The 57,671-nt window shown below is 71.5% G+C and carries 48 protein-coding genes (1 of these 48 only partly in view); 29 read left to right on the top strand and 19 right to left on the bottom strand.

Translation table 11 applies throughout. From position 1 onward, the window contains the following. Positions 1-356: 356 nt before the first annotated feature. Genes ACWD01_RS11850 through ACWD01_RS11840 form a run of 3 tightly spaced genes read right to left on the bottom strand, consistent with a single transcriptional unit; the run spans position 357 to position 3,965 of the window. Positions 357-971, bottom strand: a complete 615-nt coding sequence (locus tag ACWD01_RS11850) for a TetR/AcrR family transcriptional regulator (RefSeq protein ID WP_451160655.1) — start codon at positions 969-971, stop codon at positions 357-359. 29 nt (positions 972-1,000) lie between these two features. Further along, positions 1,001-3,088, bottom strand: coding sequence for a YhgE/Pip family protein (locus ACWD01_RS11845; RefSeq protein ID WP_451160653.1), 2,088 nt, complete (start codon positions 3,086-3,088; stop codon positions 1,001-1,003). Next, positions 3,060-3,965 (bottom strand): ATP-binding cassette domain-containing protein, encoded by a 906-nt coding sequence (locus tag ACWD01_RS11840; RefSeq protein WP_451160717.1) that lies wholly within the window; start codon positions 3,963-3,965, stop codon positions 3,060-3,062. Before ACWD01_RS11840 ends, ACWD01_RS11845 begins: the two co-directional genes overlap by 29 nt. 185 nt (positions 3,966-4,150) lie before the next feature. Between ACWD01_RS11840 and ACWD01_RS11835 the strand changes: the two genes are divergently transcribed. From ACWD01_RS11835 to ACWD01_RS11825, 3 genes are all read left to right on the top strand, one after another. Further along, positions 4,151-4,750, top strand: coding sequence for an SAV_6107 family HEPN domain-containing protein (locus ACWD01_RS11835; RefSeq protein ID WP_451160651.1), 600 nt, complete (start codon positions 4,151-4,153; stop codon positions 4,748-4,750). Positions 4,751-4,864: 114 nt separating this feature from the next. After that, on the top strand, positions 4,865-5,581 hold the full coding sequence (locus tag ACWD01_RS11830; RefSeq protein WP_451160715.1) for a class I SAM-dependent methyltransferase: 717 nt from the start codon (positions 4,865-4,867) through the stop codon (positions 5,579-5,581). A gap of 246 nt (positions 5,582-5,827) precedes the next feature. After that, entirely contained in the window at positions 5,828-6,229 is a 402-nt protein-coding gene (locus ACWD01_RS11825; protein WP_451160649.1) for a DUF3040 domain-containing protein, read from the top strand. A 286-nt stretch (positions 6,230-6,515) separates the two neighbouring features. Here the strand turns inward: ACWD01_RS11825 and ACWD01_RS11820 are convergent, their stop codons facing one another. From ACWD01_RS11820 to ACWD01_RS11805, 4 genes are all read right to left on the bottom strand, one after another. Further along, entirely contained in the window at positions 6,516-9,047 is a 2,532-nt protein-coding gene (locus tag ACWD01_RS11820; protein ID WP_451160647.1) for a transglutaminase family protein, read from the bottom strand. Further along, positions 9,044-10,405 (bottom strand): DUF58 domain-containing protein, encoded by a 1,362-nt coding sequence (locus ACWD01_RS11815; RefSeq protein WP_451160645.1) that lies wholly within the window; start codon positions 10,403-10,405, stop codon positions 9,044-9,046. The genes ACWD01_RS11820 and ACWD01_RS11815 overlap by 4 nt, the downstream gene beginning before the upstream one ends. Next, positions 10,405-11,451: an AAA family ATPase gene (locus ACWD01_RS11810; RefSeq protein WP_451160643.1), complete on the bottom strand. Its 1,047-nt coding sequence runs from the start codon at positions 11,449-11,451 to the stop codon at positions 10,405-10,407. The genes ACWD01_RS11815 and ACWD01_RS11810 overlap by 1 nt, the downstream gene beginning before the upstream one ends. 197 nt (positions 11,452-11,648) lie before the next feature. Continuing rightward, positions 11,649-12,194, bottom strand: coding sequence for a beta-class carbonic anhydrase (locus ACWD01_RS11805; RefSeq protein ID WP_451160641.1), 546 nt, complete (start codon positions 12,192-12,194; stop codon positions 11,649-11,651). A 273-nt stretch (positions 12,195-12,467) separates the two neighbouring features. Here ACWD01_RS11805 and rsmH point away from each other — a divergent pair, with 273 nt between their 5' ends. The 16 genes from rsmH (at position 12,468) to ACWD01_RS11725 (ending at position 30,615) form a co-directional block, all read left to right on the top strand. Then, positions 12,468-13,424 (top strand): 16S rRNA (cytosine(1402)-N(4))-methyltransferase RsmH, encoded by a 957-nt coding sequence (gene rsmH / locus ACWD01_RS11800; RefSeq protein ID WP_451160639.1) that lies wholly within the window; start codon positions 12,468-12,470, stop codon positions 13,422-13,424. Between the two features lie 55 nt (positions 13,425-13,479). After that, complete coding sequence (locus ACWD01_RS11795; protein ID WP_451160637.1) at positions 13,480-14,082, top strand: FtsB family cell division protein; 603 nt, start codon at positions 13,480-13,482, stop codon at positions 14,080-14,082. A 4-nt stretch (positions 14,083-14,086) separates the two neighbouring features. Beyond that, positions 14,087-16,057 (top strand): peptidoglycan D,D-transpeptidase FtsI family protein, encoded by a 1,971-nt coding sequence (locus ACWD01_RS11790; protein WP_451160635.1) that lies wholly within the window; start codon positions 14,087-14,089, stop codon positions 16,055-16,057. A gap of 15 nt (positions 16,058-16,072) precedes the next feature. Next, positions 16,073-17,755: a UDP-N-acetylmuramoyl-L-alanyl-D-glutamate--2,6-diaminopimelate ligase gene (locus ACWD01_RS11785; protein WP_451160633.1), complete on the top strand. Its 1,683-nt coding sequence runs from the start codon at positions 16,073-16,075 to the stop codon at positions 17,753-17,755. 4 nt (positions 17,756-17,759) lie between these two features. Next, positions 17,760-19,187, top strand: coding sequence for a UDP-N-acetylmuramoyl-tripeptide--D-alanyl-D-alanine ligase (locus ACWD01_RS11780; protein WP_451160631.1), 1,428 nt, complete (start codon positions 17,760-17,762; stop codon positions 19,185-19,187). Beyond that, positions 19,184-20,254, top strand: coding sequence for a phospho-N-acetylmuramoyl-pentapeptide-transferase (gene mraY, locus ACWD01_RS11775; protein ID WP_451160629.1), 1,071 nt, complete (start codon positions 19,184-19,186; stop codon positions 20,252-20,254). Before ACWD01_RS11780 ends, mraY begins: the two co-directional genes overlap by 4 nt. Further along, positions 20,236-21,663 (top strand): UDP-N-acetylmuramoyl-L-alanine--D-glutamate ligase, encoded by a 1,428-nt coding sequence (gene murD, locus ACWD01_RS11770; RefSeq protein WP_451160627.1) that lies wholly within the window; start codon positions 20,236-20,238, stop codon positions 21,661-21,663. Before mraY ends, murD begins: the two co-directional genes overlap by 19 nt. 404 nt (positions 21,664-22,067) lie before the next feature. After that, positions 22,068-23,447: a putative lipid II flippase FtsW gene (gene ftsW / locus ACWD01_RS11765; protein ID WP_451160713.1), complete on the top strand. Its 1,380-nt coding sequence runs from the start codon at positions 22,068-22,070 to the stop codon at positions 23,445-23,447. A gap of 6 nt (positions 23,448-23,453) precedes the next feature. Further along, positions 23,454-24,548 (top strand): undecaprenyldiphospho-muramoylpentapeptide beta-N-acetylglucosaminyltransferase, encoded by a 1,095-nt coding sequence (gene murG / locus ACWD01_RS11760; RefSeq protein WP_451160625.1) that lies wholly within the window; start codon positions 23,454-23,456, stop codon positions 24,546-24,548. 13 nt (positions 24,549-24,561) lie between these two features. Next, positions 24,562-25,395, top strand: coding sequence for a cell division protein FtsQ/DivIB (locus tag ACWD01_RS11755; protein WP_451160623.1), 834 nt, complete (start codon positions 24,562-24,564; stop codon positions 25,393-25,395). 284 nt (positions 25,396-25,679) lie between these two features. Next, a complete protein-coding gene (gene ftsZ, locus ACWD01_RS11750) occupies positions 25,680-26,894 on the top strand; it encodes a cell division protein FtsZ (RefSeq protein ID WP_451160621.1) in 1,215 nt (404 codons plus the stop codon). Continuing rightward, complete coding sequence (gene pgeF, locus ACWD01_RS11745) at positions 26,891-27,640, top strand: peptidoglycan editing factor PgeF (RefSeq protein WP_451160619.1); 750 nt, start codon at positions 26,891-26,893, stop codon at positions 27,638-27,640. Before ftsZ ends, pgeF begins: the two co-directional genes overlap by 4 nt. Then, complete coding sequence (locus ACWD01_RS11740; RefSeq protein ID WP_451160617.1) at positions 27,637-28,356, top strand: YggS family pyridoxal phosphate-dependent enzyme; 720 nt, start codon at positions 27,637-27,639, stop codon at positions 28,354-28,356. Before pgeF ends, ACWD01_RS11740 begins: the two co-directional genes overlap by 4 nt. A 124-nt stretch (positions 28,357-28,480) precedes the next feature. Continuing rightward, positions 28,481-29,086, top strand: a complete 606-nt coding sequence (locus tag ACWD01_RS11735; protein WP_451160615.1) for a cell division protein SepF — start codon at positions 28,481-28,483, stop codon at positions 29,084-29,086. 70 nt (positions 29,087-29,156) lie between these two features. Next, positions 29,157-29,453, top strand: coding sequence for a YggT family protein (locus tag ACWD01_RS11730; RefSeq protein ID WP_177148724.1), 297 nt, complete (start codon positions 29,157-29,159; stop codon positions 29,451-29,453). Between the two features lie 49 nt (positions 29,454-29,502). Further along, entirely contained in the window at positions 29,503-30,615 is a 1,113-nt protein-coding gene (locus ACWD01_RS11725) for a DivIVA domain-containing protein (RefSeq protein ID WP_451160613.1), read from the top strand. A gap of 464 nt (positions 30,616-31,079) precedes the next feature. Here the strand turns inward: ACWD01_RS11725 and ileS are convergent, their stop codons facing one another. Then, complete coding sequence (gene ileS, locus ACWD01_RS11720; protein WP_451160611.1) at positions 31,080-34,256, bottom strand: isoleucine--tRNA ligase; 3,177 nt, start codon at positions 34,254-34,256, stop codon at positions 31,080-31,082. Between the two features lie 557 nt (positions 34,257-34,813). Here ileS and ACWD01_RS11715 point away from each other — a divergent pair. Genes ACWD01_RS11715 through ACWD01_RS11700 form a run of 4 tightly spaced genes read left to right on the top strand, consistent with a single transcriptional unit; the run spans position 34,814 to position 37,921 of the window. Continuing rightward, positions 34,814-35,851: a TraR/DksA family transcriptional regulator gene (locus ACWD01_RS11715; protein WP_451160609.1), complete on the top strand. Its 1,038-nt coding sequence runs from the start codon at positions 34,814-34,816 to the stop codon at positions 35,849-35,851. Between the two features lie 59 nt (positions 35,852-35,910). Further along, positions 35,911-36,471 (top strand): signal peptidase II, encoded by a 561-nt coding sequence (lspA, locus tag ACWD01_RS11710; protein ID WP_451160607.1) that lies wholly within the window; start codon positions 35,911-35,913, stop codon positions 36,469-36,471. Positions 36,472-36,488: 17 nt separating this feature from the next. Further along, positions 36,489-37,430, top strand: a complete 942-nt coding sequence (locus ACWD01_RS11705) for an RluA family pseudouridine synthase (RefSeq protein ID WP_451160605.1) — start codon at positions 36,489-36,491, stop codon at positions 37,428-37,430. Beyond that, on the top strand, positions 37,427-37,921 hold the full coding sequence (locus ACWD01_RS11700; RefSeq protein ID WP_451160603.1) for a GNAT family N-acetyltransferase: 495 nt from the start codon (positions 37,427-37,429) through the stop codon (positions 37,919-37,921). The genes ACWD01_RS11705 and ACWD01_RS11700 overlap by 4 nt, the downstream gene beginning before the upstream one ends. Positions 37,922-38,141: 220 nt before the next feature. Here the strand turns inward: ACWD01_RS11700 and ACWD01_RS11695 are convergent, their stop codons facing one another. Next, the gene (locus ACWD01_RS11695; RefSeq protein ID WP_451160601.1) at positions 38,142-39,296 is read right to left on the bottom strand and encodes a mechanosensitive ion channel family protein; all 1,155 of its coding nucleotides are present in this window, start codon (positions 39,294-39,296) and stop codon (positions 38,142-38,144) included. 45 nt (positions 39,297-39,341) lie between these two features. Between ACWD01_RS11695 and ACWD01_RS11690 the strand changes: the two genes are divergently transcribed. After that, the gene (locus tag ACWD01_RS11690; RefSeq protein ID WP_451160599.1) at positions 39,342-39,911 is read left to right on the top strand and encodes a dienelactone hydrolase family protein; all 570 of its coding nucleotides are present in this window, start codon (positions 39,342-39,344) and stop codon (positions 39,909-39,911) included. Between the two features lie 135 nt (positions 39,912-40,046). Here ACWD01_RS11690 and ACWD01_RS11685 read toward each other — a convergent pair whose 3' ends face one another. The 5 genes from ACWD01_RS11685 to ACWD01_RS11665 form a co-directional block, all read right to left on the bottom strand. After that, a complete protein-coding gene (locus tag ACWD01_RS11685) occupies positions 40,047-41,048 on the bottom strand; it encodes a zinc metalloprotease (protein ID WP_451160597.1) in 1,002 nt (333 codons plus the stop codon). Between the two features lie 285 nt (positions 41,049-41,333). Beyond that, on the bottom strand, positions 41,334-42,980 hold the full coding sequence (locus ACWD01_RS11680; RefSeq protein ID WP_451160595.1) for an alkaline phosphatase D family protein: 1,647 nt from the start codon (positions 42,978-42,980) through the stop codon (positions 41,334-41,336). 224 nt (positions 42,981-43,204) lie between these two features. Next, complete coding sequence (locus ACWD01_RS11675) at positions 43,205-44,020, bottom strand: DsbA family protein (protein ID WP_451160593.1); 816 nt, start codon at positions 44,018-44,020, stop codon at positions 43,205-43,207. Positions 44,021-44,079: 59 nt separating this feature from the next. Next, positions 44,080-44,790: a hypothetical protein gene (locus ACWD01_RS11670; protein WP_451160591.1), complete on the bottom strand. Its 711-nt coding sequence runs from the start codon at positions 44,788-44,790 to the stop codon at positions 44,080-44,082. A 48-nt stretch (positions 44,791-44,838) separates the two neighbouring features. Beyond that, positions 44,839-46,164, bottom strand: a complete 1,326-nt coding sequence (locus tag ACWD01_RS11665; protein WP_451160589.1) for a DUF2252 domain-containing protein — start codon at positions 46,162-46,164, stop codon at positions 44,839-44,841. A 224-nt stretch (positions 46,165-46,388) separates the two neighbouring features. Between ACWD01_RS11665 and dnaE the strand changes: the two genes are divergently transcribed. Continuing rightward, positions 46,389-49,928 (top strand): DNA polymerase III subunit alpha, encoded by a 3,540-nt coding sequence (gene dnaE, locus ACWD01_RS11660; protein ID WP_451160587.1) that lies wholly within the window; start codon positions 46,389-46,391, stop codon positions 49,926-49,928. Between the two features lie 144 nt (positions 49,929-50,072). Here the strand turns inward: dnaE and ACWD01_RS11655 are convergent, their stop codons facing one another. After that, entirely contained in the window at positions 50,073-50,246 is a 174-nt protein-coding gene (locus ACWD01_RS11655) for a hypothetical protein (protein WP_356892017.1), read from the bottom strand. A 249-nt stretch (positions 50,247-50,495) separates the two neighbouring features. Between ACWD01_RS11655 and ACWD01_RS11650 the strand changes: the two genes are divergently transcribed. From ACWD01_RS11650 to ACWD01_RS11635, 4 genes are read left to right on the top strand one after another with little or no spacing between them, the layout of a single operon-like run. Further along, positions 50,496-51,776 (top strand): NYN domain-containing protein, encoded by a 1,281-nt coding sequence (locus ACWD01_RS11650; protein WP_451160585.1) that lies wholly within the window; start codon positions 50,496-50,498, stop codon positions 51,774-51,776. Between the two features lie 20 nt (positions 51,777-51,796). Next, the gene (locus ACWD01_RS11645) at positions 51,797-52,771 is read left to right on the top strand and encodes an ABC transporter ATP-binding protein (RefSeq protein WP_451160711.1); all 975 of its coding nucleotides are present in this window, start codon (positions 51,797-51,799) and stop codon (positions 52,769-52,771) included. Further along, positions 52,768-53,592 (top strand): ABC transporter permease, encoded by an 825-nt coding sequence (locus ACWD01_RS11640; protein ID WP_451160583.1) that lies wholly within the window; start codon positions 52,768-52,770, stop codon positions 53,590-53,592. The genes ACWD01_RS11645 and ACWD01_RS11640 overlap by 4 nt, the downstream gene beginning before the upstream one ends. Before the next feature lie 34 nt (positions 53,593-53,626). Beyond that, on the top strand, positions 53,627-54,295 hold the full coding sequence (locus ACWD01_RS11635) for an ABC transporter permease (RefSeq protein ID WP_451160581.1): 669 nt from the start codon (positions 53,627-53,629) through the stop codon (positions 54,293-54,295). A 542-nt stretch (positions 54,296-54,837) separates the two neighbouring features. Here the strand turns inward: ACWD01_RS11635 and ybaK are convergent. The 4 genes from ybaK to ACWD01_RS11615 all read right to left on the bottom strand — a co-directional run. Next, positions 54,838-55,347: a Cys-tRNA(Pro) deacylase gene (ybaK, locus tag ACWD01_RS11630; protein ID WP_451160579.1), complete on the bottom strand. Its 510-nt coding sequence runs from the start codon at positions 55,345-55,347 to the stop codon at positions 54,838-54,840. A gap of 17 nt (positions 55,348-55,364) precedes the next feature. Beyond that, positions 55,365-56,105 carry an LON peptidase substrate-binding domain-containing protein gene (locus tag ACWD01_RS11625; protein WP_451160577.1) on the bottom strand — a complete coding sequence of 247 codons (741 nt, stop codon included), beginning with the start codon at positions 56,103-56,105 and terminating at the stop codon, positions 55,365-55,367. An 86-nt stretch (positions 56,106-56,191) separates the two neighbouring features. Next, positions 56,192-57,262, bottom strand: a complete 1,071-nt coding sequence (locus tag ACWD01_RS11620; RefSeq protein ID WP_451160575.1) for a hypothetical protein — start codon at positions 57,260-57,262, stop codon at positions 56,192-56,194. A gap of 115 nt (positions 57,263-57,377) precedes the next feature. Then, positions 57,378-57,671 carry the 3' portion of an oxidoreductase gene (locus ACWD01_RS11615; protein WP_451160573.1) on the bottom strand. It continues 1,311 nt past the right edge of the window, so the window shows 294 of its 1,605 coding nt (coding positions 1,312-1,605); its start codon lies beyond the right edge, outside the window — the gene reads right to left on this strand; it ends in the stop codon at positions 57,378-57,380.

Below are 57,671 nucleotides of genomic sequence, written 5' to 3'. Positions count from 1 at the left end.
AGTCCGGCGGCGCGGTGGGTGAGGATCCGTACGGAGAGCTGAGTATCCGTACCTAGGCGCCGAGTTGAGTACCCGCGCGGATGGGGCCCGGCCCGCCGGGAGGGAAGAGTGGGGACCACGGAAGGGGCGCGGCGCCGGCACCGCCGACACGGGGCGGCGGAACGGCGCGGCTCCCCCGACGGAACGGGGGATGCGGTACGGAGGGCCCATGACCACGGGGGAACAACGGGGGACGGGCTCTTCGGACCCACGGGGGAACGGGGAAGCGGGGGACACGGGGAACGGGAGACGCCGGCCGGGCTGGACAACCAGCCCGGCCGGCGTTCCTGTCGTCCACCCGGTCGCAGTGCGCGCCATCAGTCCCGGCGGCCGCTCACCCGGCCGTGCAGCAGCAGCGACAGCGCCCCGTGCACATCGTCCAGCGACCGCTCCCGCTGGAACGCCTGCCAGTCCAGCGCGGCCACCAGCACCATCCCGACCAGCGCGGCGGCCGTGAGCGGAATGTCGATCTCCTCGCTCAGCTCACCCGCCTCCACGCCCTCCCGCAGCACCGTCTCCACGACGGCCACCGCCTCCTGGCGCACCACGAGGAGCGTGGACTGCCAGGCGCGGTTGGTGCGCCACAGCTCGGCGACGTACAGCTGGGTGAAGGCCGGATAGCGGTCGATGAAGACCAGACCGGCCCTGATCATCTCGTCCAGTGCCTCGACCTTGGAGCCGCCGCGGTCCGCCGTCCGGTCGGCGGCCTCCTGCAGGGAGGCCGTGAGCAGGCCGACGCCGAAACGCAGCAGCTCCTCGAACAGCTCGGTCTTGCTCTTGAAGTTGTAGTACACCGTGCCCTTGGCGACCCCGGCCCGCTCGGCGATCTCGTCGACCGTCGTCGCCGAGAAGCCCTGCTCGGCGATGAGGGTCACGGCTGCCTCGTAGAGCTTGGCGCGGGTCGCCCGGCGTCTGGTGCTGCTGCTGTCCATGGCGTCGATTCTCACAGGTCCGCCCGCCGTCACAGACTCAGCTCGGGGTGAAGCCGGTCGAGCGTCCACACCTGCTTGCGCCGTGCGGACAGGGCGGTCAGCGCGAGAGCTCCCGCGGTGAAGGCGAGCAGCACCGCACACGCCTGCCACACCGGACCGGCGCCGCCGCCGGTGATGAGCCTGCGCAGCGCCTCCACGACGTACGTCATCGGCAGGAACGGATGAATGGCGTTGAAGAAGCCGGGGCTCGTCTGGACCGGGTAGGTGCCGCCGGCGGACGTCAGCTGGAGCATCAGGACCGCGAGGACCAGGATCCGTCCGGCGGCGCCGAAGCGGGCGTTGAGCCACTGGATGATCGCCGCGAAACAGCAGGTGACCAGGGCGAGGAAGCCGACCGTGCCGGCCGCGTTCGCCATCTCGAGCCCGAGCCCCCAGTGCAGGACGGACATCAGGGCGGCGACCTGGAGCAGGCCGAGCGACGCCACGGGCAGCAGGCCCGCGAGCGCGATCCGCCACGCGGAGGCCCCGGTGGACAGGGCCCGGCGGTTCAGCGGCTGGATGATCATGTACGCCACCATCGCGCCGACCCAGAGGGAGAGCGGGATGAAGTACGGGGCGAAGCCGGTGCCGTAGTTGGGCGCCGCGTGCAGGGACCGGCCGGCCAGCTTGACCGGGTCGGCCATCACCTCCGTGCGGCGGTCGCGCTCGTTCTTGTCGTAGTCGGGGATCTCGTCGACCCCCTTGTCCAGCCCCGCCGCCAGCTCGGTCGATCCGTCGGCCAGCCGGAACAGCCCGCCGTCCAGCTCGCCGGCGCCCTTCTTGAGTCTGCCGACGCCCGTGTCCAGATCGTTGGAGCCGGTCTTGGCGGTGGTGAGCCCGGTGTGCAGCCGGACCGCGCCCGAGGCGACCTTGTGGGCGCCTCTGTTGAGCTCGTTGATCTTGCCGATCGCGTACTCCAGGTCCTCGTCAAGCTTCGGAGAGCGCTTGGCGAGGGCGTCGGCCTTCTTCTCGAGGTCGGCGAGCTGCTTCTGCAGCCGCTTCAGGTCGCCGTCGCTGTTGGCGACCAGCAGGTTGAGGTCGTCCGCGATCGTGGCGACGTCGGCCGCGGTCACCTTGGCCCGCTTCAGCTCCGGGCACGCCTGGGCGTCGGGTATCAGGGCCTCCTCGCACCGGGTGCGGTGGATCTCGCTGAGCGCGTCGGCGGACTTGTGGGCCACGACGGTGGCGGCCGGGGCGCGTTCGACCAGGCGGTCCAGGTTGTGCTGGACGGCACGGGAGGTGTCGGCCACCAGCCGGGCCGAGTCCCCGATCGACTTGCCGTTGTCCTTCAGGTACGGGCGGGCGCGGTCGGCGGCGCCGTTGATCCGGTCGGCCAGGGCCTGCGTGCCCTCGGCGACCTGACGGGACCCGGTCTTCAGCTCGCCGGCGCCCTTGTGCAGCGTCTTGATGCCTCCGGCGAGCTTGCCGCTGCCCTCCTTGGCGTCCTTCAGCCCGTTCGCGAGGTTCTCGGAGCCCTTCTTCGCCTCACCGACGCCGCTCCTGAGCTTGTAGGCCCCCTTCGCGGCCTTCTCCGTCGCGTCGTGGATGTCGGAGAACGAGATGAAGATCCGGTCGAGGAAAGACCGGGAGGCGTCGGTCGACGCGGCCGTGCGCACCTCGGAGAAGACCGTCCGGGAGATCTGCCCGACGATGTAGTTGTTCGCGTCGTTCGTACGGACCCGGAGCGCCCCGGTCGCGGGGGAGTCGCCCGAGCTGGAGGCGATGCGCCGGCTGAAGTCCGCCGGCACGGTCAGCGAGAGGTAGTACGTGCCGTTCTCGACACCGTCGCGGGCCTCGGCGTCGCTGACCTCGTGCCACTCGAAGACCTTGCTGTCGCGCAGGCGCTCGGTGATCTCGTCCCCGGCGGCCAGCTTCTTGCCGCCCGTGGTGGCGCCTCTGTCCTCGTTGACGAGGGCGACGGGAAGCCGGTCGAGCCTGCCGTACGGGTCCCAGAACGACCACAGGTACAGGGCGCCGTAGAGCAGCGGGAGCAGCAGCACGGCGACGATCGCGGCGGCCGGCAGCTTGCCCCGGCCGAAGCGCTTCAGCTCAAGCGCGGCCAGTTTCGGCGATCGCATCGGCCGGGCCCTCCTCGTGGGTGTCGGTGTCGGTGTCCGCGCCGGCGTCGGTGTCCGTGTCCGCGGCGGTGTCCGTGTCGCGGTCGGTCGTGGTGGCGGCGGTCGCGGGCGCGGGCTCTGCGCCGGCACAGGCCTTGCTGTCGTTGTCGTCGGCGGCCGGGGAATCGGCGGCGGGCGTCGCGGTTGTCCCGGTGGACACGGTGACGGCGTCGTCCGGGGCCTGGCTGCACACGGCGAGCACGGTCGTGCCGGCGTCGGCGACCGAGCGCAGCAGCGCCCAGGCCGTGGCCCGTTCCCGGTCCGAGAGCTTGAGGTCCATGTCGTCGACCGCGAGCAGCCGCGGGCGGGCGATCAGGGCGAGGGCCACGGAGAGCCGGAGCTCCTCGAGCCGTTCGAGGTCGCGCACGGCCGTGCGTTCCCGCTTGGGCAGCGTCGCGAGGTCGAGCCCGGCGGCGGCGAGGGCGTCCTCGACGCGCTGTCGTGCCGCGGCCGATCGCTCCGCGCGCGGCCTCAGCAGCGCACGCAGCGAGCCGTCGAAGCGCCGCTGCAGCAGGGCCCGCTCGCGCAGATGCTCCGCCACCGTGAGCGCCGGGTCGAGATCGCTGACGCCCGGCACCGGTCCGAGTGCGCTGATCCGGCGTACGGCGGACATCTTGCGCGGCAGCGGCAGGCCCGCGACCTCGGCGCTGCCCTCGGTGGCCCGCATGCGTCCGGCGAGCGCGAGCAGCAGGCAGGTGCGCCCGGAGCCGGACGGGCCCTCGATCGCCACCAGCGTGCCGGGCTCCGCCTCGACGTCCACCGAGCGGAACGCCCAGCCGCGCGGGCCCTTGAGCCCGAACCCCGAGGCGCTCACCGCCGCGCCGTGCGGGCCGTCCACGTCTCCCACCCCGACTCCCATCCCCTGTCCCTCCGCGCCAGTTTTTAAACTGACCAGTCAGTGCAAAAAGTTACTCCGAACCCTTGAGTGATGCAAAGGGGCAGGTCAGCGCCGATTGTCAGTGGGTGCCTCCACGATGGACACATACGGCCACAGCGCCGTCACACGACGACAGGAGGCTCGTCATGGCCAGCTACTCAGCCGCCGCACACCGGCGCCGCGCCACCGGCCCTGCCCCTTCATCGACCGGACCCGCGCAGGACGTGCACCCCGTCCCGCGCCGGGCCACAGCGCCGCCCGCCGCCCTCGACCTGCTCGCCCAGGCCCGCGCCGGGCTCGAAGAGGCGGCGGCCCTCGACCAGCCCAACGAGCGGTATGCCACGGCGCATCTGGCCGCCCTGCGCACCGCCGCCGCGGTGCTCGCCGCCCGCGCCCGCCCCGAGGCCGCCGCACGGCCCGGACACGGGGCATCCCCACGGCGGAGCCGTAGGGCAGCCATCCGCAGCGCCTGGGAGATCCTCCCGGAGACAGCGCCGGAACTGTCCGAGTGGAGCCTGCTGTTCGCCTCCGGAGCCGAGCGCCGGGCCCGCGCGGAGGCGGGCATACGGGGCGCGGCCAGCCACCGCGAGGCCGACGACCTGCTCAGGGACGCCGCCATGTTCCTGCGGCTGGTGGAGCGGATGCTGGTGCTGCAACCGGTGCTGCCGCAGCCCAGGACCGGGCAGCCGGAGCAGCCGGCGCCGCAGGGCGAGACGGAGCGCCGGCCGGGGCCGCAGAGGCAATAGGGTGGGCGCAGGCCAGCCAGCACATCGCCCGAGGAGCCAACTGCCGTGTCGGAACCGTCCCCCACCGGTGGGCAGACCCCACCGCGCCCCTCTCGCGCCTCAGTCCGCACCGCCGTGGTCTGGGAGGTCCTCAAGGACGCCCTGGACCACCGGGTCAAGGCGACCGGGACGGACCACCTGGACATCCTCGACACCGGTGGCGGCACCGGCAACTTCGCGGTGCCCGCCGCCCGGCTCGGCCACCGGGTCACCGTCGTCGACCCCAGCCCGAACGCCCTGTTCGCGCTGGAGCGCCGGGCCGCGGAGGCCGGGGTCGCCGACCGGGTGCGCGGCGTCCAGGGCGACATCCACGGCCTCTTCGACGTGGTCGGCCGCGGCGGCTACGACGCCGTCCTGTGCCACGGCGTCCTGGAGTACGTGGACGACCCCGCGGAGGGCGTGCGCAACGCGGTCGAGGCCCTGCGCCCCGGCGGAGCGCTCAGCCTGCTCGCCGCCGGGCTCGGCGGCGCCGTGCTCGCCCGCGCCCTGGCCGGCCACTTCAACGACGCCCGCCAGGCGCTGAGCGACCCCGACGGCCGCTGGGGCACGGGCGACCCGGTGCCCCGCCGCTTCACGGCCGAGCAGCTCACCGACCTCGTCGGCCTGGCCGGTGTGGAGGTCGGCGCGGTGCACGGCGTGCGGGTCTTCGCCGACCTCGTGCCCGGCGTGCTGGTGGACACCGAGCCCGGTGCTCTGGAGGCGTTGCTCAAGCTGGAGGCGGCGGCAGCCGAGCTGCCGGCCTTCCACTCCGTCGCGACCCAACTGCACGTCCTGGGTGAGAAGCGGGGCTGATCAGCGGCGCAGCCGCAGATGGAGTACGCCACAGAGCCTCCGTCGGCGGGTTTCGCACCGTATGATCGGGGGACACCATCCGGCATGACGGATCGGAGGTTGGGGAATCAACGCCTCAGCACCCGATCGGGCATGGCGGCCCGGAATGGCGTTTGCGAGAGGGCGGGTTTCACGGGGGCGAATCCCTGCCTATCCTGAAAGGGCCGCATACCGGTCGTCCCCGCGACCGACGACGAGGAGGACTCCGTGCCGCTCTCGGAGCACGAGCAGCGAATGCTCGAGCAGATGGAGCGAGCGCTGTACGCCGAAGATCCCAAGTTCGCGACAGCGCTTGAGGGAAGCGGGCTGCGTACGTACACCCGGCGACGGGTCTACCAGGCAGTCGCAGGCTTCCTGGTGGGTATCGCGCTCCTCATGGCCGGAATGGTCGCCCAGCAGATCTGGATCAGTGTGGTGGGCTTCCTCGTGATGCTCGGCTGTGCGGTTCTCGCGATCACGGGCTGGCGCAAGGCGCCGAAGCCGGGTGAACAGCAGGCCTCCGGTGAGCAGGGGCGCCGCAAGTCTCACCAGCACAGATCCATGATGAGCCGGATCGAGGAGCGGTGGCAGCGCCGCCGCGACGAACAGGGCGGTCAGGGCGGCCACTGAGGACCGCGGGCCACAGACCTGTACAGAGCTGGAACATGCGTGAGGGGCGACGCCGGAAGGCGTCGCCCCTCACCTGTGTGCCCGAATGCCCCTCGTGGCCCAGACCGTGAAGCCCTGGCAGTGCTCCGGGACCGGACCCGCCCCGCGAGCCCCTGGACGTGTTCCGGGACCGGACCGGGCCCGTGTGCCCCTGGACGTGCTTCGGGCCCGGACCGCGCGAGACCAGGGCCGTGAGCCCCTGGACAGACGCCCGGGGCCGGGCCTGTGCGGCCCGGCCCCGGGCGTCTCAGCCCTGCTGCCGCGACGGGCGGCGCAACGTCCGGGCCCACCGGTCCAGCCGCAGCCGCCGTATCTGCCACCGGTCCGTGACGGCCGACCAGCGCGCCGTCAGCGCCCATACGGCACGGACGGAGGAGCGGGGCAGCAGCACGGCCCGCATCCGGGTCCGGAAGCTTACGGCGCCGAGCAGCCCCGACTGGATCCGCCGGGCGTCCTCCGCGAGCCCCGTGCCCGGCTCCGGTACGGGCGCGTAGAGAACCTGCTCCACCGAGCGGGCCATCCGGTGCACGGCTGCCGCCGGTTCGTCCTCCAGCTTGCCCAGCCGGACGATGCGTGCCGCCGTCTTGCGGGGCGTCAGCGATTCGTCGGGCAGGACACCCACGTCCCACGCGGAGTCCGTGACCTCCTGCCAGACCGCCAGCGTCCGGCCGGGGTCGGCCGCCGCCGCACGTCCCCCGGCCGCGCTGCCCTGCGCGTCGAGCGACACGGCGCCGGCGCCGCCCGCGCCGGCGTCCGGGCCGGGCGACTGCGGCTCGTCCTTCGCCGGCCGGACCGGTGACCCGGCCAGCCGCCGGGAACGCGTCACGAGCCGCCACAGCAGCGGCACGGACAGCAGCAGCAGGCCGGCGGCGACACCGAAGGAGGTCATCAGCACCGTGCCCAGTGACGAGTCGTCCGCCTGCGGCGGCTGCACGTCACGCGGATCGGCGGCGCCGCACTCACCCAGCTGCCGCTGCTGCCGGGGGCACGCGTCCTCCGGACGGTCCGACGGCTCGGGGGCGGCGGTGGCGCCGTCATCCGGCTGCGCCGGATCGGAGGGACCGCCGGCCGGCGTCTGCTCCTGGGTGTACTCGGGACGCGATCCACGGCTCGGAGTCGGCTCGAAACGGGTCCACCCCACGCCCTCGAAGTACAGCTCGGGCCAGGCGTGGGCGTCGCGCAGACCGACCGACACCGTGCCGTCCGACTGCGTGGCCCCCGGCTGGAAGCCCACGGCGACACGGGCGGGGATGCCCAGCGTGCGCGCCATCGCGGCCATCGAGAAGGAGAAGTGGACGCAGAAGCCCTCCTTCTGCTTCAGGAAGCGGCTGATCGCGGTGACGCCCGTACCCGACCGGACCTCGGTGTTGTAGGTGAAGCCCCCGTCGAGGGAGAACCAGTCCTCGAGCTTCTTCGCCTTCTCGTAGTCGTTGGCCGCGCCCTCGGTCACCGTGAGCGCCGCCTTCCCCACGTCCTCCGGGAGCACGTCGGGAACCTCGGTGTACTCCCGCAGCAGCGCGGCGGGCGCCTCGGGCGCGGCCGCCAGCTGCTCCTGGGTGGGCTGCACGATCATGCTGTTGACCGAGTACTGCGCCCCTGCCGTGGTCTGGTCGCGGTCGCCGACCAGCGTCCGTCCGGCGGGCTCGTAGCGCCAGCGGCCCTCGATGGCCACCGTCGTCGCCGGGAAGGGCATCGGCAGCCAGTTCTGCTTGTACGAACCGGCCGCGGAGATGTTGGTGCGGACCTCGGTGACCTGGACCGACGGGCGCAGCCCCGCCGGATCCGGCAGCCGCTCCGGTACGCCGGTGACCTTGCGCTCCGAGGAGCGCCACGAGGTGCCGTCGAACCGGTCGAGAGCCAGGATCCGCAGATACATGTCCTCGTTGTCGGGCGCGTTGCTGCGGTACCGCAGCACCTCCCGGTTCTGCGGCTGGTTCAGATTGTCCTGGAGCGAGACCAGCGGATTGACGGCCGAGATCGTGCCGCCACCGCCGCCGATCCCGCCGCCGGGGCCATTGCCCACGCTGCCGATCAGTCCGCCGTTCAGGGCAGGCAGTGCCGCTGGCACCGCGAGCGCGATGCCGAGCGCGAGGACGCCGATACGGCGGCCGGCACGCACCGGCGCCTGCGGCCGGCCCTCCGCCTGCCCGAGGCCGCCCGTCGAACGGCCGCGGGGCGCCGTGGCCCCGCCGAAGACGCGCCCCCACTGGGACAGCCGGTCCCGGCCCTCCGCGAGGAGCAGCACCAGATAGCCGGAGGCCGCCAGCAGGAACCACAGCCCGCTTGCGCCGCCGCCGGACAGCCCGGCGGCCACCGAGTAGAGCGCCAGCAGCGGCAGCCCTGCCGGGGCCGCGCTGCGGAACGTCACAGCCAGCGCGTCGACCGCGAGGCCGATCAGCAGCACGCCGCCGATCACCATCAGCCTGATGCCGTCGGTCGCCGGGGCCGGGATCGCGTACCGGCCCACGTCGTCGGCGCCGGCCCGCAGCAGCTCGCCGAAGTGGGCGAACGCCTCCGGCCCCGGCAGCACACCGAGGAAGCTGTGGCCGCGGGCGAAGACGACGGTGAGCACCAGCAGCGTGACCAGCGCCTGCACCGCCACGGTCAGCGGCCTGGCCAGCGGCACCCGCCTGGCGAGCGCACCGACCCCGGTCTGGATCGCCAGCACCAGCGCCGCCTGGAATATCCAGGTCGGCGGGTCCACCAGCGGCAGCAGGGCTCCCGCCGCCATCAGCGTGGCAGCGAAGGCGCACACCGCGAGCCTTCCGCGACCGCTCATGACCAGCCTCCGGATGAGCCGTACGCACCGGTGCCCGACGGCTCGGTGCGATCCCGTGCCGCCTGCTGCCACAGATCCGCGAGCGGCGCACCGGGCGGGACGGCGAGCGCGGTCCATCCCGCCTCGCGGAGCTGCCGCAGCCGCTCCTCGACCGGACCGGGCACCGAGCCGCCGGTCAGCCACGTCCCGCTGTCGAGCACGAAGGCGACCGCGGCGCCGCTCCTGCTGCGCATCCGGGCCGCGAGCGCGGTCTGTTCGTCGTCGAGGTCGCCGAAGAAGGCGATCAGCAGCCCTTCGTTCGTGCCGCGCAGCACGTCGTACGAGCGGGACAGGCCCGCGCCGTCGGAGTGGTCCACGACGGAGAGCGTGTCCATCATCATTCCGGCGGCCTCCGCGGACTCCTGGGAGGAGCCGGCGAAGCCCTCGGCGCCCTGCCCGGGCACGGAGCTGCCGGTGTCCGTCAGCAGCCGCACGGAGAAGCCCCGTTCCAGCAGGTGCATCAGGGCGGAGGCCGCGCCGGACACCGCCCACTCGAACGCCGAGTCCGGTCCGGCCCCCTGGAAAGCCACCCGCCGGGTGTCCAGCAGCACGGTGCACCGGGCCCGCTGCGGCTGCTCCTCGCGCCGGACCATCAGCTCGCCGTACCGCGCGGTGGAGCGCCAGTGCACCCTGCGCAGGTCGTCACCGTGGCGGTACGCGCGCGGGATGATGTCGTCGTCGCCGGCCAGGGCGAGCGAGCGCTGCCGGCCCTCCCCGTAGCCGGAGGCCTCGCCGGCGAGCCGGACGGCGGGCAGGGTCTCGGTGCGCGGCACGACCGTGAGCGTGTCGAACGCGCTGAACGACCGGGTGAGTTCGCACATGCCGAACGGGTCGGTCAGCCGCAGCTGGAGCGGCCCCAGGGGGTAGCGCCCCCGCAGGTCCGAGCGGACCCGGTAGGAGACCTCGCGCCGGCCGCCCGCCTCGACCCGGTCGAGCACGAACCGCGGCCGCGGGCCCAGCACGTACGGCACATGGTCCTGGAGCATCAGCAGCCCGGTCGGCATCCGGGAGACGTTGTCCATGCGCAGATGGACCCGCGCCTCCGAACCGGCGGGCACCCGTCCGGGGGACAGCCGCCGGCTGGCCGCGACCCGGTAGCGCGTGCGGTACAGCACGACCACACAGATCAGCGGCAGCCCGGCGAGCAGCAGCCCCACCCGCAGCAGGTCGCTCTGGCCCAGGACATAGGCGCAGACGGCGGCCGCCACACCGGCCGCGAGGAACGAACGGCCCCGGGTGGTGAGCCCGCCGAGCGCCGCGCGCACCCCGCCCCCGTGGCCGTCCGGACCCGGCGAGGCATCGGGCCCTGCGGCCGTCATCACAGCCGCCGGGCGCCGGGCTGCTGCCCGTAGAACGGCGTGCGGTCCGGGCCGCCGCCGACGTACGACCCGTCCGCGCTGCCGGTCGTGGGCACCGCGGTGCGCTGGACGATGTCGAGCACGACCTGCTCGGCGGTCCGGCGGTTGAGCTGAGCCTGCGCCGTCGGCAGCAGCCGGTGCGCGAGCACCTGGACGGCGAGCGCCTGCACGTCGTCCGGCAGGGCGTACTCACGGCCGCTGAGGGCGGCGGACGCCTTCGCGGCGCGCAGCAGGTGAAGCGTGGCACGCGGGGACGCCCCGAGTCTGAGATCGGGGTGGCTGCGCGTCGCGGAGACGAGCTCCACCGCATACCGGCGGACGGACTCGGCGACGTGCACCGCGCGTACGGCCTCGATCAGCTTCACGATCTCGTGGGCGTGCGCCACGGGCTGCAGGTCGTCCAGCGGGGAGACCCCGCCGTGCACGTCGAGCATCTGCAGCTCGGCGGCGGCGCTCGGGTAGCCGATCGAGACGCGTGCCATGAAACGGTCGCGCTGCGCCTCGGGCAGCGGATAGGTGCCCTCCATCTCCACCGGGTTCTGGGTGGCCACCACCATGAACGGATTGGGCAGTTCGTAGCTGTGTCCGTCGATGGTGACCTGGCGTTCCTCCATCGACTCCAGCAGCGCCGACTGCGTTTTGGGCGACGCGCGGTTGATCTCGTCGCCGATCACGATCTGGGCGAAGATCGCGCCCGGCTTGAATTCGAACTCACGCCGCTGCTGGTCGAAGATCGACACACCCGTCACATCGGACGGCAGCAGGTCCGGCGTGAACTGAATACGCCGCACGGAACAGTCGATGGACCGTGCCAGCGTCTTGGCCAGCATCGTCTTGCCCACGCCGGGGACATCTTCGATGAGCAGATGTCCCTCGGCCAGCAATACGGTCAGCGAAAGCCGTACGACCTCTGGCTTGCCCTCGATCACGCTCTCGACCGACCTGCGGACACGATCCGCGGTTGTGGTCAGATCCGTGAGGCTCGCTCGATCGTCATAGGTCGTCACCCGGCCCTCCTCGGCCCGTTCATAGGGCCGGCGCCTTGGACGGCACGGCCCACCCCGAAACACGGACACCGCTTCCGGAGGGTCCGGAAGCGCGTCCCACAGGCATTCTTGTTTGCGTTCCCGTGTTGTGTCACTTGCCTGTGGACAAGTGGGTGGGATATGTCGGGGTTGAGCCGTTTCGTCCAGTGCTCGACTGCTTACGCAGCGGGGTCGATCTCCCTCAGCAGTCCCGTCGTGACGTCGAAGACGAAGCCGCGGATGTCGTCGGCGTGCAGCAGGAACGGCGAGGTGCGCACCCGCTGCATCGACTGCCGGACGTCCTGGTCGACATCGCGGAACGCCTCGACCGCCCACGCGGGACGCTGCCCGACCTCCGCCTCCAGTTCCATACGGAAATCCTCCGTGATGGTCTCAAGGCCGCAGCCGGTGTGGTGCACGAGGATCACGCTGCGGGTGCCCAGCGCGCGCTGGCTGATGGTGAGTGAGCGGATCACGTCGTCGGTGACGACGCCGCCGGCGTTGCGGATCGTGTGGCAGTCGCCCAGTTCGAGCCCGAGCGCCGCGTGCAGGTCCAGTCGGGCGTCCATGCAGGCGACGACCGCGACTTTGAGGACCGGGCGGGCGTCCATGCCCGGGTCCTCGAACTCCGCGGCGTACTTCCGGTTCGCCTCGACGAGACGGTCAGTGACGGTGCCGCCGGTACGCACGGTGTCGGCGGCGGGCTGGTGCGCAGAAGTCGACATGGAAAGAAGGTAACGGTCACGGCCCTGGCCGGCCCGGTGTGAGAGCGGACAAAAGAACGTCAACGACCCGTCCTGTGAGGTAACCCACAAGCGTCACACGGCGGTCCGCGCGACGCGCTGGCCGGTTGATTGACCGGCCGGACCAGTGCACTAAAGTGACGCGAAGTTCACGGACACCAACCGCACAACCGGTGGTTTCCCGCACAATTCCCCGCGTGCGCGGCGTACGCACGGCCCGGCCATGACCCGCCCGCGCCGGATCTGAGAGGGCGCATGAGCCAGACCCGACACGTCCCGGTGATGCTCCAGCGGTGCCTGGACATGCTGGCCCCCGCGCTTCAGGAGCCGGGCGGAGTCGTCGTCGACTGCACCCTCGGCCTCGGCGGCCACAGCCAGGCCCTGCTCGAGCGCTTCCCCGAGACCCGGCTCGTCGCGCTCGACCGCGACAAGGAGGCGCTGCGCCTCTCCGCCGAGCGGCTCGCCCCGTTCGGCGAGCGGGCGACCCTGGTGCACGCCGTCTACGACGAGCTCCCCGAGGTCCTCGACCGCCTCGGCATCCCCAAGGTCCAGGGCGTGCTGTTCGACCTCGGCGTCTCCTCCATGCAGCTCGACGAGGCGGAACGGGGCTTCGCCTACGCCCAGGACGCCCCGCTCGACATGCGCATGGACCAGAGCACCGGCCTCAGCGCCGCGGAGGTCCTCAACACCTACCCCCCCGGCGAACTGGTGCGCATCCTGCGCGCGTACGGCGAGGAGAAGCAGGCCAAGCGGATCGTGTCCGCCGTCGTGCGGGAGCGCGCGAAGGAGCCCTTCACCAACAGCGCCCGGCTCGTCGAGCTGATCCGCGACGCACTGCCGCAGGCGGCCAAGCGCACCGGCGGCAACCCGGCCAAGCGCACCTTCCAGGCCCTGCGCATCGAGGTGAACGGCGAACTGGCCGTCCTCGAGCGGGCGATCCCCGCCGCGGTCTCCGCGCTCGCCGTGGGCGGCCGGATCGCCGTCCTCTCGTACCACTCCCTCGAGGACCGGCTCGTCAAGCAGGTCTTCGCGGCCGGCGCGGCGAACACCGCCCCGCCCGGACTGCCCGTGGTCCCCGAGCAGTACCAGCCCCGGCTGAAGCTGCTGACCCGCGGAGCGGAACTGCCCACCGACGAAGAGGTCGCACAGAACCGCCGTGCGGCTCCGGCGCGTCTGAGGGGGGCACAGCGCATCCGGGAGGACGTCGCGTGAGCGCGGCGGACGGGGTGACGCGCACGGCCGACGCGGCGGCGAAGGGGAGGACACCTTGAGCACACCGGCCAAGCAGCTGAAGGGATCGGCCGCGCGGCTCGCGCGGCTGCTGCCGTCGGGCCCGAGCACCGCGGCCCGCGCACCCTTCGTCCTGCTGGTCGTGCTCATCCTCTCAGGCGGGCTGATCACACTCCTGCTGCTGAACTCGTCACTCAGCCAGGGATCGTTCGAGCTGAGCGAACTCAAGAAGAAGACCACCGAACTCACCGACGAGCAGCAGGCGCTGCAACGCGACGTTGACCGCCACTCGGCCCCCGACGCCCTCGAGCGGCGCGCCCGCGAACTCGGCATGGTGCCCGGCGGCGGCCCCGCCTTCCTCGGCCCGGACGGCAAGGTCCTCGGCGTACCGCAGAAGGCCACCGCGGAGCCCCTGCCGCCCGCGCCGGAGCCGTCACAGACGGACGACCCCTCCGCCACGCCGTCCGGGCAGGCCACGCCCCCCGACACCGCGTCCGGCGACGCCGCCGCGCAGCCGGGCGCCGCCGCGTCCCCGCAGACCCAGGGCCTGTCCGGACCGCCCGCAGGACCCGGCGACGCCGAGCCCGCCCCCGCCCCCCGTACGTCCCCGCAGCCGAACCCGACGACCCCCGGCAGGTGACGCAGTGCCCCCCAAGGAACCACCGCGGCGCCGGGTATCAGGCCCGGCACGGCGGCCCACCGCGCAGCGCCCCGGACAGCGGCCACGGCGACCGTCCGCCGCCGGCCGGCCGCGCGGCGGACAGCGCCCCGGCCCGCGCCGCGTCCGGCTCGGCAACCCGCGCCCCCGGCTGAGGCTGGTCAGTCTCGGTCTCACCCTGGTCATGCTCGCGTTCGTGATCCGGCTGCTCCAGGTGCAGGCCGTCGACGCCAGCACCTACGCGGCCAAGGCGGAGAAGAACCGCTACCTCAGCCACGACCTCGCCGCCGAACGGGGCAGGATCACCGACCGCGCCGGGATCGCGCTGGCCACCAGCGTCGACGCGCACGACATCACCGCCGACCCGAAGATGTTCACGCCAGAGGACAGCAACTCGCCCAACGCGCCCGAACAGGCCGCGCAGCTCCTCGCCCCCATCCTCGGCAAGGACCCCGCCGACCTCGCCAAGAGACTGAAGAAGCCCGGCTCCCGCTACGCCGTACTGGCCCGCCGCCAGACCCCGCAGGTGTGGAACCAGATCAAGGACCTCAAGGGCGTCTACGCGGAGAAGGCCGCTGCCGACAAGCGCAGGGGCGGCCCCGGGGCCAACGTGCTCGCGGGCGTCTTCCAGGAGCCCAGCAGCACCCGCGTCTACCCCAACGGCGATCTCGCCGCCGGGATACTGGGCTTCGTCAACGCGGCGAACCGCGGCGGCGGCGGCATCGAGTCCATGCTCGACGAGACGCTCGCAGGCAAGGACGGCACCATCACCTACGCCCAGTCCGGCGGCCGCCGCGTCCCCACCGCCACGTCGCGCGAGGTGCCCGCCGTGCCCGGCTCCGACGTGGAGCTCACCATCGACCGCGACATCCAGTGGGCCGCTCAGCAGGCCATGGAGGAGCAGGTCAAGAAGTCCAGGGCCGACCGCGGCTACGTCATCGTGCAGAACACCCGCACCGGCGAGGTCCTCGCCATGGCCAACGCCCCCGGCTACGACCCCGGCGACCTGAGCACCGTCACCCCCGGCACGCTCGGCAACGCCGCCCTGCAGGACGCGTTCGAACCCGGCTCCACCGCCAAGGTGATGTCGATGGCCGCCGTGCTCGAGGAGAAGAAGGCCACCCCGGGCACCCATGTCGTCGTCCCCAACCGGCTGCACCGAGGCGACCGCCTCTTCAAGGACGACATCGACCACCCCACCTGGTATCTCACCCTCAACGGCGTCCTCGCCAAGTCCAGCAACATCGGCACCATCCTGGCCACCGGGCAGCTGGGGAAGACCCAGCCGGAGGCCAACAAGGTGCTCCACTCCTATCTGCGCAAGTTCGGCATCGGCCGCCCGACCGGCCTCGGCTACCCGGGCGAGACTCGGGGCATCCTCGCCCAGCCGCAGGACTGGTCCACCTCGCAGCAGTACACGATCCCCTTCGGGCAGGGTCTGTCGGTCAATGCCATGCAGGCCGCCTCCGTGTACTCGACCATCGCCAACGGCGGCGTACGCATCGAGCCCACGCTGGTCCGCGGGACCAGGGGCCCGGACGGGCGCTTCACACCCGCCGAGGAGCCCGAGAAGACCCGGGTCATCAGCAAGAAGACCGCCAAGACCCTCGCCACCATGCTCGAGTCCGTCGTCGACGACGAGGAGGGCACCGGAACCAAGGCCCGCATCCCCGGCTACCGTGTCGCGGGCAAGACCGGAACGGCCAACCGCGTCGACCCCGAACTGGGCGTCTACAAGGGCTACACCGCCTCGTTCGCCGGCTTCGCGCCGGCCGACGACCCGCAGATCACCGTCTACTGCGCCATCCAGAACCCCACCAAGGGCAGTTACTTCGGCGGCCAGATCTGCGGACCCATCTACCAAAAGGTCATGGCCTTCGCGCTCAAGACCCTGCAGGTCGCCCCGACCGGCAAGGGACCCGCACGGCTGCCCGTGACCTTCGATCCCGGTGAGTGACCGGAGGTACCACCAGTGACGACGATCACCCCTGATTCCGGGAACCGACCCGGGGACCGCCCCTCATTTTCGCCCGCGCCCGGTGCGCCCGGTACGCTCACCGCCGTGCCACACGCTGATCAGTACCGAACGACCCAGCAGGACGCGGCCCCGAAACACCCGGGAGCGCCCCGTCCTGACCGGCCCCGCCCGACGAAGCTCGGGGATCTGGCGGCCAGACTGGGGGTGGAGACCCAGGGCGCCGCGGAGATCACCGGCATCACCCACGACTCACGGGCGGTACGCCCCGGCGACCTGTACGCCGCCCTGCCCGGCGCCCGGCTCCACGGCGCCGACTTCGTGGCCCAGGCCGCCGACCTCGGAGCGGCCGCCGTCCTCACCGACAGCACCGGCGCCGAACGCGCCGCCGCCACCGGCCTGCCGGTCCTCGTCACCGACGACCCGCGCGGCCGGATGGGCGAACTCGCGGCGGAGATCTACGGCCACCCCGGGAACGACCTGCTGCAGATCGGCATCACCGGCACCTCCGGCAAGACCACCACCGCCTATCTCGTCGAGGGCGGCCTCCGGGCGGCCGGGCGCTCCACCGGCCTGATCGGCACGGTCGAGATGCGCATCGGCGACGAGCGCATCAAGTCCGAGCGCACCACCCCCGAGGCCACCGACCTCCAGGCGCTCTTCGCGGTCATGCGCGAACGCGGCGCCGACTCGGTCGCCATGGAGGTCTCCAGCCACGCCCTGGTGCTCGGCCGGGTCGACGGCTGTGTCTTCGACGTCGCCGTCTTCAACAACCTCAGCCCCGAGCACATGGAATTCCACTCCGACATGGAGGACTACTTCCAGGCGAAGGCTCAGCTGTTCACCCCGCGCCGCAGCCGGAAGGCGGTCGTCAACCTGGACGACGAGTACGGCCGCAGGCTCGTCGACGAGGCCACCGTGCCCGTCACCACGTTCTCCGCCGAGGGCCACCCCGACGCCGACTGGCGCGCGGAGGACGTCGAGGTCGGCACCCGCGGCTCCACGTTCACCGCGGTGGGCCCGGCGGGCGAGCGGGTACGAGCGGAGGCGCCGCTGCCCGGCCCGTTCAACGTCGCCAACACCCTGGCCGCCGTCGTCACCCTCGCCGTCGCCGGGCTCGACCCGCAGACCGCCGCCGACGGGGTCGCCGCCGTACCCGGCGTGCCGGGCCGGCTGGAGCGCGTCGACGCCGGCCAGCCGTACCTCGCGGTGGTGGACTACGCGCACAAGACCGACGCCGTCGAATCGGTCCTGCGCTCGCTGCGCAAGGTCACCGAGGGCAGGATCCACATCGTGCTCGGCTGCGGCGGAGACCGCGACCGGACCAAGCGCGGACCCATGGGCGCCGCCGCCGCGCGACTGGCCGACACCGCCGTACTCACCTCCGACAACCCGCGCGGCGAGGACCCCCTCGCGATCCTCGCCACGATGCTCGCGGGCGCGGCGGAGGTGCCGATCCACGAACGCGGCGACGTCATGGTCCACGAGGACCGGGCCGCCGCCATCGCCGAGGCCGTCGCCCGCGCGCAGGACGGCGACACCGTGCTCGTCGCCGGCAAGGGCCACGAGCAGGGCCAGGACATCGCGGGAGTGATCCGCCCGTTCGACGACCGCCAGGAGCTGCGGGCGGCCATCGAACGCTCGCTCAGCGGCGCAGCCGTCAAGAACAGTCAGGGATGACCCAGTGATCGCCCTCTCCCTCGCCGAGATCGCCGAAATCGTCGGCGGGCAGCCGCACGACATACCGGATCCGGCCACGCCGGTCACCGGCCCCGTCGTCATCGACTCCCGCGCCGTGGAGCCCGGCAGTCTCTTCGCCGCCTTCCGGGGCGAGAACGTCGACGGCCACGACTACGCGGAACGCGCGGTGGCCCAGGGCGCGGTGGCCGTACTGGCCACCCGCCCCCTCGGCGTACCCGCCATCGTCGTCGACGACGTGCAGAGCGCCTTGGGGCGCCTGGCCCGCGCCGTGGTCGAACGCCTCGGCACCACGCTCGTCGCGCTCACCGGCTCGGCCGGGAAGACCAGCACCAAGGACCTGATCGCCCAGGTGCTCCAGCGCAAGGGGCCCACCGTCTGGACCCCCGGCTCCCTCAACAACGAGATCGGCCTGCCCCTCACCGCACTGCGCGCCACCGAGGAGACCGAGCACCTGGTGCTGGAGATGGGTGCGCGCGGAATCGGCCATATCCGCTACCTCACCGAACTGACCCCGCCCAGGATCGGCCTCGTGCTGAACGTCGGCAGCGCCCACATCGGCGAGTTCGGCGGCCGCGAGCAGATCGCGCAGGCCAAGGGCGAGCTGGTCGAGTCGCTGCCCCCGGCGGAAGAGGGCGGCGTCGCCGTGCTCAACGCCGACGACCCCCTGGTCCGCGCCATGGCAACGCGCACCGCGGCCCGGGTACTTCTGTTCGGAGAGTCCGGCGAGGCCGCCGTACGTGCCGAGAATGTCCGGCTCACGGAGCTCGGGCAACCCACCTTCACGCTCCACACACCCACCGGGTGCAGTGACGTGACCATGCGGCTGTACGGTGAGCACCACGTGTCGAACGCGCTCGCCGCGGCCGCCGTCGCCCATGAGCTGGACATGCCCGCCGACGAGATCGCCCTGGCGCTCTCCGAAGCCGGCACCCTCTCCCGCTGGCGCATGGAGGTCACCGAGCGTCCGGACGGCGTGACGGTCGTCAACGACGCCTACAACGCGAACCCCGAGTCCATGCGTGCCGCGCTGCGTGCGCTGGCCGCCATGGGCGAAGCCGCACGGGCGAAAGGGGGGCGCACGTGGGCGGTGCTCGGGCAGATGGCCGAGCTCGGTGACGAGGCACTCGTCGAGCACGACGCGGTCGGGCGGCTCGCCGTCCGGCTCAACGTCGGCAAGCTCGTCGCGGTCGGGGGCAGGGAGGCGTCCTGGATGCAACTGGGCGCATACAACGAGGGTTCGTGGGGTGAGGAGTCGGTGCACGTGTCCGACGCGCAGGCGGCGGTCGACCTGTTGCGCAAAGAGTTGCGCCCGGGAGACGTCGTGCTGGTGAAGGCTTCCAGGTCGGTCGGTCTGGAGCGGATCGCACAGGAGCTGCTCGAGGGTCTCGAGGGTGAGGGTGCCGTCCGATGAGGCAGATCCTCTTCGCGGGAGCCATCGGTCTCTTCCTGACCCTGGTCGGGACCCCGCTGCTGATCAAGCTGCTGGCCCGCAAGGGATACGGGCAGTTCATCCGCGACGACGGCCCGCGCACCCACGGAAGCAAGAAGGGCACGCCCACCATGGGCGGCATCTCCTTCATCCTGGCCACGCTCATCGCCTACGCGCTCGCCAAGGTGATCACGGGTGAGGACCCGACCTTCTCGGGTGTGCTGGTGCTCTTCCTCATGGCCGGCATGGGCCTGGTCGGCTTCCTCGACGACTACATCAAGATCGTCAAGCAGCGCTCGCTCGGTCTGCGCGCCAAGGCGAAGATGGCCGGGCAGCTGATCGTCGGCATCGCCTTCGCCGTGCTGTCACTGCAGTTCGCCGACCAGCGCGGCAACACCCCGGCCTCCACCAAGCTGTCGTTCATCACCGACTTCGGCTGGTCCATCGGCCCGGTGCTGTTCGTCGTCTGGGCGCTGTTCATGATCCTCGCCATGTCGAACGGCGTGAACCTGACGGACGGTCTGGACGGCCTCGCCACCGGCGCGTCGGTGATGGTCTTCGGCGCGTACACCTTCATCGGGCTGTGGCAGTTCCAGGAGTCCTGCGCAAACGCGGTGACCCTGACCAACCCCAACGCCTGCTTCGAGGTACGAGATCCGCTCGACCTCGCGGTCGTCGCCTCCGCGCTGATGGGCTCCTGCTTCGGCTTCCTGTGGTGGAACACCTCACCCGCCAAGATCTTCATGGGCGACACCGGCTCCCTCGCGCTCGGCGGCGCGCTCGCGGGCCTCGCGATCTGCTCCCGTACGGAGTTCCTGCTCGCGCTCCTCGGCGGACTGTTCGTCCTCATCACCATGTCCGTGGTGATCCAGGTCGGTTCGTTCAAGATGACCGGCAAGCGGGTCTTCCGGATGGCGCCGCTCCAGCACCACTTCGAACTCAAGGGGTGGTCCGAAGTCCTTGTGGTGGTCCGGTTCTGGATCATCCAGGGCATGTGCGTGATCGTGGGCCTCGGTCTCTTCTACGCGGGATGGGCAGCCGACAAGTGAGCGACTGGCAGGGCAGGAACATCACCGTCGCCGGCCTCGGCGTGAGCGGCATCAGCGCCGCGCGCGCCCTGGCCGGCCTCGGCGCGAACGTCACCGTCGTGGACGGCGGATCGGGCGACGCGCACGAGGCGCGCGCGGCCGAGATGGCCGCGCTCGGCATCGCCGTGCGCCTCGGTGACGCCGAGACCCTGCCCGCCGGCACCGACCTGGTCGTCACCTCGCCCGGCTGGAAGCCGTCCAGCCCGCTGTTCGCCGCCGCGGCGGCCGCCGGTGTCGACGTCGTCGGCGACGTCGAGATCGCCTGGCGGCTGCGCGGCCCCGGCGCCGCGCCGTGGCTGGCGATCACCGGCACCAACGGCAAGACGACGACGACCCGGATGCTCGCCTCGATCCTGACGGCGGCGGGCCTGCGGACGGCCGCGATCGGCAACATCGGCACGCCGATCGTCGACGTCGTCCTCGGCGACGAGCCGTACGACGTGCTCGCCGTGGAACTCTCCAGCTACCAGCTGCACTGGGCGCCCTCGCTGCGCGCCCACTCCGCGGCCGTGCTCAACCTCGCGCCCGACCATCTCGACTGGCACGGCTCCATGGAGGCGTACGCCGCCGACAAGGGCCGTATCTACGAGGGCAATACGGTCGCCTGCGTCTACAACGCCGCCGACCCGGCCACCGAGGAACTGGTCCGCGCGGCGGACGTCGAGGAGGGCTGCCGGGCCATCGGCTTCACCCTGGGCACCCCGGGACCGTCCCAACTCGGCGTGGTCGAAGGGCTCCTGGTCGACCGGGCGTTCGTCGCCGACCGGCAGAAGCAGGCCCAGGAGCTCGCGGAGGTCGCCGACGTCGACCCGCCGGCGCCCCACAACATCGCCAACGCCCTCGCGGCCGCCGCGCTGGCCCGCGCCTTCGGCGTCGAACCGGCCGCGGTACGGGACGGACTGCGCGCCTTCCGGCCCGACGCACACCGCATCCAGCACATCGCGGACGTCGCGGGCGTCGCCTACATCGACGACTCCAAGGCCACCAACACCCATGCGGCGGAGGCCTCTCTGGCCGCGTACGAGCCGATCGTGTGGATCGCCGGGGGATTGGCCAAGGGCGCCACCTTCGACGAGCTGGTCACGGCCTCGGCGAAGCGCCTGCGGGGCGTCGTCCTCATCGGGGCCGACCGCGCCCTGATCCGGGAAGCCCTCGTGCGACACGCGCCCGAGGTCCCGGTCGTCGACCTCGAGCGGACCGACACTGGGGCGATGTCCGAGGCGGTACGGGAGGCGGCCTCGCTCGCCCGGCCCGGAGACACGGTCCTGCTGGCGCCGGCCTGCGCCTCGATGGACATGTTCACCAATTACAACGAGCGGGGCGAGGCCTTCGCGGAAGCGGTCCGGGCGCTCGCCGACAAGCACGCCTGACAGCCGCGAGGTCCGGCCGGCGCCGGGCACGACTGGAGGGGACAGCCACCATGCCGCCCACCGAAGCCCCCCCACCCCCGGAACCCGCCCTCCCGGCCGATCCGCCCTCGCCAGTCGGCGGCGCTGCCCGGGGAGCTTCCCCGCGCTCGGCGCCGACGCCCGCCGACTCCGTCATGCCACCCGCCGGTGGCGCCGCCCGGGGGGTTTCTTCGCCGCGTTCGGCGCCGGCGCCCGCAGGCTCGCAGGAGTCGGCCTCTCCGCCGTCGCCACCGCTCGCCGCCGGGCAGCGTCCGGCGGACGACACGGCGCTCCGCGCCGGCGTCCCCCGGGAGCGCGGTGCGTGGGGCCGGGTGGACCAGGGCGTCGCTCGTGTGGTGCGCGCCGTGCAGGTGGCGGTCGGCGGGCTGGTGCCCGCGGGGCCGGTACCCGCACTCGCCGGCGCAGCCGGACCCGTCGGCCTCGCGCTGCGCAGCCGCGTCGGCGGCGAGACGCGGCGAGCGCCCGGAGTGCGGGGCGGCAGCGGGTCGCGGACGGCCGGGGCCGCCGGTCCGAGGGGGCCGCGGCGGCTGTACGAGCAGGCGCGCAGGGCCTGGGACCGGCCGCTGACCGCCTACTACCTGATCCTCGGCAGCAGCCTGCTCATCACGGTCCTCGGCCTCGTCATGGTCTACTCCGCGTCGATGATCCAGGCGCTGGAGTACTCGCTCCCCGCTTCCTACTTCTTCCAGAAGCAGTTCGTCGCCGCCGTCATCGGCACCGTACTCCTGCTGCTCGCCTCCCGTATGCCCGCCAAGCTGCACCGGGCCCTGTCGTATCCGCTGCTGATGATCACCGTCTTCCTGATGGTGCTGGTCCAGGTCCCCGGGATAGGGCACGCGGTCAACGGCAATCAGAACTGGATCTATCTCGGCGGCCCCTTCCAGCTCCAGCCCAGCGAGTTCGGCAAGCTCGCCCTGATCCTTTGGGGCGCCGACCTGCTGGCCCGCAAGCAGGACCGGCGGCTGCTGACCCAGTGGAAGCATCTGCTGGTCCCGCTCGTGCCCGTCGCCTTCCTCCTCCTCGGCCTGATCATGCTCGGCGGCGACATGGGCACCGCGATCATCCTGACCGCGATCCTGTTCGGTCTGCTGTGGCTCGCGGGCGCGCCCACCCGGCTCTTCGTCGGGGTGCTCTGCATCGCCGGTTTCGTCGGGCTGATGCTGATCAGGACCAACGAGAACCGGATGTCCCGGCTCGAGTGCATCGGTGCGATCGACCTCGGTCCGGAAGGCGAGTGCTGGCAGGCCGTGCACGGCATCTATGCTCTTGCCTCTGGCGGATGGTTCGGTTCCGGCCTCGGCGCAAGTGTGGAAAAATGGGGCCAACTACCCGAACCGCACACCGACTTCATCTTCGCCATCGCCGGGGAGGAACTGGGCCTGGCGGGGACGCTGTCGGTGCTCGCTCTGTTCGCGGCTCTAGGCTATGCGGGTATCCGCGTCGCCGGACGCACGGAGGACCCCTTCGTGAGGTATGCGGCGGGAGGCGTCACCACGTGGATCACGGCGCAGGCCGTGGTCAACATCGGTGCGGTGCTCGGCCTGCTGCCGATCGCCGGCGTCCCGCTGCCGCTGTTCTCCTACGGAGGGTCCGCCCTGCTGCCGACGATGTTCGCCGTCGGACTGCTGATCGCCTTCGCGCGAGAGGAACCCGCGGCGAAGGCGGCCCTGGCCGTGCGGAGGCCCGGGGTGAGATGGAAGACGATGAGACGGCGCGTCAAGAAGCGTCCGTCCGGAGAGCGGTGAATTTCGGTGCATGTCGTACTCGCCGGCGGGGGGACCGCCGGCCACATCGAGCCCGCGCTCGCCCTCGCGGACGCCCTGCGGAGGCAGGACCCGGCCGTGGGCATCACAGCCCTCGGCACGGAACGCGGACTCGAGACCAGGCTCGTGCCGGAGCGCGGCTACGAGCTGGCGCTCATCCCCGCCGTTCCGCTGCCACGCAAGCCCACCCCGGAGCTGATCACCGTCCCCGGGCGGCTGCGCGGCACCATCAAGGCCGCCGAGCAGATCATCGAGCGCACGAAGGCGGACTGCGTCGTCGGTTTCGGCGGTTACGTCGCGCTGCCCGGCTACCTCGCCGCCAAGCGCCTCGGCGTGCCGATCGTCATCCACGAGGCCAACGCCCGCCCCGGCCTCGCCAACAAGATCGGCTCCCGCTACGCCGCCGGCGTGGCCGTCGCCACGCCCGACAGCAAGCTGCGCGGTGCGCGCTACATCGGCATCCCGCTGCGCCACACCATCGCGACGCTCGACCGCGCCAGGGTCCGTCCCGAGGCGCGCGCGGCCTTCGGCCTCGACCCGAATCTGCCGACCCTGCTGGTCTCCGGCGGTTCGCAGGGTGCCCGCCGGCTCAACGAGGTGATCCAGCAGATCGCCCCGGTGCTCCAGCGTTCCGGCATCCAGATCCTGCACGCGGTCGGACCGAAGAATGAAATGCCGCGCGTGGACAACATGCCCGGGATGCCGCCCTATGTGCCGGTACCGTACGTGGACCGGATGGATCTCGCGTACGCCGCGGCCGACATGATGCTCTGCCGCGCGGGCGCGATGACCGTCGCCGAACTCTCCGCCGTGGGCCTCCCCGCCGCCTACGTCCCGCTGCCGATCGGCAACGGCGAACAGCGGCTCAACGCCCAGCCGGTGGTGAAGGCCGGCGGCGGACTGCTGGTCGACGACGCCGAACTGACTCCCGAGTGGGTCCAGGGCAACGTCCTTCCGGTGCTCGCCGATCCGCACCGGCTGTACGAGATGTCGCGCGCGGCCGCCGAGTTCGGCCGCAGGGACGCCGACGACCTGCTCGTCGGCATGGTGTACGAGGCGATTGCTGCACGCCGCAAGGCGTGAGAAGGCAGGGAGCGTGGCCGGACCGACCACCGCGAAACGCAGCGAGCGGGGCCCCTCCGACGGACCGGACGGGCCGAACGGCTCGAACCGGGCGGGCGGCAGGGGCCGTCCGTCCCGCGAGGGCACGCCTTCCGGCCGCTTCCGCCGGCCCGGCCCCCGCTTCCTGCTGATCGCCGCCGGCGCGCTCCTCCTCGTGACCGGTGTCCTCTGGCTGCTCTACGGCTCCTCGTGGCTGCGCACCGAACACGTGGAGACCACCGGCACCGAAGTGCTCACCCCCGCCCAGGTGGAGGCCGCGGCGCGGGTGCCGATCGGCGCACCCCTCGTCTCGGTCGACACGGACGCCGTCGAGGCCAGGCTGCGGCGGGCACTGCCCCGTATCGACTCCGTGGAGGCCGAGCGTTCGTGGCCGCACGGGATCGAACTGGTCGTGACCGAACGAAAGCCGGTCCTGTTGCTCGAAAAGGGCGCAAAGTTTGTCGAAGTGGACGCGGACGGTGTCCGATTCGCGACTGTCGCCGAAGCGCCGAAAGGTGTTCCTCTGCTACGCCTGGAAGTTGACGGTTCGCCGAGTCTGAAGAGATTCGGCGCGGACCGACTGGTCGCGGAGGCGGTCCGGGTCAGGCGTGGACTTCCCGCGAAAGCCGCCGCCGATCTGAAGAGTGTGAAAGTAGTCTCGTACGACTACATCTCCCTGGAGTTGAGCGGCAATCGCACCGTGGTGTGGGGCAGCTCGGAGGGGGGCGAAGCGAAGGCCCGCGCGCTCGAAGCGCTCATGAAAGCAGCTCCGAAAGCCGAGTACTTCGATGTCAGCGCACCCAGCGCCCCTGCCGCGTCAGGGAGTTGACGCGCATCTGCGCTGGCCAGCACCCTGGTTGGTCATGGCTGTGCGTGATCACATAGGGTGAAAAGAAAAACGGGAGGTTCGGCGTGTTCGTTGAACGTGCGCCACTTGTCGACTTAGTGTCCTGTTCGGAAGAGTCCAGGGAACAGACATACTGGTAACCCTAAACTTCAGCGTTAGGGTTCGGGTCGGCAGCCGGCTTGTCGGGCCGTCCCCATTCGACATCAGTCGTCGCACCGCGGCCCCGCGAAGCGGCGACACGTAACTCGAGGCGAGAGGCCTTCGACGTGGCAGCACCGCAGAACTACCTCGCAGTCATCAAGGTCATCGGTGTCGGCGGCGGTGGTGTCAATGCCATCAACCGAATGATCGAGGTCGGTCTCAAGGGCGTCGAGTTCATCGCTATCAACACGGACGCCCAGGCGCTGTTGATGAGCGACGCCGACGTCAAACTCGACGTCGGCCGCGAACTCACCCGAGGCCTCGGAGCCGGAGCCAATCCGGCAGTCGGTCGCAAGGCGGCAGAGGACCACCGCGAGGAGATCGAGGAGGTCCTCAAGGGGGCCGACATGGTCTTCGTCACCGCCGGTGAAGGCGGCGGCACCGGCACCGGCGGCGCACCCGTCGTCGCCAACATCGCCCGCTCGCTGGGCGCCCTGACGATCGGTGTGGTCACCCGCCCGTTCACCTTCGAGGGCCGCCGGCGCGCCAACCAGGCGGAGGACGGCATCGCCGAGCTCCGCGAAGAGGTCGACACCCTCATCGTCATCCCCAACGACCGGCTGCTGTCCATCTCGGACCGCCAGGTCAGCGTTCTTGACGCGTTCAAGTCCGCGGACCAGGTCCTGCTGTCGGGCGTCCAGGGCATCACCGACCTCATCACCACCCCCGGTCTGATCAACCTCGACTTCGCCGACGTCAAGTCGGTGATGTCCGAGGCCGGCTCCGCCCTCATGGGCATCGGCTCGGCCCGCGGCGACGACCGCGCGGTGGCCGCGGCGGAGATGGCGATCTCCTCGCCGCTGCTCGAGGCGTCCATCGACGGCGCCCGCGGTGTGCTGCTCTCCATCTCCGGCGGCAGCGACCTCGGCCTGTTCGAGATCAACGAAGCCGCTCAGCTCGTCAGCGAGGCCGCCCACCCCGAGGCGAACATCATCTTCGGCGCCGTCATCGACGACGCGCTCGGCGACGAGGTCCGGGTCACCGTCATCGCGGCCGGCTTCGACGGCGGCCAGCCGCCGGCCCGCCGGGAGAACGTGATCGGCTCCACGTCGGCCAAGCGCGAGGAGCAGCCCTCCGGCCCGTCCCGTCCCGCCGACGGCCCGCGCCCCACCGGCGGCCTCGGCACCGTACCCGTACGCGAGGAGCCCGCCGCTCCCGCCGAGCCGGCCCCGGTCGCGAGCGACCTCGGCTCGTCCTCCGGCCCGGCCCAGGTCCCGCCGGCCCGTCCGTACCCGGACAGCCAGGCCGAAGAGCTGGATGTCCCGGACTTCCTGAAGTGACAGTGCAGCCCGACGCGATAGACGAGAGCGGCGCGCACTTCGCCTTCACCGACAGGTGGGGCGGGGTGAGCGCCGTTCCGTACGAGGAGCTCAACCTCGGCGGCGCCGTCGGCGACGACCCGGAAGCGGTGCTCGCCAACCGGGCGCTCGCCGCCAAGTCGCTCGGCCTCGCCCCGGACCGGGTCGTCTGGATGAACCAGGTCCACGGCAAGGACGTCGCCCGGGTCGACGGACCGTGGGGGGACGGCGCGGTGCCCCGGGTCGACGCCCTGGTCACCACGCGGCGCGGCCTCGCCCTGGCCGTGCTGACCGCCGACTGCACCCCGGTCCTGCTCGCCGACCCCGTCGCCTCGGTGGTGGGCGCGGCGCACGCGGGCCGCCCCGGAATGGTCGCGGGCGTGGTGCCTGCCGTCGTCGAGGCGATGCGGGAGCTGGGCGCGGCGCCGGAACGCATCATCGCCCGTACGGGACCGGCCGTTTGCGGTCGTTGCTACGAAGTCCCCGAGCGGATGCGGTCCGAAGTGGCCGCCGTGGAGCCCGCCGCCTGGTCGGAGACGAGCTGGGGGACTCCGGCCGTCGACGTCACGGCCGGGGTGCACGCCCAGCTCGAGGCGCTCGGGGTGCGCGACCGGCGCAAGTCGGCGGTCTGCACCCTCGAATCGCGTGACCACTACTCGTACCGCCGTGACCGCACGACGGGGCGGCTCGCCGGATACGTCTGGCTGGAGGACCGGGAAACCCCATGACCGACCGCAGAACCGAACTCGCCGGAAATCTGGCGGCGGTGGAGGAACGTATCGCCTCGGCCTGCGCGGCAGCGGGCCGCGGGCGGGGGGAGGTGACCCTCATCGTGGTCACCAAGACCTACCCGGCGAGCGATGTGCGGATTCTCCATGAACTCGGTGTACGTCATGTGGCGGAGAACCGTGATCAGGACGCGGCGCCCAAGGCCGCCGCGTGCGCGGATCTGAAAATTCACTGGCATTTCGTCGGCCAGTTGCAGACCAATAAAGTTCGTTCTGTCGTGAGTTATGCCGATGTGGTGCAGTCCGTCGACCGGTTGAAGCTCGTTTCCGCCCTGTCCGCCGCCGCGGTACGCGCGGAGCGGGAGCTCGGCTGTCTGATCCAGGTCGCGCTCGACGCCGAGTCGGGGCAGCAGGGGGACCGGGGCGGCGTGGCGCCGGACAGGATCGAGGAGTTGGCCGCGGCCGTGGCGGGCGCACCGGGACTGCGGCTCGACGGGCTGATGACCGTCGCTCCGCTCGCCGGACCGTACGCGGGACGGCAACAGGCGGCGTTCGAGCGGCTGATGGAATTGTCATCCGGCCTGCGCGCGGCCCATCCGGCTGCGAACATGGTGTCAGCAGGGATGAGTGCGGACCTCGAGGAGGCCGTGGCGGCGGGAGCGACACATGTGCGCGTCGGTACGGCGGTACTCGGAGTCCGACCCCGGCTCGGGTAACGTCGCGAAGCAAGTCGGACCACAGTAGAAAATATGGTCATTCCCGCCCATAGCGGGCAGACCGAGTGGATCGCGGGCACTTGGTGACGAATGCCGATCCACCACAGAGCGGAGGACTCAGAGAATGGCCGGCGCGATGCGCAAGATGGCGGTCTACCTCGGCCTCGTGGAGGACGATGGGTACGACGGCCGGGGCTTCGACCCCGATGACGACTTCGAACCCGAGCCGGAGCCCGAGCGAGAGCGCCGGCGGCACCAGCCCCCCCGTCAGGTGGAGCGAGAGGAGCCGGTGCGGGTGGCGGCGCCGCCCGCGCAGCGCGAGCCCGTCGCCCTCCCGGTCGACAGTGGCCGTCCGGCGCGAATCGCCCCCGTGGCATCCATCACACCTGAACGCCCGAGCATGGAGAAGAACGCACCCGTGATCATGCCCAAGGTCGTGTCCGAGCGGGAGCCCTACCGCATCACCACGCTGCATCCGAGGACCTACAACGAGGCCCGTACCATCGGGGAACACTTCCGCGAAGGCACCCCCGTGATCATGAATCTCACGGAGATGGACGACACGGACGCGAAGCGACTTGTCGACTTTGCCGCGGGACTCGTCTTCGGTCTGCATGGCAGCATTGAGCGCGTGACGCAGAAGGTGTTCCTGTTGTCGCCTGCTAACGTCGATGTCACGGCGGAAGACAAGGCCCGCATCGCAGAGGGCGGGTTCTTCAACCAGAGCTGAGAAAGACACCGGGGAACGACCCGGCCGAAGGGCCGGCTGAGATGGGATCCAGGGGAGAGGGAAGCGCGGGATGAGCGTCGCACTACAGGTGGTCTACATCGCTCTGATGTGCTTCCTTGTCGTCCTGATCTTCCGGCTCGTCATGGACTACGTCTTTCAGTTCGCGCGTTCATGGCAACCCGGCAAGGCGATGGTGGTCGTTCTGGAGGCCACCTACACTGTCACCGATCCACCGCTCAAGCTTCTGCGGCGGTTCATCCCGCCGTTGCGTCTCGGGGGCGTGGCACTCGACCTGTCCTTCTTCGTTCTGATGATCATCGTCTACATCCTGATCTCCATCGTTCGTGGAGTGGGGAACTCGATGTGAGCGATACGGTCCTGCCGACTGCCGACGACTACGTAGAGGTGAAGAAGAGATGCCGCTGACTCCCGAGGACGTGCGGAACAAGCAGTTCACGACCGTCCGCCTCCGAGAAGGCTATGACGAGGACGAGGTCGATGCCTTCCTCGACGAGGTCGAGTCCGAGCTGACCCGTCTGCTCCGTGAGAACGAGGACCTGCGCGCGAAGCTGGCCGCGGCGACCCGTGCGGCCGCACAGAATCAGCAACAGCAGCAGCAACAGCAGGGAATGCGTAAACCTCCGGAGCCCCAGGACGGCCGTGGTCCGGGCGGACCCGGCGCCCCGGTGCCCGCCGCCATATCGGGCCCGCCGGTCCAGCAGCAGCCCCCGCAGATGGGTCCCCCCCAGCTGCCCGGTGGTGCTCCCCAGCTGCCGGCCGGTCCCAGCCACCAAGGCCAGCAGGGCCACGGCCAGATGGGCCCCGGCGGTCAGATGCAGGGCGGACCCATGGGTGGCCCGATGGGCGGCCCCATGGGCGGTCACGGCGGCCCGCAGGGTCCCGGCCCGATGGGTCAGGGTCCCGGCGGTGACAGCGCCGCGCGCGTCCTGTCGCTTGCCCAGCAGACCGCGGACCAGGCGATCGCGGAGGCCCGTTCCGAGGCCAACAAGATCGTCGGCGAGGCGCGTTCGCGCGCCGAGGGCCTGGAGCGGGACGCCCGCGCCAAGGCCGACGCCCTCGAGCGGGACGCCCAGGAGAAGCACCGCGTCGCGATGGGCTCCCTCGAGTCCGCGCGCGCCACGCTGGAGCGCAAGGTCGAGGACCTGCGGGGCTTCGAGCGCGAGTACCGGACCCGGCTGAAGTCCTACCTGGAGAGCCAGCTGCGTCAGCTGGAGACCCAGGCGGACGACTCCCTGGCCCCGCCGCGCTCCCCGGCGGCCGCGTCGCTGCCGCCGTCCCCGGCGCCCTCCATGGCTCCGGCCGGCGCGAGCGCCCCGTCCTACGGCGGCGGTCAGACGATGGGCGGCCACGGCGGCCCGTCGCAGGGCGGCCCGTCCTACGGCGGCCAGCAGCAGATGTCCCCGGCGATGACCCAGCCGATGGCACCGGTGCGGCCGCAGGCGCCGCAGCCGATGCAGCAGGCGCCGTCGCCGATGCGCGGCTTCCTGATCGACGAGGACGACAACTGACCGCGCTGCGCGCACAGCGCGCCTAGCCGTCGGCAGACAGCGGGGCCGGGCCCGGGACGTGTTCACACGTCCCGGGCCCGGCCTTTTGCGTGTGCGGGTGCGGTGGCGCCTGCGGCGGGCGTGTTCCCCTACCCTCCCCCTGCGGCCTGGCGGCCGCGGGGGGACCCCCACCTTCCCGTAACCGGGCTCTGCCCGGGCCCGCGCCTCAATCGCCGGCGGGGCTGACAGAGTCAGCCCGGCCTGGGGGTACTCCCCCTACGCCTGGCGGCGTGGGAGGTGTCCCCACCCACGGCCGCCAGGCCGTAGGGGGAGTTTGAGGCCACCGCGCGGAGCGCGGTACGGGGTCCGGGGCTTGCCCCGGTTCGGGAATGGGCAGGTAGGGGACGAGCCCCGCGCAGCGGCCCCCGGAACGCCGCCGGGCCCGGCCAAGGGGTTGGCCGGGCCCGGGGGACGCTTCCCGCGTGTTACGCCTTGCGCAGGCGGAACGTCAGCGACAGCCCCTCGTCCGTGAACGGGGCACCGTAAGACGCGTCCGCGTCCCCGCCCGAGAAGTCCGTCGACAGCACCTCGTCCGCGATCAGCGACGCGTGGTCCGAGAGCGCCGAGGTGACCTCGGGGTCCTCGGAGGACCAGCGCAGGGCGATGCGGTCCGCGACGTCCAGGCCGCTGTTCTTGCGAGCCTCCTGGATGAGGCGGATCGCGTCACGTGCCAGGCCCGCCCGCCGCAGTTCGGGCGTGATCTCCAGGTCGAGGGCGACCGTCGCGCCCGAGTCGGAGGCGACGGACCAGCCCTCCCGCGGGGTCTCCGTGATGATGACCTCCTCCGGGGAGAGCGTCACCGTCTCGCCGTTGACCTCCACCGACGCCTCGCCGGAGCGCAGGGCCAGGGACAGTGCCGCGGCGTCCGCGGCGGCGACCGCCTTGGCCACGTCCTGGACGCCCTTGCCGAACCGCTTGCCGAGCGCCCGGAAGTTGGCCTTGGCCGTGGTGTCCACCAGGGAGCCGCCGACGTCCGACAGGGACGCCAGCGAGGAGACGTTCAGCTCCTCCGTGATCTGCGCCCGCAGCTCCTCCGAGAGGGCGGGGAAGCCGGTCGCCGCCACCAGCGCCCGCGACAGCGGCTGCCGGGTCTTCACGCCGGACTCGGCACGCGTCGCACGGCCCAGCTCGACCAGCCGCCGCACCAGCGCCATCTGGGAGGAGAGGACCGGGTCGACGGCGTCGAGGTCGGGCTCCGGCCACGCGGCCAGGTGCACCGACTCCGGCGCGTCCGGCGCCACCGACACGACCAGGTCCTGCCAGACCCGCTCGGTGATGAACGGCGTCATCGGCGCCATCAGCCGCGTGACCGTCTCCACCACGTCGTGCAGCGTACGCAGCGCCGCCGCGTCGCCCTGCCAGAACCGGCGGCGCGAGCGCCGCACGTACCAGTTCGACAGGTCGTCGACGAACGCGGAGAGCAGCTTGCCGGCGCGCTGGGTGTCGTACGCCTCCATGGCCTGCGTGACCTGGTCGACCAGTGCGTGCAGCTCGGACAGCAGCCAGCGGTCCAGGACCGTGCGCTCCGACGGGGCCGGGTCCGCCGCGGAGGGGGACCAGCCGGAGGTGCGGGCGTACAGGGCCTGGAAGGCCACCGTGTTCCAGTACGTGAGGAGGGTCTTGCGCACGACCTCCTGGATCGTGCCGTGGCCCACGCGCCGCGCCGCCCACGGCGACCCGCCGGCCGCCATGAACCAGCGGACCGCGTCCGCGCCGTGCTGGTCCATGAGCGGGATCGGCTGCAGGATGTTGCCCAGGTGCTTGGACATCTTGCGGCCGTCCTCGGCGAGGATGTGGCCGAGGCAGACCACGTTCTCGTACGACGACTTGTCGAACACCAGCGTGCCGACGGCCATCAGCGTGTAGAACCAGCCGCGGGTCTGGTCGATCGCCTCCGAGATGAACTGCGCCGGGTAGCGCTTCTCGAAGATCTCCTTGTTCTTGTACGGGTAGCCCCACTGCGCGAACGGCATCGAACCCGAGTCGTACCAGGCGTCGATGACCTCCGGCACGCGTGCCGCGGTGTGCCCGCAGCCCTCCTGCGGGCAGCCGAAGGTGACCTCGTCGATGAACGGGCGGTGCGGGTCCAGGCCCGACTGGTCGGCGCCCGTCAGCTCCGACAGCTCGGCGAGCGAGCCGACACAGGTGAGGTGGTCGTCCTCGCAGCGCCAGATCGGCAGCGGCGTGCCCCAGTAGCGGTTGCGGGACAGCGCCCAGTCGATGTTGTTGTTCAGCCAGTCGCCGAACCGGCCCTGCTTCACCGAGTCCGGGAACCAGTTGGTCGCCTCGTTCTCCGCGAGCAGCCGGTCCTTGACGGCGGTGGTGCGGATGTACCACGACGGCTGCGCGTAGTAGAGCAGCGCCGTGTGGCAGCGCCAGCAGTGCGGGTAGCTGTGCTCGTACGGGATGTGCTTGAAGAGCAGACCGCGCGTCTGGAGGTCCGCCGTGAGCGCCTCGTCGGCCTTCTTGAAGAAGACGCCGCCGACCAGCGGCAGGTCCTCCTCGAAGGTGCCGTCCGGGCGGACCGGGTTCACGACCGGCAGACCGTAGGCGCGGCAGACCTTGAGGTCGTCCTCACCGAAGGCGGGGGACTGGTGGACCAGACCCGTACCGTCCTCGGTCGTGACGTAGTCGGCGTTGACGACGTAGTGCGCCTCGGCCGGACTGTTCTCATTGGTTCCCTCGCTGACGCTCGGGAACTCAACGAGCTCGAAGGGACGCTGATAGGCCCAGCGCTCCATCTCCGCGCCCGTGAACGTCGTGCCGGTGGCCTCCCAGCCCTCGCCGAGCGCCTTCTCCAGCAGCGGCTCGGCGACGACCAGCTTCTCCTCGCCGTCCGTCGCCACCACGTACGTGACGTCGGGGTGCGCGGCGACCGCCGTGTTGGACACCAGCGTCCACGGCGTCGTCGTCCACACCAGCAGCGCCGCCTCACCCGCGAGGGGGCCGGAGGTCAGCGGGAAGCGCACGAAGACGGAGGGGTCGACGACCGTCTCGTAGCCCTGCGCCAGCTCGTGGTCGGACAGCCCGGTGCCGCAGCGCGGGCACCAGGGGGCGACGCGGTGGTCCTGGACCAGCAGGCCCTTGTTGAAGATCTCCTTCAGCGACCACCACACCGACTGGACGTAGTCCGGGTCCATGGTGCGGTACGCGTCGTCGAGGTCGACCCAGTAGCCCATGCGGGTCGTCAGCTCGGCGAACGCGTCCGTGTGCCGGGTCACCGACTCACGGCACTTGGCGTTGAACTCGGCGATGCCGTACGCCTCGATGTCCTTCTTGCCGGCGAAGCCCAGCTCCTTCTCGACGGCCAGCTCGACCGGCAGACCGTGGCAGTCCCAGCCGGCCTTGCGGCCCACGTGGTAGCCGCGCATGGTGCGGAAGCGGGGGAAGACGTCCTTGAAGACGCGGGCCTCGATGTGGTGGGCGCCGGGCATGCCGTTCGCCGTGGGCGGGCCCTCGTAGAACACCCACTCGGGGCGGCCCTCCGACTGCTCGAGGGTCTTGGCGAAGATCTTGCTCTCGCGCCAGAAGTCGAGCACGGCGTGCTCGAGCGCGGGCAGATCGACCTGGGCCGGCACCTGACGGTACTGGGGGGGTGTCATGTACGAACTCCTCCGGCGGACAGCTTCTCTTCCGTCGGAGGGACGAGAGCGCCGATGCTGTGCGGCCGGCTCCCGCGGTACCACCCTCCTTGGCGGCGCACAGGGCACCGCCCCCTCATTGGGGTCGCGAAGCCGGTTCTACCAGCCGCGGGAGGTGCCCCACGGCTTTCTTCCGGCGGCTCCGGGGTGATGCTTCACGCCGCGCTGGCCCCCGGGCTCTCACCGTCCCCGGGTCGCTCATGGCTGCGTACGACGGTACTCGTCCCCATCCACGCCTTTCGCTGCGCCCAGTGTACGGGCCCCTACGGGGACCGGCCGACCTCTTTTCCGCGGCGGCGCGGTTGACCCGAATGGCCACGAGGCCCGTCACAGGGCATGGCACGTCGCGCCGGGCGGATTACCCGGCGGGGAGCTGGGCACAACGGATGCAGGCTTGACCTCTCGCGGCCCGGGACGGGCTGAACCGGCGGCGTGCCCCGTTGCCGCGGGGCTGGTGTCGATTTATCGTCCCAGCACGATTCGCGAGCAAGATCACAAAATGTGAAGGGGCCGCGGCCATGGTGGCGAAGAAGACCGCCGACAAGACGGCGTCAGCGCGTTCCGCCGCCGCGGGGGCGGAATCCGGGACGCCCGAGGAGAGGGCGACCCGGCCCCGGAAGGCCGCGAAGAAGACGGCAGGAGGCACGGGCGCGGCCAGGATGACGCCGGCGAAGGAGTCGTCGGCGAAGAAGGCTCCGGCGAAGAGGGCCTCGGCCGTGAGCGCGGCGACAGAGGAGAGCACGGCCGAGAGGACGACGCCCACGAAGACCACGGCCAGGAAGACGGCGGCAAAGAAGGCGGCGGCCAGGGAAACCTCGGCCACCAAGAAGAGCACGAGCACCAAGAAGGCGGCGGCCAAGAAGAGCGGCACGGCGACGAAGACCACGGCGAAGACCAAGAAGCAGAGCGATGCGGCCCCCAGGGCCGCGAAAAGGGCCGGCGCGGACGCCGATGTGGCGCCCGGGCCGGTCACCAAGGAGGCCGTCGACAAGGCGGTCGCCGCGAAGCAGGCCGCGCCCGCGGCCGAGGGGGCGGCCGAGGCCGCCGAGCAGACGGGAGCCAGGACGGTGGCAGCGAAGAAGACCGCGGGTAGGGCATCAGGCGCAGGCGGGAGCGCGGTGGCGGTGCCCACGACCCGTACGGCGGCCACGACGCCGCCGGGTGAGCTGGCGGTACGGCCCGGTGAGGACCCGTGGACCCAGGAGGAGGTCGACGAGGCGCGGGCCGGGCTCGAGGGTGAGGCGGCCCGGCTGAACGCGGAGATCACCTCTTCGGAGGCGGCCCTCGCCGGGCTGATGCGGGACTCCGGCGACGGCGCCGGGGACGACGAGGCCGACACCGGCGCCAAGAACATCACGCGCGAGCACGAGATGGCGCTCGCGGCCAACGGCCGCGAAATGCTGGAGCAGACCGAGCGTGCGCTGCAGCGGCTCGACACCGGGACGTACGGCCTCTGCGAGAGCTGCGGCAAGGCGATCGGCAAGGCCAGGATGCAGGCGTTCCCCCGGGCCACGCTGTGCGTCGAGTGCAAGCAGAAGCAGGAACGCAGGGGCTGATCCCCAGAGGCTGTGCCGTACCCTCGTCCTCAGTCGAAAACCTAGGTTGAGGGACTCACGTGGCAGAGGCGGAGCGCATCATCGGTACGCCAGATGTTGACGACGAGGCTGCGGCGCCCGCCGAGCCGCCGAAGGGCAAGCGCAAGATCGCCGTGCTGTTCGTGGTGGCGCTCGTCGCCTATCTGCTCGACCTCGGCAGCAAGCTGCTCGTGGTGGCCAAGCTGGAGCACCACGAGCCGATCGAGATCATCGGCGACTGGCTGAAGTTCGAGGCGGTGCGGAACCCGGGCGCCGCGTTCGGCATGGGTGAGGCCTTCACCGTCATCTTCACCTTCATCGCGGCGACCGTGATCGTCGTGATCGTGCGGCTGGCGCGCAAGCTCTACAGCGGACCCTGGGCGGTCGCCCTGGGTCTGCTGCTGGGCGGGGCGCTCGGCAATCTGACCGACCGGATCTTCCGCTCGCCCGGCGTCTTCGAGGGCGCGGTCGTGGACTTCATCGCGCCCGCGCACTTCGCCGTGTTCAACCTGGCGGACTCCGCGATCGTGTGCGGCGGCGTCCTGATCGTGCTGCTCTCCTTCAAGGGTCTGGACCCCGACGGGACAGTTCACAAGGACTGACAAGGCATACTCGACGGGTGAGTACGATTCCCGAGGTCCGCGCCCTGCCCGTACCCGACGGCCTGGAGGGCGAGCGTGTGGACGCCGCCATCTCCCGGATGTTCGGGTTCTCCCGTACGAAGGCGGCCGAGCTGGCCGCTGCCGGGAAGGTGCAGGTCGACGGCTCGGTCGTCGGCAAATCAGAACGGGTGCACGGCGGCGCCTGGCTCGAGGTCGAGATGCCGCAGGCACCCGCGCCGGTGCAGGTCGTGGCGGAGCCGGTCGAGGGCATGGAGATCGTGCACGACGACGACGACATCGTCGTGATCGCCAAGCCGGTCGGCGTGGCCGCGCACCCGAGCCCGGGCTGGACCGGCACCACCGTCATCGGCGGTCTCGCGGCGGCCGGGTACCGCATCTCCACGTCGGGCGCCTCCGAGCGCCAGGGCATCGTGCACCGGCTCGACGTCGGCACGTCCGGGCTGATGGTCGTCGCCAAGTCGGAGCGCGCCTACACCCTGCTGAAGCAGCAGTTCCGCGACCGGGTCGTCGACAAGCGCTACCACGCGCTGGTGCAGGGCCACCCCGACCCGCTGAGCGGCACCATCGACGCGCCCATCGGCCGGCACCCCACGCTCGACTACAAGTGGGCGGTCACGGCGGAGGGCAAGCCGTCGGTGACGCACTACGACCTGATCGAGGCGTTCCGCGCGGCGTCGCTGCTCGACATCAAGCTGGAGACCGGCCGCACCCACCAGATCCGGGTGCACATGGCGGCGCACCGCCACCCGTGCGTCGGGGACCTGACCTACGGCGCGGACCCGACCATTGCCAAGCGGCTCGGCCTGACCCGGCAGTGGCTGCACGCGGTGCGGCTCGGTTTCGAGCACCCGTCGGACGGCCGGTGGGTCGAGTTCGAGAGCACGTACCCGCAGGACCTCCAGCAGGCGCTGGACCGGATCGAGGCGGAGAGCGCGTGACGGTGGGGCCGCTGGAGTGCAGCGTGCGGGTCGCCGCCGGCGCTGCCGACCGCGAGGCGTGCTTCGCGGTCCGCAAGGCCGTCTTCGTCGCGGAGCAGCAGGTTCCGGAGGACATCGAGTACGACGCCTACGACGCGGAGCACGCGGACACGATCCACGTCCTCGCGGTCGGCGCGGACGGTCTCGCGCTCGGCACCGGCCGGTTGCTGCACGGCGCGTCGGCGATCGCCAAGACCGGCGGCGACCTCACGGTCGGCGCGCTCGGCCGCCTCGCGGTCCGAGCCGCCTCCCGCGGCCTCGGCGTGGGCGCGGCCCTCGTCCGCGCGCTCGAGGGCGCGGGGCGGCGGCGGGGGCTGGCGGTGGTGGAGCTGCACGCGCAGACGCATGCGCTGGGGTTTTACGAGCGGTTGGGGTACGAGGCGTACGGGGCGGAGTTCTTGGACGCGGGCATGCCGCACCTGGCGATGCGCCGTACCCTCACGCCGCCCTGACGCCCCGGGGCGCCTACGGCGGGAAAGTTCCCCACCCCGCCCCTTCCCGTAACCGGGGGCTCCGCCCCCGGACCCCCGCGCCTCAAACGCCGGCGAGGCTGACACAGTCAGCCCGGCCGGCGATTGAGGCCACCGCGCGGAGCGCGGTACGGGGTCCGGGGCTTGCCCCGGTCTCGGGAACGGGCGGGTAGGGGAAAAGCCCGCCGCAGGCGCACCCCCGTCAGCCGCGGCCCGTGCGCGGGGCCTCTTCCGCGTCCGGGACGTAGTCGCACGCGTTGTTGCTGTGGATCTCCTCCGCCCGCGGCGGCGGAGACTGCTTCGGCCACTGGCCCGCCGGCGGCAGCGCCGCCGCCGCCGTCGAGATCCGCGGCAGTGCGTACGGATGCTTCTCGCCCAGCCAGGCGATCATCTGCTCGCGCACCGCGCACCGCGCCGTCCAGATGTCGTTCGCGTCCTTCGCCGTCATGACGGCCCGCACCTCGATCGTGCTGGGGGAGGTGTCCGTCACGGCCAGGCTCCAGTCCCTGCCGTCCCAGGACGTGCAGCCGTGCAGGATCTCCTGGAGCTTCTCGCGCATCAGTGCGACCGGCGCCGAGTGGTCCAGCTGGAAGTAGACTGTGCCGGTCATCTGGGCGCCGCCGCGGGACCAGTTCTCGAACGGCTTGCTGGTGAAATACGACACAGGCATCGTGATGCGGCGCTCGTCCCAGGTCCGCACCGCGAGGAACGTGAGCGTGACCTCCTCGATCACACCCCACTCGCCGTCCACGACGACCGTGTCGCCGATCCGCACCATGTCGCCGAAGGCGATCTGGAAGCCGGCGAAGAGGTTGCCGAGGGTGGACTGGGCGGCGACACCGGCGACGATGCCGATGATGCCCGCGGAGGCCAGCATCGAGGCGCCGAACTTCTCCATGGCCGGGAACGTCAGCAGCATCGCCGCGACCGCCACCACCGCGACGATCGCCGTGACGATGCGCATGATCAGTGTGATCTGGGTCCGCACCCGGCGGACCCGCGCGGCGTCCCGGGTGGAGGCGGCGTAGCGGGTGTACGTCGACTCGACGACGGCGGAGACGATCCGCGTCACCAGCCAGGCGCTCGCGCCGATCAGGACCAGCGACAGCACATGGCCGATGCCCGCTCCGTGCCGTTCGACGAGCGGCCAGTGCGTCTCGCGGTACACGCCGCGCAGCACCGCCCCGAGGAGCACTATCTGGAACGGCAGCCGGCATCTGCGCAGCATGTCCCAGAGGGGTGTCTCCGGATGGCGTTCGTCGATGCGGCGCAGCAGCCGGTCGACGGCCCAGCCGAGCGCGAGTGCGAGCACGACGGCTCCGCCGATGACGGCCAGCGGCCGCAGTACGTTCTCCATGTCTTCCTGACTCCTGGTGGCGAAGGCGGCTGGCAGGATATCCGGATGGACATCATCCTTTTCCATTCGGCCTTCGGTCTGCGCCCGGCTGTGCACGCGGCCGCGGAACGGCTGCGTGCCGCCGGGCACGAGGTTCGCGTGCCCGACCTGTTCGAAGGACAAACCGCGGAGACCGTCGAGGAAGGCCGGGAGCTCAAGGAGAGGATCGGTACGGAGGAGCTGTTGCGGCGGGCGATCCACGCCGCCGCGCCCCACTCCGACCAGGGGCTGGTGTACGCGGGGTTCTCGCTCGGCGGGGCGCTCGCGCAGAACGTGGCGCTCGCCGACGAGAAGGCGCGCGGGCTGCTGCTTCTGCACGGCACCTCCGACATCGCGGAGGGGACGAGCGTGGACGGCCTGCCCGTACAGCTTCATGTGGCCAGTCCCGACCCCTTCGAGACCGAGGACTGGCTGAACAGCTGGTATCTGCAGATGCAGCGGGCGGGCGCCGATGTGGAGGTCCACCGCTATCCGGGGGCCGGGCATCTGTTCACCGACCCGGAGCTGCCGGACTACGACGAGCCGTCGGCCGAGCAGACCTGGCGTGCGGCCCTCGGGTTCCTCGAGACGCTCTGAGACGGCGGCGGAGACAGCGGCGGGAGACGGCGGCGAGGGCGGCCGAGGCGGTCTCGGACGCGGCGGCCGGGGCCGGACGCGGCGGTTCCGCCCGGCGCACGCGAGGCGCGCGCCGGGCGGAACCGGTCGTTCGGGTCAGGCGCGGTAGGCGGTCCAGTGGTCCTGCATCCGCTGCACCTGGCCGGAGGTGAACTGGTACATGCAGGCGTCGTACGTGTAGTCCATGAAGTTGTGGATGGGGTCGACACCGGCGTCCCGCTTGCAGGTGTCGCTGCCGGTCGGGCAGGCGTAGGCCGGGCTCTTCTCGGCGGGGGTGTCGGCGACGTAGTCGCCCTTGCCGTTACAGCCGCCCTGGAAGGTGTGGTAGAGCCCCATCCAGTGGCCGACCTCGTGGGTGGCGGTGTCGCCCTCGTCGTAGTTGGTGGCGGAGCCGCCGGGCAGCGAGGCGTCGAGGACGACGACGCCGTCCATGTCCGGGCTGGAGTTGTACGAGGAGGGGAAGGTCGCCCAGCCGAGCAGCCCGCCGCCGAGGTTGGCGGTGTAGAAGTTCAGCGCGTTGGCGCCGCCCTGGCGGAGGGTGGACTTCATCTCCTTCTCGGCGGTGGAGCCGGAGCTGAGGTTGTACCAGGAGGCGTTGTCCGTGTAGTCGGTTCCGGCCAGGGTGAACTGGAAGCCGGAGTCCGTGTTGCCGGTGCCCTGGCCCGCGAAGGCGGAGTTCAGGACGGCCATCTGGCTGTTGATCTGGGTGGTGGTGAGCTTGCCGGTCTCGCCGTCGTGGATGACGTGGAAGTAGACCGGGATCGTGGTCGAGACGGCGGCCGAGAGGCCCTTCCGGCTCGTACGGGCGGCGTCCAGTCTCTTCTTCAGGTCCGCGTCCATGGCCTTGGCCTTGGTCTCGGAGATCTCGTTCGGCTCGTGGGCGTGGCCGGCGCCGGGGCGGGACTCACGTGCCGCGGCACTCGCGTGGGTGTCTTCCGCGCACTCCTCGGCGGAGGCGGAGGCGGCCGAGACGGTTGCCTTGGGAGAGGCGACGCTGCCGGGGGCGGAGAGCGGAGCGAGGGCCAGGGTTCCGGCCATGATCGCCGTACCGACTGCACGGTGGCGCAGTCGGGGGGATATGCGGACAAGCGCGCGCATTACGTCTCCTCGCGGGGGGTTGTGGGAGGGGCCGTTCTTGGCCACCGCGGGGAGATTACGGGGGCATGTCAGATCTTGATGAGGACCGTTCAAGCCCAATCAATCCGGAGGTGATTGCGGACATCGGGGAGAAAAGTTTCGGCCATGTCCGGGGGGTGAGATCTGCACGTAACGAAATCAGTGGCGACGACGGGTGGTGTGTCCGCATTCATGGTGCAGAACACGCCACCCGTCGTAGCGATGTGATCCTCTGTTAACACGTCGGCGGATGGCCGAAAATAGCCCCTAGCGCACGGGCTGGTTCACCCGCTCGACCTTCTGCGTTCCGCTGAGGGTCCGGTAGGACCGCGACCACGACGACGTCGCGTCCTGCCGTGTCCGGTCGGAGATCGTGTAGAAGTCCATCTGGGAGCGCTCGGCGGTCACGTCCAGGACGCCGTAGCCGTGGGCGTCCATGTCCACCCACTTCACATGCCGGTTGGCGGCCCGCACCGCGGCCGACGCGACCAGGGAGACGGTGCCCGGGGCGACATGGAGGAGGTCGTCCAGGTTGTCGGAGCTCACCGACGTCACCACGAACTCCGTCGCCGCCGGACGCGAGAGCGGATACGTCGCCGCCCTGACCGGGACGTCGTTCGCCCACGCCATGTGGATGTCACCGGTGAGGAAGACGGTGTTCTGAATGCCGCGCTGCGTCAGATGCGTCAGCAGCTCCTTGCGGTCGTCCGTGTAGCCGTCCCACTGGTCGACGTTGACCGCGAGACCCTCCTTGGGCAGCCCCATCAGCTCGGCTATCGGCTCCAGCAGATACGCGGGCAGGGAACCGAAGGCGACCGGCGAGATCATCACCGAGGTTCCGACCAGTTTCCAGGAGGCGTCGGAGGACGCGAGGCCCGCTTTCAGCCAGTCCAGTTGGGCCCGGCCGGTGAGCGTGCGCTCCGGGTCGTCCACGTCGCCGTTGCCGATGCTCGACTGCTGCGAGCGGAACGAGCGCAGATCCAGCAGATGCAGATCGGCCAGCCTGCCGAAGCGCAGCCGGCGGTAGACCGTGCCCTCAGTGGATGCGCGGACCGGCATCCACTCGAAGTACGCCTGCTTGGCCGCCGCGACGCGGGCCGCCCACTCGCCCTCGGCGCCGGGCGTGTGGTTCTCCGCGCCGCCCGACCAGGCGTCGTTGGCCAGCTCGTGGTCGTCCCATATCGCTATCAGCGGGTGGGCGGCGTGCAGCGCCCGCAGGTCCGGGTCGGTCTTGTAGGTGGCGTGCCGCAGCCGGTAGTCGGCCAGCGTCACGATCTCGTGTCTCGGCTCGTGCTGCCGTACGACGTACTCCTCTGCCGGGTAGCCGCCGGTCGCGTACTCGTAGATGTAGTCGCCGAGATGGAGCACCGCGTCGAGGTCGCCGCGCGCGGCCAGGTGGCGGTAGGCGGAGAACCAGCCGGCCTCCCAGTTGGCGCAGGACACCACGCCGAAACGCACGCCCGGCGTGGCCGCGTCGGCGGCGGGGGCGGTGCGGGTGCGTCCCGCCGGCGAGACGGTGGGGCCCGCGGTGAAGCGGTACCAGTAGGAGGTGGCCGGGCGCAGTCCGCGTACGTCGGCCTTCACGGTGTGGTCGGCGGCGGCCGACGAGGTGGTGGTGCCGCGGGCCACGGTCCGGCTGAAGTCCTTGTCCTCCGCGACCTCCCAGACCACCTTCGTGGCGGCGCCGAGGCCGGAGCCCGGCAGCGCCTCGGGGCTCGGAGTGACACGGGTCCACAGCAGGACGCCGTCGGGCAACGGGTCGCCGGACGCGACGCCGTGGAGGAAGGCGGGGGCCCGGTCCGCGGCTGCGGCGGGGGACACGGCGCCCGCGAGGACGGGAGCGGCGACGGCGGTGGCGGCAGCGGCCTTGACGACCGTGCGGCGACTGGGAGTTGAGGAAGATCGACTGGTCACGGCCGATCAGACTACTGATCAGTACGTCGAAAGGGCGGGCGAACGGAGAAAGTTCGCCCGCCCATCCCGAGCGGTCAACCGGAGCGTTGCCCTCCGGACCGCCGGCGGGGGCGGCCCGGAGCACGCGGATCAGTGACCGGCCATCAGTGGCCTGCCGTCAGTAGCCGACCGTCAGAAAGCCGCCGTCAGCAACCGGCCGCCAGTGTCCGGCCGCCAGCGGACGGTCAGCCCTTGAGCGCCTTGTCGATCGCCGCGGTGAACTCGGGCACCGTCATGGGCGCGTTGTCGCTGCCCTCCGCGGTCACGTTCTTGCCGTCCATCTTCAGGGTCGGGGTGCCCGTGACCCCGCTCTTGTTGAACGTCTCCGACATCTTCATCGCCCACGCGTCGAACGTCCCGTCCTCGACGTTCTTCTTGAACTCCGCGTTGCCCTTGAGCGCCGGCACCGACTCGGCGACGTCGATCAGGTAGGAGTCCTTGGCGAACTTGTCGTCGTTCTCCTCCGGGTGGAACTCGGCCGAGTACAGCGCCGCCTTGTAGTCGATGAAGGCGTCGGGGCTCACGTCCAGCGCGGCGCCCAGCGCGCTCAGCGCGTTCTTGGAGCCCTCGCCGTTGGTGGCGTTGTCGATGAAGGTGGCGCCGATGTACTTGATCTTGTACTTGCCGGCGTCGACGTCCTTCTCGACCGTTTCGCCGACCGCCTGCTCGAAGGTCGCGCAGACCGGGCAGCGGGAGTCCTCGTACAGCTCCAGCGTCTTCTTCGCGCTGTCCTTGCCGATGACGACGGTCGTGCCGTTGTCGCCGGAGGTGTTCTTCGGCGCGGTGACGTCGGACTGCTCGGCCACCGACTCCCAGTGGCCCGGCTTGTTGGCCTGCATGATGCCGTAGCCGGCGCCGCCGGCGATCGCCAGCACCACCACGGCCGAACCCGCGACCGTCAGCTGCCGGCGGACCTTGTCCTTCTTGGCCTGACGCTCGCGCTCCTGGCGCAGCCGCTCGCGGGCCGCCGACTTGTTGGCCTGGCTGTTGCGCTTGCTCATGATCATTCACTCCGTGTGGGGACGCACATCAGGGATGTACGCGAGAGGGGACTTCCGGTTCAGGCGCAGAGCGCGACGGAACGCGGCGGTCCCCTCCGTCCCACGGAGTGCACCGGCGGGCGGGTACGCGCGGGGCGGGGCGCGTACGGCTCCGGGCGCTGGGCCGGGAGGCCGGGGGCGGCGGGGCCGTGCACGGCCCGGACGGCCAGCAGCAGCGGCCGGAAGGCGAACGCACCCGCCGTCCGCAGCAGCCGGGCCACCGCGGACTCGCCGCGCCGCAGCCAGGCCGCGGCGAGCAGCCCGACACCGACATGGGCGGCCAGCAGCAGCCAGGGCTGGGCCGGGTCGGCGGTGCGCAGCACGGCCGCGAGCCCCTGGTCGTCCACGGGCAGCGCCGTGCCCGGCAGTACCGCGCCGAGCTCGCCGCCGCACAGCACATCGAGGCCGACCGCGCGCAGCGAGCCGGAGACCGGGCCGCCGGCGGGGCCGTAGCAGACGTGCTGGCCCGTGGTGAAGACGGTGTCCGCGGCCAGCTCCAGCGGGATCAGCAGTCCGGCGATGCGCCAGAAGCCGCGCTCCTTGCCCGACAGTGCGAAGGCCACGGCGAACACAGCTGCGGTGAGGACGGCGACGGTGGCCAGCGGCAGCGGGGCGCCGGACAGCAGCACATGGGAGGCGGCGGACAGCGTCACGACCAGTGCCGTGAAGATCGCTGCCCGCAGCCCCCTGAGCCGCGTTCCGGACATGTCCATCGCCGCCGAGTGTGCCATGTGTTCCTTAAGAGCCTCTTAAAGAGGTGTCCGCCGAGGTCCGGGGGCCTACAGGCCCGGGATCCGGCCGTTGCGGAACAGGTCCACGAAGATCTGGTGGTCGGTCCGCGCCCTGGCCCCGTAGCCGTGCGCGAACTCCACGAGCAGGTCTCCGAAGCCCTCCTCGTCGGCGGCGATCGCAGCGTCGATGGCCCGCTCGGTCGAGAACGGCACCAGCGAGTGGCCGCTCTCGTCGTCGGCGGCGGCGTGCATGGTCGCCGTGGCCCGGCCGAGGTCGGCGACGACGGCCGCGATCTCGTCCAGGTCGTCGATGTCGGACCAGTCCAGATCCACCGCGTACGGGGAGACCTCGGCGACCAACTGGCCGGAGCCGTCCAGCTCGGTCCAGCCGAGCCACGGATCGGCGTGGTCCTGGAGGGCGCGCTGCGAGATCACCGTGCGGTGCCCCTCGTGCTGGAAGTAGTCGCGCACCTGGGGGTCGCTGATGTGCCGGGAGACCGCGGGGGTCTGCGCCTGCTTCATGTAGATCACGACATCGTTCTCGAGGGCGTCGCTGTTGCCCTCCAGCAGGATGTTGTACGACGGCAGGCCGGCCGAGCCGATCCCGATGCCGCGCCGGCCCACGACGTCCTTGACCCGGTAGGAGTCGGGGCGGGTCAGGCTGGACTCGGGCAGCGTCTCCAGATAGCCGTCGAAGGCGGCCAGCACCTTGTACCGGGTGGCCGCGTCCAGCTCGATCGCGCCGCCGTCGGCGGCGAACCGGCGCTCGAAGTCGCGGATCTCCGTCATCGAGTCCAGCAGCGAGAACCGGGTCAGCGAGCGCGCCATGCGCAGCGCCCCGAGCAGCGGCCCCTCCGCCGTGTCCAGGGTGAAGGGCGGCACGTCGTCGTCCTTGGCGCCGGTCGCCAGCGCGTGGATGCGCTCGCGGTAGGCGGTGGCGCAGATCCGCACCAGCTCGGTGATCCGCTCGTCGCTGAGCGCCTTGGTGTAGCCGATCAGGGCGAGCGAGGCGGCCAGCCGCTTGAGGTCCCAGGTGAACGGGCCCACATAGGCCTCGTCGAAGTCGTTGACGTTGAAGACCAGCCGGCCGTTGGCGTCCATGTACGTGCCGAAGTTCTCCGCGTGGAGATCGCCGTGGATCCACACCCGGCCCGTCCGCTCGTCCAGATAGGGGCCGGCGTGCTGCTCCCGCTCCAGGTCCTTGTAGAACAGGCAGGCCGTGCCCCGGTAGAAGGCGAAGGCCGAGGCAGCCATCTTGCGGAACTTGACCCGGAACGCGGCCGGGTCGGCGGCCAGGAGCTCGCCGAAGGCGGTGTCGAAGACGGCGAGGATCTCCTCGCCGCGCTGCTCGGCGGTGGGCTGCGGGACCGGCATCTCGGGGTGCCTCCTGGTGCATGGCGGAACGGGACGGCGTCTCCGCCCCGTGCAACGTACGAAGGTACGTGGGAGTGCCCGTCCGCGACTCGGCCGCCGCCCTCGCCGGGGGTCGCCGCCGGGCGGTTTCCGACCGGAGTGTCAGTGGCGCGACGTAGACTTCCAGGCTGTCCCCCGGGACTGTCCGCAGCCTGTCGCCCACTGTTCTTCGGAGGCCCGTCGCCGTGACCAAGCCGCCCTTCACGCACCTGCACGTCCACACCCAGTACTCGCTGCTGGACGGTGCCGCGCGGCTCAAGGACATGTTCGAGGCGTGCAACGAGATGGGCATGACCCATATCGCCATGTCCGACCACGGCAACCTGCACGGGGCGTACGACTTCTTCCACACGGCGGAGAAGGCCGGGGTCACGCCCATCATCGGCATCGAGGCGTACGTCGCCCCGGAGTCCCGGCGCAACAAGCGGAAGATCCAGTGGGGGCAGCCGCACCAGAAGCGGGACGACGTCTCCGGTTCGGGTGGCTACACCCACAAGACGATCTGGGCCGCGAACTCCACGGGCCTGCACAACCTCTTCCGGCTCTCCTCCGACGCGTACGCGGAGGGCTGGCTGCAGAAGTGGCCGCGGATGGACAAGGAGACCATCTCGCAGTGGTCGGAGGGCCTGATCGCCTCGACCGGCTGCCCCTCGGGCGAGCTGCAGACCCGGCTGCGCCTCGGCCAGTTCGACGAGGCCCTCAAGTCCGCCTCCGAGTACCAGGACATCTTCGGCAAGGACCGGTACTTCCTGGAGCTGATGGACCACGGCATCGAGATCGAGCGCCGCGTCCGCGACGGACTGCTGGAGATCGGCAAGAAGCTCGGCATCCCGCCGCTGGTGACCAACGACTCCCACTACACGTACGCGCACGAGGCGACCGCGCACGACGCGCTGCTGTGCATCCAGACCGGCAAGAACCTCTCCGACCCGGACCGCTTCCGGTTCGACGGCACGGGCTACTACCTGAAGTCGACGGACGAGATGTACGCCATCGACTCCTCGGACGCCTGGCAGGAGGGCTGCCGCAACACCCTGCTGGTCGCCCAGCAGATCGACACCACCGGCATGTTCGAGAAGCGCGACCTCATGCCGAAGTTCGAGATCCCCGAGGGCCACACCGAGGTCACCTGGTTCAAGGAGGAAGTCCAGCGGGGCATGCACCGCCGCTTCCCGGACGGCATCCCCGAGGACCGTCAGAAGCAGGCCGAGTACGAGATGGACGTCATCATCCAGATGGGGTTCCCGGGGTACTTCCTCGTCGTCGCCGACTTCATCATGTGGGCCAAGAACAACGGCATCGCGGTGGGCCCCGGCCGTGGCTCCGCGGCCGGCTCCATCGTGGCGTACGCGATGGGCATCACCGACCTCGACCCGATCCCGCACGGCCTGATCTTCGAGCGGTTCCTCAACCCCGAGCGCGTCTCCATGCCCGACGTCGACATCGACTTCGACGAGCGCAGGCGCGTCGAGGTGATCAGGTACGTGACGGAGAAGTACGGCGCCGACAAGGTCGCCATGATCGGCACGTACGGCAAGATCAAGGCGAAGAACGCGATCAAGGACTCCGCCCGCGTGCTGGGCTATCCGTACGCGATGGGCGACCGGCTCACCAAGGCCATGCCCGCCGACGTCCTGGGCAAGGGCATCGACCTCAACGGCATCACCGACCCCACCCACCCGCGCTACAGCGAGGCGGGCGAGATCCGGGCGATGTACGAGAACGAGCCGGACGTGAAGAAGGTCATCGACACCGCGCGCGGCGTGGAGGGCCTGGTCCGGCAGATGGGCGTGCACGCGGCCGGCGTGATCATGTCCAGCGAGCCGATCGTCGACCACGCCCCGATCTGGGTGCGGCACACCGACGGCGTGACCATCACCCAGTGGGACTACCCGCAGTGCGAGTCGCTCGGCCTGCTGAAGATGGACTTCCTCGGCCTGCGCAACCTCACGATCATGGACGACGCCATCAAGATGGTGAAGTCCAACAAGGGCATCGACCTGGAGATGCTCTCCCTCCCGCTGGACGACCCGACGACCTTCGAACTGCTCCAGCGCGGTGACACCCTCGGCGTCTTCCAGTTCGACGGCGGGCCGATGCGCTCCCTGCTGCGGCTGATGAAGCCCGACAACTTCGAAGACATCTCCGCCGTGTCCGCGCTCTACCGCCCGGGCCCGATGGGCATGAACTCGCACACGAACTACGCCCTGCGCAAGAACAAGCAGCAGGAGATCACCCCGATCCACCCGGAGCTGGAGGAGCCGCTCAGGGAGGTCCTGGACGTCACCTACGGCCTGATCGTCTATCAGGAGCAGGTCCAGAAGGCCGCCCAGATCATCGCCGGGTACTCGCTCGGCGAGGCCGACATCCTCCGCCGCGTGATGGGCAAGAAGAAGCCCGACGAGCTGGCGAAGAACTTCGTCCTCTTCCAGCAGGGCGCCCGGGACAAGGGCTACAGCGACGAGGCCATCCAGGCGCTGTGGGACGTGCTGGTCCCCTTCGCCGGATACGCCTTCAACAAGGCCCACTCCGCCGCGTACGGCCTCGTCTCCTACTGGACGGCGTACCTCAAGGCCAACCACCCCGCGGAGTACATGGCGGCGCTGCTCACCTCGGTCAAGGACGACAAGGACAAGTCGGCCGTCTATCTGAACGAGTGCCGGCGCATGGGCATCAAGGTCCTGCCGCCCAACGTCAACGAGTCCATGTCGAACTTCGCCGCCCAGGGCGACGACGTGATCCTCTTCGGCCTCACCGCCGTGCGCAACGTCGGGCAGAACGTGGTCGAGTCGATCATCAGGACCCGCAAGGCGAAGGGGAAGTACAGCTCCTTCCCCGACTTCCTCGACAAGGTCGAGGCCGTCGTCTGCAACAAGCGCACCGTCGAGTCGCTCATCAAGGCCGGCGCCTTCGACGAGATGGGCCACACCCGCAAGGGCCTCGTCGCCCACCACGAGCCGATGATCGACAACGTGGTCGCGGTCAAGCGCAAGGAGGCCGAGGGCCAGTTCGACCTCTTCGGCGGCATGAGCGAGGAGGCCAGCGACGAGCCGGGCTTCGGACTCGACGTGGAGTTCTCCGACATCGAGTGGGAGAAGTCGTACCTGCTCGCGCAGGAGCGCGAGATGCTCGGTCTCTACGTCTCCGACCACCCGCTGTTCGGTATCGAGCACGTCCTGTCCGACAAGACGGACGCCGCGATCTCCCAGCTCACCGGCGGCGAGCACAGCGACGGCGCGGTCGTCACCATCGGCGGCATCATCTCCGGCCTCCAGCGCAAGATGACCAAGCAGGGCAACGCCTGGGCCATCGCCACCGTCGAGGACCTCGCCGGCTCCATCGAGTGCATGTTCTTCCCGGCGACGTACCAGCTCGTCTCCACCCAGCTCGTCGAGGACACCGTGGTGTTCGTCAAGGGCCGGCTCGACAAGCGCGAGGACATCCCGCGGCTGGTCGCGATGGAGCTGATGGTCCCCGACCTGTCCTCCGCGGGCACCAACGCGCCCGTGGTGGTGACCATCCCGACGGTCAAGGTCACCCCGCCCATGGTCAGCCGCCTCGGCGAGATCCTCAGCCATCACAAGGGCAACACGGAGGTGCGGATCAAGCTCCAGGGCCCCCGCAAGACCACGGTCCTGCGGCTCGACCGGCACCGGGTGCAGCCCGATCCCGCGCTCTTCGGCGACCTGAAGGTGCTGCTCGGTCCGTCCTGCCTGGCCGGCTGACCGGACCCGAGTCCCGCGCGGACCGCGGCACACGCAGAAGGCACACGCAGAAGGCACACGCAGAAGGCACACGCAGAAGGGGCGCTCCCGTCGTCACGGGAGCGCCCCTTCTGGCGTTACGCGTCATGCGTCAAGGCAGCGCGGTCAGTTGTGGCCGAAGCGCTTCTGCCGGCCCTTGTGGGCCACGTCGGACGGAGTGACCGACTGCGCCCGCTGCTCGGCCTGCGCCTCCATCGAGGAGCTGCGGGCCTGCTGGGAGCCGCGCTCCGCGGGAGAGGACTTGTTCTGACTGCGTTCCTGCTTCTTGTTCTTGGCCATGGGATGCCTCCTGTGAGGGTCGAGGGCCTGCCCTGGGGCGGGCCGCGACCAGACTCACATAAGCCTATAACCATCGCATTTTGGATCATCGCGGACCGTAATCGCCCCTCGGTACCGGGCAGGGGCCGATCCGCCACGCCGATGATCGAGTTCCGGCCGTTAACCCTCTCGTGGTCGGGCAGACTCGAAGGAAAGCCGGAACAATCCCCGATCCGAAGCACCGTGAGCTCGCGAAAGAGGGTGGTACGCGTGGACCGCTGCGTCGTCCTGGTGGACGCCGGCTATCTGCTGGGCGCCGCCGCCAGCCTGCTCGCCGGAGAGCCCGCCCGGTCGCGGATCACCGTCGACCACGCCGCTCTCATCCAGGGCCTGCGCGAACTCGCGGAAGCCGACACCCAGCAGCCCCTGCTTCGTATCTACTGGTTCGACGGCGCCCCCGACCGCGTCCCCCAGCCGGAACACCGGCGACTGCGCGTGATGCCCCGCGTGACCGTCCGCCTCGGCGCCCTGACCCGCAGCGACGGCCGCTGGGCACAGAAGGGCGTCGACGCGGCGATGCACGCGGAACTGACCGAACTGGCCAGGAACCGTGCCTGCTCCGACGTCGTGCTGGTGACCGGCGACGGCGACCTGCTGCCCGGACTGATGTCGGCCAAGGAACACGGCGTCGCCGTCCACCTCTGGGCCGTCCAGGCCGCGGACGGCGACTACAACCAGTCCGAGGACCTCGTCGCCGAGGCCGACGAACGCCGGGTCCTCGACCGGGTGTGGATCACCCGGGCCGTACGGGCCAAGGAACTGACCGGCATCTGCGCGCCCCCGCCGGCGCCCCGGCCCGAGATCGCGGCCATCCTGTCGGCCCCGCTGCCCGAGTCCGCCCTCGCCGCGGCTGCCGAGCGCGCCGAGGACGCCGTCCGCAACGGCACCCGCACGGCCGCCCCCGAGGACAACGGCGCCGAGCCCGCGCCCGCCCCCGCCAAGGGCGTACCCACCCCCAAGGACCTCGCCGGACTGCGCGCCCCCGGCCCGCAGACCGCCCCGCCCGCGCCGCCCCACCCGCCGAACGCCACCCTGCGCTGGTCCTCCGACAAGGGCTGGATCGAACGGCCCGGCAGCGGAACGCTCGGCGAGCCCCCGGAGACCGCGTCCCTGCCGACCCTGGCCCAGCTCACCAGCGCGGAACAGCGCTGGGCCGACCGCGAGGAGGACATCACCACCGTCGGCGGCGACCCGTTCGAGGTCGGCCAGGTGTTCGCGCGGCGTTGGATGGAGCGGCTGCCGGAGAACGGGCATGTGCAGAGCCTGTCCACCCTGTATCCGCGCATCCCGCACCGCATCGACGGCGAACTGCTGCGCTACGCCGCCCGTTTCGGCCTGCTGGCGCACAAGGACGACCAGATCGACGAGCACGACCGGTATGCGATCCGGGCCGGATTCTGGCGCGAGATCGACGTGCGGACCGCCGCCGAGCACGGCCCGACGGGAGAGCACTCGGGGCCCGAGGGCATCCGGGGCGGACGGACCCCGTAGTCTCGTACCTCGTGAGTACGGTGTGCGTGGTGCGGGATCTGGTCAAGACGTACCCCGCCGCGCGCGGCAGACGGGGCACCCCCGGGACACCCGAGGTGCGTGCCACCGACGGGATCAGCCTCGACGTGCGGGGTGGCGAGATCTTCGGCCTGCTCGGACCCAACGGGGCGGGCAAATCGACCCTGGTGCGACAGCTCACCGGACTGATGCGCCCCGACTCGGGCAGCGTCCTGCTCCTCGGCCACGACCTCGTACGCCACCCGGAGCGCGCCTCCCGGCTCGTCGGCTACCTCGGGCAGGAATCCACCGCGCTCGACGAGCTGACCGTCGCGCTCGCCGCGGAGACCACCGGCAGGCTGCGCGGACTGACCGCACGCGACGCACGCGCCGCGCGGGACGCCGTCCTCGAGGAGCTGGGCCTCACCGGCCTCGCCGCCCGCCCGCTGAAGAAGCTGTCCGGCGGCCAGCGGCGGCTCGCCTGCTTCGCCGCGACCCTCGTCGGGAAACGGCCCGTGCTGGTACTCGACGAGCCCACCACCGGGATGGACCCCGTCGCACGGCGCGCCGTCTGGGCCGCCGTCGACCGCCGCCGCGCCGAGCACGGCGTGACCGTCCTGCTCGTCACCCACAACGTCATCGAGGCGGAGACCGTCCTCGACCGCGTCGCCGTCCTCGACCGCGGCCGGGTCATCGCCTGCGACAGCCCGTCCGGGCTGAAGGAGAGCGTCGCCGGAGAGGTACGGGTGGAGCTGGTGTGGCGCGACCGCGCCCCGCTCGACGTGCCCGAGGTCGCCGCGCTGCGCGGCTCCGCCCAGGAGTCCGGGCGGCGCTGGGTCCTCCGGCTCGGGCCTGAGGAGGCACGGGCGGCCGTCGCCGCGGTGACCGGCGGAGCGGCGTTCTCGGCGCTCGACGACTTCACGCTGACCACGCCGAGCCTGGAGGACGTGTACTTGGCACTCGGAGGGAACACGACGAAAGGGCTGGTCAAGGCGTGAGCATCGTGTCCGCGGAGTCCGCAGGGGCGGTGGCCGCGCGATCGGCGGTGGCGGCGGAGGAGACGCCCGCGGAGCTCGCTCCGCGGGCGCGGCTGCTGCCGGCGCTGGCCGCCGTGTACCGGGCGCAGCTGTCGCGGGCGCGGGTCGCCCGTATCCCGCTGCTGTTCGTGGCGACGTTCCAGTCCGTCGGGATCATGGTGCTGATGCGGGGCGTCGTCGACGGCGGAACGGAGGCGCGCGCGGTCGTCGCGGGCGCCAGCGTCCTCGTCGTCGCCTTCGTCGCGCTCAACCTGCTCGCCCAGTACTTCGGGCAGCTCCGCGCAGGCGGCGGCCTCGACCACTACGCGACGCTCCCCGTGCCGCCCGCCGCAGTCGTCCTCGGCGCGGCGGCCGCCTACGCCTCCTTCACCGTGCCCGGCACGGTGGTGACGGCCATCGCGGGCAGCATGCTCTTCCAGCTGCCGCTCACGCACCTGTGGGTGCTGGCCGCGGTGATCCCGCTGGCCGGCGCGGCGCTCGCCGGTCTCGGCGCGGCCCTCGGGCTGCTGGCGCCGCGCCAGGAGCTGGCCACGCTGCTCGGGCAGCTCGGCATGTCGGCGGCGCTGCTCCTCGGCGTCCTCCCGGCCGACCGGCTGCCCGGTCCCATCCCGTACGCCCGCGATCTGCTGCCCTCCACCTACGGGGTCGAGGCCATGGCCCGGACCTTCGACGCGCACCCGGACTGGGCCGCCGTCGGCCTCGATCTCGCGGTCTGCGCGGCGGTCGGAGTCGTCTCGCTGGCGGTCGCGACGTGGGCGTACCGGCGGGCGGCAGTCCGATGAGGCGTCGTCAGAGCGGGCCTGGCACGATGGCGGGGTGACCGCACCTCTGACGCCGCCGCACCAGCCCCACGAGCCCTCCTCGGAGAACAATCCCTGGCAGGCGCCGCCTGCCGGGCCGGGGCCGTCCTCGATGTACGCGCACCGGACGGCGGAGGACAAGGCCGCGGCGGCCGCGGAACTCCGGAAGGACCTGCGGGACTCCGCGCTGATCCTGGTGGCCGTGACGCTCGCGGGCGTGGCCCTCGGCCTGCTGTGGCTGTGGCTGGCCCCGCGGGTGCCGCTGGTCTCCAATGCGGAGGGCGTCTTCCTCAAGGACACGGAGGGAGAGGCGGCGATCGGGGCGGACGGCACGTTCCTGCTGCTGGCGGTCGGCCTCGGCGCGCTGAGCGCGGCGGCGGTCTTCCTCTTCCGCCGGAACGGCGGCATCGCCCTGGTCGTCGCCCTGGCGGTCGGCGGCCTGCTCGCCTCCCTGCTGGGCTGGGGCATCGGCGTCTGGTTCGGCCCGCCGCGGGACGTGGTGGCGCACGCGCGGGAGGTCGGCGAGGGGGTCACCTTCGACGCGTATCTGGAGCTGCGGGCGAAGGGGGTGCTGCTGGCGTGGCCGGTGGCGGCGATGCTGGTGCACCTGGGTCTGACGGCGCTGTTCGGGCCGCGCGACCCGGAGCCGGACGACTGGCCGGAGGCGCGGCCGGCTCCGCAGTGACGTTTCCCTGCAGGGGGCTTGTTCCCCTACCCGCCCCTTCCCGAGACCGGGCTCTGCCCGGACCCGCGCCTCAATCTCCCCCTACGGCCTGGCGGCCGTGGGGGGACCCCCAGGCGGGGCTGGGTGCGGCCGGTCTTGTCGGGGCTCCGCCCCGAACCCGGCGCCTCAAACGCCGGCGGGGCTGAAGTTGCCCGAGCCGGCAGGGCTTGGGAGGCGGCCGGTCTTGTCGGGGCTCCGCCCCGAGCCCCGCGCCTCAATCGCCGGCGAGGCTTGAGTTGCCCGGCCGGGCAGGGTTGCCGCGCAGCGGCATTTCCAGCCCGGCCTGGGGGTACTCCCCCTACGCCTGGCGGCGTGGGAGGTGTCCCCACCCACGGCCGCCAGGCCGTAGGGGGAGATTGAGGCCACCGCGCGGAGCGCGGTACCGGGCCCGGGCGGAGGGCGGTGCGGGGTCCGGGGCTTGCCCCCCACGCGGCGGAGCCGCACATCGGTACAGCGGGAAGAGGCGGGGTGGGGAACACGCCCCCGCGCAGCGGACCGGCGCGCTACTGACGCGCGATCGGCGCGAGCGTCGCCGAGGTCAGAGACGTCAGGTCCGCGGGGGACAGCTCGACCTCCAGGCCGCGGCGCCCCGCCGACACGCACACCGTCTCGTGCGCCGACGCCGACGCGTCGACCACCGTCGGCAGCCGCTTGCGCTGCCCCAGCGGGGAGATGCCGCCGCGGACGTAACCCGTCGTGCGTTCCGCCGCCGCCGGGTCCGCCATCGCCGCCCGCTTGCCGCCGACCGCCGCCGCCAGGGCCTTCAGGTCGAGCTGGCCGGCGACGGGGACGACCGCGACCGTCAGGGCGCCGTCGACGTCCGCGACGAGGGTCTTGAAGACGCGGTCGGGGGAGACGCCGAGCGCCTCCGCGGCCTCCTCGCCGTAGGAGGGGGACGACGGGTCGTGGTCGTAGGCGTGCAGAGTGAACGGCGTGCCCGCCGCCGTCAGGGCGACCGTCGCGGGCGTGCCGCCCGGCTGCTTCTTCGTCTTCTTCGTCGCGTTCTTGGCCACGACAGGGACTCCTCGCGTCAGTTGGGGCTCGTCGGCCGCCATGTCAGATCGACGGCCGGCAGCGACGGCAGATGCCGCAGCACGGCCGTCTCCGCCCGCAGCAGCGTCAGCTCCTCGCGCAGCCGCGTCGCCGTGTCCGGCGCCTGGAGCAGGCGCTGTTTCGCGGGGGTGTCGAGTACCGCCGCCGCGGCGACGAGGTAGGAGACGACCGACGGGTCGTCGGGCAGTTCCGCGCCCGTCGACAGCGACCGCTCCCGCGCTCCCGCCAGCCGCTTCTGGTAGCTGCGGAAGGCCCGCAGCACGCCCTCCGCCAAGGTCCCCGCGCCCTCGCCCGCTTCCTCGGGGAGCTCTTCGAGCTCCGCCGTGAGGTACGGGCCGGTCGCGTCGACGGACAGCAGTTTGACGCGGGTCGTGCCGGTGGCGAGCACCTCGAAGCTGCCGTCCCCGCGTTCCCGGACGGTCGCCGCGTCGGCGATGCAGCCGACCCGGTGGAACGCCTGGGCCGGGTCGGGGCCGAAGCCGGCGGCGGGGCCGCGCTCCGTGACGGCTGTCGCGTCCGGCATTCCCGGCGCGGCGGGCGCGACCTCGCGTCCGTCGCGGATGGCGACCACGGCGAAGCGCCGCGGCTCCTCCTCGCTCGTCTTCAGCAGCTCGCGCATCATGGCGCGATAACGCTCCTCGAAAATGTTCAGCGGCAGCACAAGGCCCGGGAACAGAACCGAGTTCAGCGGGAAGAGCGGCAGGCGAGCGGTGGTCACAGCGCTCAAGAGTAATGGTCGGGCGACCCGGCCGGTGTCTCCCCCCGCGACCGGCGCCGGCAAGGGCGGCCGCCCCCTCCCGCCGCCTACCGTCCGGCCGCCGTGGCCGGTCCTCTGCGCCCGCGCTCCGGCCGCCGTGCCCAGTGCGCCGCCCGCCCCATCCGTGGCGGCAGCGGGGTCGCCGCCGCGACCTCGATCCGTGCGCCGTCCCGGGTCCTGAGGAACCGGTCCAGCGGGTCCTCGGTCACGGACGACCACGGGAAGGACGTCGCGTACGGGCCGATCAGCCGGAACTGCGTCAGCGCCTCCTCCCAGCGTCCCCGCGCCACCAGCACGTACGCGAGCGGGTTCCGTACCTCGGCGGGCCACGGGTCGCCCGGGCCGTACTCGCGGGAGAGCTCGACCCCGAGGTCCGCCGCCGCGTCGATCCGGTCGTCCTGCACGGACGTCCGCGCCGCCCCGCTGAGCAGCTGGACGCACGCCGCCCGCAGTGGCAGCGCCTGCACCAGCGAGCCGGGCAGGGCGTCCTCCGCGGCCTTCTCCGCGAAGTCGAAGCACTCGCGGTGGGAGCCGTACCACTGGGCGGAGAGATATTTGAGCGCCGCCACATGGCAGCCGTAGTGGTGCGAGGAGCGGCGCACCGCCTGCTCCCACAGCGACTCGAACGCCGTGTGCGTGGCGTGCGTGCCGCGTGCGTGGTCGAGGGCGATCCGCCAGGGCACGGGGTCGCCCGGCTCGGCCTGCGCCGCCGCGTCGATCAGCGGGGCCAGCTCGCGCAGCAGTTCCGCCCGGGCGGGCGACTCCCAGGCCGTCCGGACCGCCAGCTCGGCCTTGAGGACGAGGGCGTCCGGGTCGCGGGGGGAGTCGGCGAGCCAGCGGCAGAGCCATTCGTCCCGGTTGCGGGCGAAGGCCGCGAGCCGTACGACGTACCGGTCGCGGTTCTCCCACTCGGCCGATTCCCGGGTGGCGGCCAGCAGCCGCGCGGCCGGTTCGTACTCCCCGGCGGCGGCCGCGACCAGCACCGGGGCGAGCCTGTCGTCGGGGGCGTCGAGGAGCACCGCCTCCGCGGGAGTGAGGGCGTCGGCGAGCCGTGGCGCATGTCGGATCATGCGCGCGGTACGGATCAGGGCGCGAAGCAGTGGCATGGTGCGGACCATTGAAAAGCCGCAGGTGAACGCCGCGCCAGAGGGCGCCTGTGAAGCTTTGGTGGCAACCGGACGGGTACCCGGATGGTTGTCCTCTCCGAAGTCAAGAGACGGTAAAGAAAGCGACTCAGCCGCGACGCAGCAACCGTGTCGCCCCTGCCGCCACCGTCGTCGCGAGAATCCAGCCCAGCAGCACCAGTACGGCGGCGGCCCACTGCCATCCGCCCTGTAATCGCCAGTGGCCGTCCTGGCCGAGATTGATCACCGGCACCAGCAGATCGAGGGCGTACAGCGCCGGATTCCACTCCGGGTGCTCGGCGGGCTTGATGGGCGGCGGGGCGATCTGGGCGAAGGCGACCGCGCCGGCCGCCCACAGCACCGCCATCCACAGCGCCGCCCGGCCGGGCCGGTAGCCGTACGC

This window comes from Streptomyces sp. NPDC002835 (assembly GCF_053591995.1).
This window is presented reverse-complemented; position numbering and strand designations above follow the sequence as displayed.

Bases quoted from the DNA above. Each gene is read 5' to 3' on its own strand.
- ACWD01_RS11850 (WP_451160655.1), bottom strand. From the start codon at position 971: ATGGACAGCAGCAGCACCAGACGCCGGGCGACCCGCGCCAAGCTCTAC.
- ACWD01_RS11845 (WP_451160653.1), bottom strand. From the start codon at position 3,088: ATGCGATCGCCGAAACTGGCCGCGCTTGAGCTGAAGCGCTTCGGCCGG.
- ACWD01_RS11835 (WP_451160651.1), top strand. From the start codon at position 4,151: ATGGCCAGCTACTCAGCCGCCGCACACCGGCGCCGCGCCACCGGCCCT.
- ACWD01_RS11820 (WP_451160647.1), bottom strand. From the start codon at position 9,047: ATGAGCGGTCGCGGAAGGCTCGCGGTGTGCGCCTTCGCTGCCACGCTG.
- ACWD01_RS11815 (WP_451160645.1), bottom strand. From the start codon at position 10,405: ATGACGGCCGCAGGGCCCGATGCCTCGCCGGGTCCGGACGGCCACGGG.
- ACWD01_RS11805 (WP_451160641.1), bottom strand. From the start codon at position 12,194: ATGTCGACTTCTGCGCACCAGCCCGCCGCCGACACCGTGCGTACCGGC.
- rsmH (WP_451160639.1), top strand. From the start codon at position 12,468: ATGAGCCAGACCCGACACGTCCCGGTGATGCTCCAGCGGTGCCTGGAC.
- mraY (WP_451160629.1), top strand. From the start codon at position 19,184: ATGAGGCAGATCCTCTTCGCGGGAGCCATCGGTCTCTTCCTGACCCTG.
- murD (WP_451160627.1), top strand. From the start codon at position 20,236: ATGGGCAGCCGACAAGTGAGCGACTGGCAGGGCAGGAACATCACCGTC.
- ACWD01_RS11740 (WP_451160617.1), top strand. From the start codon at position 27,637: ATGACCGACCGCAGAACCGAACTCGCCGGAAATCTGGCGGCGGTGGAG.
- ACWD01_RS11735 (WP_451160615.1), top strand. From the start codon at position 28,481: ATGGCCGGCGCGATGCGCAAGATGGCGGTCTACCTCGGCCTCGTGGAG.
- ACWD01_RS11730 (WP_177148724.1), top strand. From the start codon at position 29,157: ATGAGCGTCGCACTACAGGTGGTCTACATCGCTCTGATGTGCTTCCTT.
- ACWD01_RS11725 (WP_451160613.1), top strand. From the start codon at position 29,503: ATGCCGCTGACTCCCGAGGACGTGCGGAACAAGCAGTTCACGACCGTC.
- ileS (WP_451160611.1), bottom strand. From the start codon at position 34,256: ATGACACCCCCCCAGTACCGTCAGGTGCCGGCCCAGGTCGATCTGCCC.
- ACWD01_RS11715 (WP_451160609.1), top strand. From the start codon at position 34,814: ATGGTGGCGAAGAAGACCGCCGACAAGACGGCGTCAGCGCGTTCCGCC.
- ACWD01_RS11695 (WP_451160601.1), bottom strand. From the start codon at position 39,296: ATGGAGAACGTACTGCGGCCGCTGGCCGTCATCGGCGGAGCCGTCGTG.
- ACWD01_RS11690 (WP_451160599.1), top strand. From the start codon at position 39,342: ATGGACATCATCCTTTTCCATTCGGCCTTCGGTCTGCGCCCGGCTGTG.
- ACWD01_RS11685 (WP_451160597.1), bottom strand. From the start codon at position 41,048: ATGCGCGCGCTTGTCCGCATATCCCCCCGACTGCGCCACCGTGCAGTC.
- ACWD01_RS11675 (WP_451160593.1), bottom strand. From the start codon at position 44,020: ATGAGCAAGCGCAACAGCCAGGCCAACAAGTCGGCGGCCCGCGAGCGG.
- ACWD01_RS11670 (WP_451160591.1), bottom strand. From the start codon at position 44,790: ATGGCACACTCGGCGGCGATGGACATGTCCGGAACGCGGCTCAGGGGG.
- ACWD01_RS11665 (WP_451160589.1), bottom strand. From the start codon at position 46,164: ATGCCGGTCCCGCAGCCCACCGCCGAGCAGCGCGGCGAGGAGATCCTC.
- ACWD01_RS11655 (WP_356892017.1), bottom strand. From the start codon at position 50,246: ATGGCCAAGAACAAGAAGCAGGAACGCAGTCAGAACAAGTCCTCTCCC.
- ACWD01_RS11620 (WP_451160575.1), bottom strand. From the start codon at position 57,262: ATGGTCCGCACCATGCCACTGCTTCGCGCCCTGATCCGTACCGCGCGC.